Origin of the sequence: Nocardioides thalensis, assembly GCF_013410655.1 — a bacterium.
GTDB lineage: Bacteria > Actinomycetota > Actinomycetes > Propionibacteriales > Nocardioidaceae > Nocardioides > Nocardioides thalensis.
Genome location: NZ_JACCFP010000001.1, coordinates 3,277,408 through 3,331,507, shown reverse-complemented (window position 1 = coordinate 3,331,507; position 54,100 = coordinate 3,277,408). Strand labels below are relative to the sequence as shown.

The window sequence follows — 54,100 nt, the reverse complement described above, 5'->3', positions numbered from 1 at the left end:
CTCCGCCGGCCGGCTGGAGCCGGTGCCCGGCACCGACTTCGCCGGGATCTGGGGCGGCTCGACGCTGGCGGAGTGGCGGGGCCGCGGGATCTATCGCGCGCTGACCGCGGCCCGTGCTCGATCCGCCCTGCGCCGGGGCAAGACGCTCATCCACAGCGACTCGACCGAGTACTCCCGGCCGATCCTGGAGCGCTACGGCCTCCTCAAGGTCTCCACGACCACGCCGTACCTCTGGCGGCGGGAGTCGGCCGACGCCGCCTGACCTCAGGAGCGGAGCGCCCGCCGGCTCCGGGCCTCGAGCGCGGCGCGCTCGGCGGCGTTGTCGGTGAGCTCGATCGCGCGGTCGTACGCCGCGGCAGCGCCCTCGGTGTCGCCGGCACGAGCCAGCAGCTCGGCCCGGGTCGCGTGGAACGGCTGGTAGCGGTCGAGGCGGTCGTCGACGTCGATCGTGTGCAGCACGGCGAGGCCGACCTGCGGCCCGTCCGCCATCGCCAGCGCGGCAGCGTGGTTGATGGTGACGACGGGCGAGGGTGCCATCCGCGACAGCTCGCCGTACAGGGCGGCGATCTGCGGCCAGTCGGTGGCGTCCCAGTGGGGTGCCTCGGCGTGCAGCGCGGCAACGGCGGCCTGCACCTGGAAGGGTCCCGGCGACCGGGACCCGAGCGCTCGCTCGACGACCTTGGTGCCCTCGGCGATGAGCGCCTGGTCCCAGCGGCCGCGGTCCTGGTCCTCGAGGGACACGGGCAGTCCGTTCGCGTCGGTCCGGGCCGGGCGGCGGGCGTCGGTCAGCAGGAGCAGGGCGAGCAACCCGAGCGCCTCGGCGTCGTCGGGCATCAGCTCGACCACCAGCCGGCAGAGCCGGATCGCCTCCCGGCAGAGGTCCACCCGGACGAGGTCGTCGCCCGAGCTCGCCACGTGGCCCTCGGTGTAGACGAGATGGATCACGTGCAGGACGCCGTGCAGGCGGGCGGGGAGCTCGTCGGCGTCCGGCACGCGGTAGGGGATCTTGGCGGTCTTGATCTTCTTCTTCGCCCGGACCAGCCGCTGGTACATCGTGGTCTCGGTGGTCAGCAGCGCGCGGGAGACCTCGGCCACCTCCAGGCCGCCCACGACCCGGAGGGTCAGCGCGACCCGTGCCTCGAGGGCCAGGGCCGGGTGGCAGCATGTGAACAGCAGCCGCAGGCGGTCGTCGTGCACCCCGCTGCGGTCGAGCGGCTCGGGCTCGGTCGTGTCGTCGTCCCTCATCAGCGTCTCCAGACGGTCGAGCGCCGCCGACCGGGTCGCCTCCCGGCGCAGCCGGTCGATCGCCCGTCGGCGGGCGACGGTGGTGAGCCACGCCCCTGGTCGGGACGGGACTCCCCGGGTGGGCCACTCGGCCACGGCGGCGGCGAACGCGTCCGCCGCCGCCTCCTCGGCCAGCCCGACGTCGCCGCCGAGCTGGCCGGCGAGCGTCGCGAGGAGCGCGGTCCACTCCTCGCGATACGCCCGCTCGATGGCCTCGTCGGCCTCGGTCACGCGTCCTGCTCGTGCGCCGAGAGCGGCCGGATCTCGACCGAGCCGTAGGTCACGTTGGGCATCTTCTTGGCCCACTCCAGCGCGGTGTCGAGGTCCGGGACGTCGATGATGATGTAGCTGAAGAAGGACTCCTTGGTCTCCGCGAACGGGCCGTCGGAGACGAGCGCCTCGTCGTTGCGGACGCGCAGGGTCGTGGCCGTCGCCTCGGTGTCGAGACCGTGGGCGGCGATCATCGCGCCGGACTTGCCGAGCTCGCCCATCACCTCGCCCCACTGCGCCATCTCGGCGTCGAACTCGGGGGTGCCCTCGGCGGGGCCGGTGTTGTTCTCGAAACGGAGCAGCAGCATGTACTTCATGGGAAGCCTCCTCGGCATCTGGTTGGTGTGGAGCTTGTCCTTCACCCTGTCGTCGCGGCCGTCAGCCAGATTCGACACCATCGGCCAAGAAATTCTCAGAAGTTTTTTCCGGCCGGCCCGGAAGCCGTGGTGCCCCGGCCTGAACCTTTCCGCCCCTCGGCGGAGTAGAACCATCAGGCAACGAGGGGAGGTGCAGTGGACACCGAGGCGCGAGCACGGCAGCTCGACGACTACTTCGGCGCCGTCGCGCCCGCGATGCGGCGCACGGCGTACTTGGTCGTCCGCGACTGGCACAGGGCGGAGGACATGGTGCAGACGACCTTCGTGAAGCTGTACGTCGCGTGGCCGCGCATCAGGCCCGACGGTCTGGCTGCCTACGCGCGCCGTACGTTGATGAACGCCTGCCTGTCCCACCTGCGCAAGAACCGCCGCGAGGCCGTCAGCGAGTTGCTTCCCGACAGGAGCGTCGAGCTCGCGGCGTCGGACATGGACCTGAGCCGCGCGCTCTCCTTGCTGCCGCCACAGCAGCGGGCGGTGGTGGCCCTGCGCTACCTCGACGACTTGTCCGTCGCCGAGACAGCCGACGCGCTCGGGATCGCGACGGGCACGGTCAAGAGCCAGACTTCCCGCGCCCTCGACAGCCTGCGCGCCCTGCTGCCGCAGCTCGAGATCCACGAGGAGGCACGATGAGCGACGAAGACCTGCGCACCCTGCTGCGCACGGAGGTGCTGGCCGACGAGCCGCCGTTCGGCATGACGAGCGCAACCGCCGTCCGCGCCGGGCAGCGGAAGGTACGGCGCCGCCGCGTGATCGTCGGTGCCGGCAGCGCCGCGGCGGTCCTGGCGATCGGCATCGGCGCGGTGACGTTGTGGCCCTCGGAGCGTGCGGGCACCAGGACGTCGGACATCCCGCCTGCCGCCCAGGAGGTGCTCGACGAGTTCGACCGCGCGACCTTCCCCGACCTCGTCGACGGCGAGATCCGCGGCGTCGTCGGCGACGCCATCCCGCCGGACGTCGAGGGCCGGGTCGAGCCCCGGCTGGACAGCTGGACGCGGCTGCGACCCGAGCACTACGCGCACACCGACTCGTGGGCCGCCGAGTACGCCCTCTCACCCTCCGACCAGCTGTTCGTCTTCCTGCGCCACGACCAGTCCACCAACGAAGGCTCGGCGCGCCGCCACTGCCGGGACAACCTGGACGCGGGCGACATGGAGCGCTGCACGGTCGAGGTGCTCGGCGACGGGAGTGTCGCGATCACGTCCGTGTTCAAGATGCGGGAGAGCCGGCGCGGCTTCACAGTTCCGCGCGCGAACGACGACCCCGGCCTGTGGTGGTACACCCGCCAGGTCGTGCACCGCCGTGACTACGGATTCGGAGTCATCGCCCGTGAGCGGGTCAAGGCTCCGACGCTCGACGAGGCGGACGAGATGTGGTCGATCGCTCCCGAGCAGCTGAGCGCTGTCGCGACCTCACCCCGGCTGGTCTACGAGACGCCGACGCCACCCGAGGGTTGTGAGTCGCCGACGTTCCTCATGCCGAAGAACGGAGAAGGCTTTGCGAGGATCCGGTGCCGCGAGCCGTCGTACGACTGAGCGGGCCCTTGCGCCTTGCCTATTGGTAACAGATGCGTTACCAATAGTTCGTGGATGTGTTCATGGCGCTCGGCGACCCGGTCCGGCGCAGCCTGTTGGACCGGCTGGCCCGCGGACCTCAGCGGGTGGTCGACCTGGCGGCCGACCACGCGATCAGCCGCCCCGCGATCAGCCGGCACTTGAAGGTGCTTGGAGAGGCCGGGCTGGTGAGCGCCGACGAGCGGGGGCGCGAGCGGCACTACCGCCTGGAGAGGTCGGGCCTCGCGCCGGTGTCGGAGTGGCTGGCCGGGCTCGCTCCCTCTCCGCTGATCAGTGAGTCGGCGCTCGACGGCCTCGACCTCGAGGTGCGCCGGACCGTGCGCGAACGCTCCACCGCAGAGATCGCACAGCCCACCACGACCGAGGAGACGGCATGACCACCACCGACACCACCCCGAGGCCCACCGGCCGCCGCGAGGAGCGCGACGGCACGACGTACGTCGTCTTCGAGCGCACCTTCGTCGCGCCGATCGCCGATGTCTGGGCCGCGGTCACCGAGCCGGAGCGGCTGGTGCGCTGGATCGGCACCTGGACGGGTGACCCGGCGAGCGGCGAGGTCGCGTTCCGAATGACCGCCGAGGGGGACGACGTGCCCGAGGAGAGGATCCTGATCGACGAGTGCCACGAGCCGACGCGCCTCGTCATGCGGACCGCCCGGCCCGACGACGAGAGCGAGGTCTGGGCCTGGCAGCTCGACCTGTCCGAGGCCGACGGCGTCACCACGCTCACGTTCGCCCAGGAGGTCGTGAACGTTGAGCTGGCCGAGGGTGTCGGACCGGGCTGGGACTACTACCTCGACCGGATGGTCGCGGCCGAAGCAGGCGGCGATCCGTCGACGATCGACTTCGACGACTACTACCCGAAGTTCGCAGCGCACTACCGCGCCGAGCTCGCCTAGGTCCGGGATCGGACGTCCCGGGCGGGGGTAACCGGATCATCCCGGCGGCAGCGGCACCGGGGCGCTCCACCGCGCGCGGCGCTCCTCCTCGGTCTGCTCCCACCACGGCGTGCCGCGCTCGCCGAGCGCGACCTTCGCCGCTTGCACGCCGACCCGTGCGGCGCGCTCGTCGTCGGTGCCGCGGGTACGGCGCACCTCCCGCCGCCACGCCATCAGGGCGCGCGTCAGCTCGGCGCGCCGATCCTCCGGGATCGCGGGGTCCGTGGCCCGCCAGCGCCGGCCGTCGATCACCACGTGACGGCCGTCCGGCGTCAGCTCGGGTCGGTCGCCCATGGGTGCAGTGTCCGCCGGCGCCGGCTCAGCGGCGGCGGCCCCGGGTGCGACTGCGCAGCGCCTCGACGCCGGACTTGATCTTGGCCTGGTTCTCAGGCTTGCGTGCCTCGTCGATCAGTTTCTTCGTCACGCCGGCCGCGGCGATGGTTCTCAGGATCTTCATGCTGAAGCGGTACCCGCGGGGGGCGAGGTCAGCCGAACTGGCCGGCGCATCGGTGGCCGCGCCGTAGGTTGGCCGCGTGGTCGATCGTGCGCGTGAGCTGGCGAAAGAGCGTGGGTACGCCGTGCTCGCGCCGATCGACGCCGCCTACGAGCGCGGCGAGATCACGAAGGCTCAGTGGCACGACCGGGTCCGAGCGATCATCGAGCCGGCGTACCTTGCCGGGACGACGGCGCAGGCGGGCTCGGGACACTCCGGCTCAGCGGCCGAGTGGGACGCTTCGCGCGGCATCATCGTGGTCGCGATCGACCGATCCGGGACCTTCCTCGATGTCGGGTGCGCCAACGGGCTGCTGATGTCGTCGGTCGAGCAGTGGTCGGCCGACCGAGGGCTCGCGGTCGAGCCGCACGGAGTGGAGATCTCGTCCCACTTCGCCGAGGTCGCCCGGACGCGGTATCCGCACTGGCGCGACCGAATCTGGACCGCGAACGCGGACGGGTGGGAGCCGCCGATGCGGTTCGACATGGTGCGCACCGGACTGGACTACGTGCCCCGCCCGGACCGCGAGGCCTTCGTGCGCCACCTGGTCGACCGTGTGGTCGCTCCGGGTGGACGGCTGATCATCGGCAAGAACAACGAGGACCGTGACGAGCCGGGGATCGCCGATACGGTCAGGTACTGGGGCTGGCGCGGTGTCCGCGAGGTGCGGCGGCCGCACGCGCATCCGGGAGTGGAGGCTTCGGTCGTCTGGCTCGATCAGCCGGTGGTGGAGAACGACTGAGGCCGGGGATTCTCGCGGGGTTTGTGTCGGACCCCCTGTCTTGAATAGGCCCATGATCTCGGGCGTGCAGGACCTCGACGCGGCAGCGGTGTTGGCCGCGTCCGAGGCGCTGTTGTCGAGGTCGCGGGAGTGTGAGGTCGACCTGCTCCGGCTGGCGTTGCAGTGGGCCGACATCCACTCCACCGACCCCGGCGAAGGCCGGGTCATGGGTGCCGATCAGCTGCTCGACTTCGGCGGCGAGGGCACACCGAAGACCCGGGAGCTGTGCTGGGGTGAGTTCGCGATCTCCCAGCAGATGGGCGTGATCGCCACCAAGCACCTGGCCGCCGACGCCCTGGACCTGCGGCACCGGCTGCCGCTGGTGTGGGAGGCGGTCCAAGCGCTGATACTTCCGGTGTGGGTGGCCCGCAAGGTCGCCTCCATGTCACGCAGACTCTCCAAGGACGCGGTGGAGATCGTCGACATCGCCGTCGCCGCCGCGGCCGGGCAGTCCCCGGGGCGGGTCCTGGCGATCGCGGAGGCGAAGGTGATCGAGGCCGACCCCGAAGCCCACCGCGCCAAGGTCGCCAAGGACGCCGCCGAGGTCGGCGTCCGCGTCTCCCAACCCCGACCCGGATCGAGCGTGGACGAGGTCGAAGGTGAACCGGGCAGTACCCGGGTGACGTGGAAGCTGCCGCCCGGGGTCGCGATCGACGCCTGCGACTCCATCGAGGAGCTCGCCGACCTCATCCTCGACCACCTGCCGGCCGAGGTCGCCGAGACCATCACCCGCGGCGAGCTGCAGGTCATGGCCCTGGAGCTCCTCACCGACCCCCACCGCGCCTCAGCGTTCCTCACCGACTGCGACCGACCCCCACCGGTCACCGACACACCCACCGATCACAGCACCGAGGGAACGACCAGCGAGGAGCCGACAGCCGAACCGGAGCCGCCCACTGAGCCGGTCCCCGAGCCGGTGCCGCCACCGGAGCCGCCGCCGGCCGAGCCCTACCCTGAGCCTGATCCGGGGCCGGAGCCGGAGCCGGGTCCGTTGCCGGCGCCGAAGAAGAAGCGCCCCGCCACGATCTACGTCCACCTCTCCGACCTCGTCCTCCTCGGCCTCGCCAACGGGGTCGCGCGGGTGGAGGGCATCGGCCCGATGCTCCTGGAACAGCTCGGCGACCTCCTGGGCAACCGCGAGGTCACGATGCAGCCGGTCATCGACCTCAACCACGCCCACTCCGTCAACGGCTACGAGCACCCCACCCTGGTCAAACACCGCACCCTGCTGCGGATGCTCGGCGACGTGTTCCCCCACTCCACCAACGCCGCCTACCGGCGCCTGGACCACGACCACGCCACCCCGTATGTGCCCCTCGACAAGAGCGGGCCAGCCGGGCAGACCGGCGACCACAACGACGCACCCCTGACCCGCCAGCACCACCGGATCAAGACCCACGCCGGCGACGGCCGCGGCTATGACCTGCGCCAGCTCGGCCTCGGCACCTACCGGTGGGTCACCCCCCACGGCCTCGGCCGACTGGTCACCACCACCGGCACCCGACGATTCCAACCCATCCGAACCGCCAGCGGATCGATCGTGGGCGAGATCTACGACGCAGACACACGGCCGCCGTAGCCCATTCCGCCGCCAATGACGCCGCCCTCACACCCCCAGCGGATGCCAGACCGTCTTGAACTCGACCAGGTCCGTCATCGCCGACAGCGGCGGCTCCGCGGCCCAGTCCGGCTCCGCTGCCGGAGCGCGCAGCACGCGCTTGAGGTTGTCGGCCGCGGCCACCTCGAGGGCGGTCGCGGTCTCCTGGTCACCGGCGATGCCGACGAGGTTGATCGCGTTGACGTCCATGTGCGAGGCCAGCCACGGACCGAGGGCGACGGGGTCGCCGGTCAGCAGGTTGACCACGCCGCCCGGCACGTCGGAGGTCGCGAGGACCTCGGCGAAGGTGACCGCCGCCAGCGGGCGGGGGTACGACGACACCACGACCGTCGTGTTGCCGGTGACGATCGCCGGGGCGACCACCGAGACCAGTCCGAGCAGGGACGACGATTGCGGCGCGAGCACGGCGACGACGCCGGTCGGCTCGGGCGAGGTGAGGTTGAAGTAGGGGCCGGCGACCGGGTTCTGGTTGCCGATGACCTGCATCAACTTGTCGGCCCAGCCGGCGTACCAGACGAGCCGGTCGATCGCGGCGTCGACCTGTGCGGTGGCGGCGCGCGCGGTACCGCCCTCCGACTGCTGGACCGCGGCGACGAACTGCGGCTTCCGGTCCTCCATCACCTCGGCGATCCGGTAGACGATCTGTGCGCGGTTGTAGGCCGTGCGACCGGCCCAGCCGGGGAACGCCTTGCGGGCGGCGGCGACGGCGTCGCGCGCGTCCTTGCGGGAGGCGAGGGCGGCGTTGGCCACGAACTTCCCCTTGCTGTCGAGCACCTCGTAGGAGTAGCCGGACTCCGACCGCGGGAACGCCCCGCCGATGTAGAGCTTGTAGGTCTTGCGTACGTCGACGCGCGCCATCACGCCTCACTTCCACGGAGGTAGGCGGTGAGCCCCTGCCGGCCGCCCTCGCGGCCGTAGCCGGACTCCTTGTAGCCGCCGAACGGGCTCGTCGGGTCGAACTTGTTGAACGTGTTGGCCCACACGACGCCGGCCTTGAGCTGGTCGGCCATGTGCAGGATCCGCGAGCCCTTCTCGGTCCAGACGCCGGCGGACAGGCCGAACGGGGTGTTGTTGGCCTTCTCGACCGCCTCGCTGGGCGTGCGGAACGTCAGCACCGAGAGCACCGGGCCGAAGATCTCCTCGCGCGCGATGCGGTGGGCCTGGGTGACGCCGGTGAAGACGGTCGGCGGGAACCAGTAGCCCGAGCTCGGCAGCTCGCACTCGGGCGACCAGCGCTCGGCGCCTTCCGTCGCGCCGACCTCGGACAGCTCGCGGATCTTGGCGAGCTGCTCGGAGGAGTTGATGGCGCCGATGTCGGTGTTCTTGTCGAGCGGGTCGCCGACGCGCAGGGTCGACATCCGCCGCTTGAGCTTGCCGAGCACCTCCTCGGCGACCGACTCCTGGATCAGCAGCCGCGAGCCCGCGCAGCAGACGTGGCCCTGGTTGAAGAAGATGCCGCCGACGATGCCCTCGACCGCCTGGTCGATGGGCGCGTCGTCGAAGACGATGTTGGCTGCCTTGCCGCCGAGCTCGAGCGTGGCCTTCTTGCGGGTGCCGGCGATGGCCCGGGCGATCGCCTTGCCGACCTCGGTGGAGCCGGTGAACGCGACCTTGTCGACGTCGTCGTGGGCGACGAGCGCCTGGCCGGTGAGGCCGGCGCCGGTGACGATGTTGACGACGCCGGCGGGCAGGTCGGCCTGCTGGCAGATCTCGGCGAACAGCAGCGCGGTCAGCGGCGTGGTCTCGGCGGGCTTGAGCACCACCGTGTTGCCGGCCGCGAGGGCGGGCGCGATCTTCCACGACAGCATGAGCAGCGGGAAGTTCCACGGGATGACCTGGCCGGCGACGCCGTACGGCTGCGGGTTGGGCCCGAGGCCGGCGTAGTCGAGCTTGTCGGCCCAGCCGGCGTAGTAGAAGAAGTGCGCAGCGACGAGGGGTACGTCGACGTCGCGGCTCTCCTTGATCGGCTTGCCGTTGTCGATCGACTCGAGCACCGCGAGCTCGCGGGCGCGCTCCTGGATGATCCGCGCGATCCGGTAGAGGTACTTCGCGCGCTCGGCGCCGGGCATCCGCGACCAGCCGCGGAATGCCTTCCGGGCGGCCTTCACGGCCAGGTCGACGTCGGCCTCGTTGGCCTCGGCGACCTCGGCGAGGGTCTCCTCGGTCGCCGGGTTGACCGTCTTGAACGACGCCCCGCGTCCGTCGACGAACTCGCCGTCGATGAAGAGGCCGTAGGACGGCTTGATGTCGACGACGGCCCGCGACTCGGGAGCCGGTGCGTACTCGAAGATGTTCTGGCTCATCGCTCAGCCCCTTAGTCGAGGGTGAAGTAGTCGGGACCGCTGTAGCGGCCGGTGGCGAGCTTGGTGCGCTGCATGAGCAGGTCGTTGAGCAGCGTCGAGGCGCCGAAGCGGAACCACTCCGGGGTCAGCCAGTCGGGCCCAGCGACCTCGTTGACCATGACGAGGTACTTGATCGCGTCCTTCGCGGTGCGGATGCCGCCGGCCGGCTTGACGCCGATCTGCACGCCGGTGGTCTCGCGGTAGTCGCGCACCGCCTCGAGCATGACCAGGGTGACCGGCAGGGTGGCCGCGGGCTGGGTCTTGCCGGTCGAGGTCTTGATGAAGTCGGCGCCGGCGAGCATCGCCAGCCAGGACGCGCGGCGCACGTTGTCGAGCGTCTGGAGCTCACCGGTCTCGAAGATCACCTTGAGGTGCGCGTGGCTCCCGTCGGGACGCACGCACGCCTCGCGGGTGGCGACGATCTCGTCGTAGACGTGCAGGTATCGGCCCGCCAGGAACGCGCCGCGGTCGATCACCATGTCGATCTCGTCGGCGCCGGCGGCGACCGCGTCGCGCGTGTCGGCGAGCTTGACCTCCAGCGACGCCCGGCCGCTGGGGAACGCCGTCGCGACGGCGGCGACGTTGACCAGGTCGCCGACGACCTCCTTGGCGGTCGCGACCAGGTCGCCGTAGACGCAGACGGCCGCCGCGCGCGGGCAGGTCGGGTCGGCCGGGTCGGGCCGCAGCGCCTTGCTGGAGAGCGCCTTCACCTTGCCCGGGGTGTCCTGGCCCTCGAGCGTGGTCAGGTCGACCATGGAGATCGCAAGGTCGAGCGCGTGGGCCTTCGCGGTGGTCTTGATCGACCGGGTGCCGAGCCCGGCGGCGCGCGCCTCGGCTCCGACCTGGTCGACGCCCGGAAGACCGTGGAGGAACCGCCTCAGGGAGGACTCGCTGGAGGTGACCTCGGCGATTCCCGGGTCGGTGGCAGTCATTACCCCAGCATAGGGTTGGGAGGCGTGACGCACGAAGACGACGGCGACCGACCGGCGACGGAGAAGTTCACGCCGGCGACGTCCCGGATCGGCGGCGTCCTCGGGCTGCTCCTGGTGGTCGCGGTCGTGGTGGTCTCCCTCGTCGACGCGGGGCGCGACGTGCCGCCCTGGCTGCTCGCCGGCTGCGCGTTCATCGGCGTCCTGATCTGGGCGTTCCAGATCCGGCCCGACGTGCGGGCGGAGGGCGGCGAGCTGGTACTGCGCGGCCCGGTCGACACCCGATGGGTGCCGCTGGCGCTCGTCGAGGACGTGGCGGTCGGCGCGATGCTGACCGTGACCGCGGAGGCGCGCCGCTACACGAACGCCAGCGTCGGCCGCTCGTTCCGGCAGTCCCGCCGCGACGCGGGCGCGGACCTCGTCGCGCAGTCGCACGGCTCGCACGTGGAGGCGCGCATCGAGGCGCTCGCGTCCAGCGCTCGGGTCAACGACGGGCACGCGGGCGCCGTACGGCGGGCGTGGGCGTGGCCGGAGGTCGTGGGCCTCGCGGCAACGGCCCTCGCGCTGGCCGTCACCGTCCTCCTGTAACCCCAGCTCAGATGCCTGCTGCGGCAGCGATGTCGCGGCCGAGCGCCGCGAGGCAGTCGGCGGCCGTCGAGCGGGCGCCCGCGACGTCGCCGCCCGCGACGGGCACCACGGCCTCGAGGTAGCACTTGATCTTGGGCTCGGTCCCGCTCGGCCGCACGATCACCCGGGCGCCCCCCTCGAGCCGGTAGCGGAGCCCGTCGGTCGGCGGCAGGCCGGTGGTCTCGACGCTGCCCGTGCTCAGGTCGTCGACCGAGAGCACGGGGAGCCCGCCGAGCGCCTCGGGCGGCGACGTGCGCAGTCGCGCCATCGCGGCGCCGATCTCGGCGAGGTCGGTGACCCGGACGGCGACCTGGTCGGTGGCGTGCAGGCCGTGCTCGACGGCGATCGCGTCGAGCAGGTCGAGCAGCGTGCGGCCCTCGGCCTTGGCCTTCGCCGCGAGCTCGCACAGCAGCAGCGCCGCGGAGACGCCGTCCTTGTCGGCGACGTTGGCCGGGTCGACGCAGTAGCCGAGCGCCTCCTCGTAGCCGAACGCGAGCCCGGGCAGCCGCCCGATCCACTTGAAGCCGGTGAGCGTCTCCTCGTAGGGCTGGTCGTACGACGCCGCGAGCTTGCCGAGGAGCGACGACGACACGATCGACGTGGCGTAGGTGCCCCTCTTGCCGCCTGCGAGCAGGTGCGAGGCGAGCAGGGCGCCGACCTCGTCGCCGCGCAGCATCCGCCAGCCCTGCGGCGTCGGGACGGCCGCCGCGCACCGGTCGGCGTCGGGGTCGTTGGCGATCACGATGTCCGCCCGCGCCGCCGCGGCCAGCTCGAGCGCGAGGTCCATCGCGCCGGGCTCCTCCGGGTTGGGGAACGCCACGGTCGGGAACTCCGGGTCCGGCTGCTCCTGACGCACCACGACCTGAGGTGCGGGGAAGCCGGCGGTCTCGAGCACCTGCACGACCGACGAGCCGCCGACCCCGTGCATCGGGGTGTAGACGATGCGCAGGTCGCGCGGCCCGTCGCCGGCGAGCGACGCGACGGTGTCGAGGTAGCGGTCGACGATCTCGTCGCCGAGCACCTTGATGTCCTCGCCGCGCGGCACCGACGCCAGGGTCCCGACCGCGGCGATCCGCCGGGCGATCTCGGTGTCGGCCGGCGGCACGATCTGGGTGCCGTCGCCGAGGTAGACCTTGTAGCCGTTGTCCTGCGGCGGGTTGTGGCTGGCGGTGACCATCACGCCCGCCACGCAGCCGAGCTCGCGGATCGAGTAGGCGAGCAGCGGCGTCGGCAGCGGCCGGGGGAGGAGGTGCGGCGCGAACCCCGCGCCGGCCATCACCTCGGCGGTGTCGCGGGCGAACACGTCGGAGTTGTGGCGGGCGTCGAAGCCGATGACCACCGGGCTCCCCGGCGCCGCTCCCGTGTCCTGGAGGTAGGCCGCGAGGCCGGCCGCCGCGCGGATCACGACGACCCGGTTCATCCGGTTGGGGCCGGCGCCGAGCGCACCGCGCAGGCCCGCCGTACCGAACTCGAGCGTGCCGCGGAACCGGTCGGCGAGGTCGGCGGTCGCCTCGGCGTCACCGGCCTCGACCCGCTGGAGCAGGCTGAGCAGCTCGACGCGGGTCTGCTCGTCCGGGTCTTCGGCGAGCCACGAGTGGGCGCGGGTCAGCAGGACGTCGGCGTCGGGCGTGCTCATGAACGGGCACGCTAGCGCGTCAGGTGCCGGACCCGCGCCTCCGCGTGGTCAGGCGTCGATGGTGCTCAGGTCGGCGTACCGATCGCCCGCGACGGCGCCGCGCGGCACCGCCTTCTCCAGGGCGTCGAGGTCGTCCTGCGAGAGGGTCACGTCGAGCGCGGCGACGTTCTCCTCCAGGTAGCGGACCCGCTTGGTGCCGGGGATCGGCGCGACCCCGAGTCCGGCGTCGCCCTGGGCCAGCACCCACGCCAGCGCGAGCTGGCCGGGCGTGCAGCCCTTGTCGCCGGCGATCGTGCGCACCTGGTCGACGAGCGCCAGGTTGGCGTCGAGGTTGTCGCCCTCGAACCGCGGGAAGCGACCGGCTGCGCGGCTGTCACCCGCGTCGAGGGCGTCCTTGCTGATCGCGCCGGTGAGCATCCCGCGGCCGAGCGGGGAGTACGGGACCAGGCCGATGCCGAGCTCGCGCAGCGTCGGGAGGATCTCGTCCTCCAGGTCGCGGGTGAACAGCGAGTACTCCGACTGCAGCGCGGTGATCGGGTGCACCGCGTGGGCGCGCCGGATGGTCGCGGCCGACGCCTCGGACAGGCCGAGGAAGCGGACCTTCCCGGCGTCGACGAGCTCCTTCATCGCGCCGACGGTCTCCTCGATCGGGACCGTCTTGTCGACGCGGTGCTGGTAGTAGAGGTCGATGTGGTCGACGCCGAGGCGCTGGAGCGAGGCGTCGCAGGCCGAGCGCACGTAGTCGGGTGAGCCGTTGACGCCGAGGAAGCTGCCGCCCTCGCCCCGCTGGTTGCCGAACTTCGTCGCGAGCTGCACCTCGTCGCGGCGGCCCGCGATGGCCTTGCCGACGAGCCGCTCGTTGACGAACGGGCCGTACATGTCGGCGGTGTCGAGGAACGTGACGCCGAGGTCGAGGGCGCGGTTGATCGTCGCGAGCCCGGCCTCCTCGTCGGGAGCTCCGTAGAACTCGGACATGCCCATGCAGCCGAGGCCGAGGGCGGAGACGGTGAGCGGGGCGGTGGTGCCGAGCGTGGTCGTGGAGATCGTGGTCATGACCACCACCAAACCCCCTGGAGCGCGCTCCAGGTCAAGCCCTCTGCTCAGCGTGATCTCAAGCCGACAGCTCGGTCCGCCGCAGCCGGTCCTCGTAGATCCCGATCTTGTGGTCGATCGCGCTCAGGTGGGACGTCACCTCGGCCAGCTGCTGCAGCACCACCTCGCGGTGCGCCTGGAGCAGCTCGAGCCGGTCGAGCTCGTTGCCGTCGCCGGCCCGGACGAGGGCGGCGTAGCGCCGTACGTCGCGGATCGGCATGCCGGTGGCGCGCAGCCGCGTGATCAGCGTGATCCAGCGGAGGTCCGGCTCCTCGTAGCGCCGGCGCCCGCTCGAAGCGCGCGGCACCGGGCGCAACAGCAGGTCGTCGCGCTCGTAGTAGCGCAGGGTGTCGGCGGTGAGGCCGACCTCGACGGCCGCCTCGGCGATGGTCAGTCCGGTCACCGGGCCAGTCTGTGCCTTGGAGCGCACTCCAGGTCAAGGGGTACGGCGCGCCGCCGCCGGTGCGGGTCGGACAGGATGGCGGGGTGCGGACGTCGTACTCGTTCTCAGCGTCGTGGGTGACGCCTGCGTCGATGGCGGAGGTGGCGTCGGTCGTCAGCGACCTCGAGCGCTACCCCGAGTGGTGGCCGCAGGTGCGCGCGGTCGCGAAGATCGACGACGACACCGCGCGGGTCCTGTGCCGTGCGGCCCTGCCCTACACCCTCGACCTGGTGCTGCACGCGGTCTCCCGGGAGGCGCCGGTGCTCGAGGTCGCGCTGAGCGGGGACCTCGACGGCTGGGTGCGGTGGACCCTGTCGGAGGCCGACGGCGGCACCCGCACCGAGTTCGAGCAGGAGGTCGCCGCGCGCGGCGCGCTGGCCGCGGCGTCGTACGTCGCCCGCCCGCTGCTGCGGTGGAACCACGACCGGATGATGGCCGGCTGTCGCGCCGGCCTCGAGCGACGGCTGGTCTAGACGTCCGGTCACGCGGTCGTGAAACCGGGCCCGCGTGCCCGTCGGCGGTGCCACGCTGGTCGCCATGCCCCGCTCCGTGCGTCTCCTGCTCGCCGCGCTGGCCGCGGTCGCCCTCCTCGTCCCCGGGCTCGCGGTGCAGGTGCCACCGGCCCACGCGGGGGTCCAGGTGTTCTTCGTCAGCACCACCGGGAGCGACTCGAACCCCGGCACGTCGGCGCAGCCCTGGCGATCGATCAACTTCGCGGCCCAGCGGACGGGCGTCGTCGGGCCGGGCGACTTCGTCGTCGTCCGCGGCGGCACCTACGAGGAGATCGTCGACGTCAAGGTCTCCGGCAGCGCCGACGCCGACATCACGTTCATGGAGCAGCCTGGTCAGAACGTGGTCATCAGCGGCGAGGGCCGCGACCTGATCGGCCAGCGGGGGCTGATCAACATCCGGAACGAGTCGCACCTGGTCTTCGACGGGTTCGAGCTGACCGACTTCGCGGGGGTGCACCCCGTCGACGACACCCCGGTCGGCGTGCGGGTGGAGGGCACCCCGTCCGGCCTCACCCTCCAGAACCTCGACATCCACGACATCAGCGCCGCCGGCTATGGCGGCGGCCGCGTCGGCAACGCCCACGGGATCGCCGTCTACGGCACCTCGGGCGGCACGCCGATCTCCGGGCTGACGATCGCCAACAACCACGTGCACGACCTGCGGCTCGGCACCAGCGAGGCGATCGTGGTCAACGGCAACGTGAGGGGCTGGACGATCGTCGGCAACACCGTCGAGCGGGTGGACAACATCGCGATCGACGCGATCGGGTTCGAGGGCACCGCGGGGAGCAACGACCAGGCGCGCATGGGCGTCATCGCCAACAACGTGATCGACGACGTCGACACGGCCGACAACCCCGGCTACGACAACTGCGCGTGCGCCGCCGGCATCTACGTCGACGGCGGCCGCGACATCATCATCCAGCGCAACCGCGTCAGCCGCGCCGACCTGGGCATCGAGATCGGCGCCGAGTCGAGGAAGCGCGGCGCTGCGGCCACCGGCATCCTGGTCCGCAACAACCTGGTGGAGGACACCGAGCAGGGCGGCCTCACGATGGGCGGGTACGCCGCCGACCGCGGCGCCGTGCGCGACGTACGCGTCGTCAACAACACGTTCGTGGAGCCCGACAACCTGCGGAAGGGCTACGGCCTCGTCTACCTGAACTTCAACCTGTCCCGGGTGCGGATGGTCAACAACGTCCTCGCGATCTCGCTCGGCGGGAAGATCCTCACCGGCTACGCGAAGGACACCGGGCGGATGAGCTTCGCCGGCAACCGGTGGTTCGCCGCCACCCGGCCGGCCGGCGCGACGCTGTGGACGCTGCGCGGCAAGGACATCCGCGGCTACAAGCGGTGGAAGGCCGCGACGGGGGAGACGAAGGGCAGCTACGGCACGCCGAAGCTCGGTGCCGACCGGGCGCCGGCCGCGGGCTCGCCGCTGATCAACCGCGGCGTCCCGGTCGACGCCGGCACGACCGACCTCGCCGGAAACCCGCGCAAGGTCGGTCCGATCGACATCGGGGCCTTCGAGGTGCAGTGAACCTCAGCGGGCCCGAGCGCGCTGCTTCTCGACGAACCTCGTGCCCGACCTCAGTACGAACGCCGGCGACAGCCGGGCGATCCGCCACGCGATCCGCGCCTGCACCGGCTCGACCACGAGCGACTTGTCGGCCGCGACCGCGGCGAGCACCTTGCCCGCGAGCACGTCGGGGTCGATCGGCCGCCGGATGCCCTGACCCTTGAGGAAGTAGTCGCGCCCGCGCACCGGGCCGAGCTCGCCCTTGTCGAGGATCGGCGTGTCCACGGCCGCCGGGCAGATCGCGGTGACGCCGACGTTGCGCGAGGCGGCCTCGGTGCGGAGCGCGAGCGACAGGCCGACCACGGCGTGCTTCGTCATGACGTACGACGTCAGCAGGCCGCCGGCCATCAGGCCGCCCGCCGAGGCGGTGTTGACGATGTGCCCGCCGCCCTGCGCGACCATCCGCGGGTAGGCCGCGTGCACCCCGTGGACGACCCCGCGCACGTTGACGTCGATGATCGCGTCCCACTGGGCGAGGGTGAGGTCCTCGGTGTCGCCGAGGAGGCTGATGCCGGCGTTGTTGAACATCAGGTCGATCCGGCCGTGGGTCCCGATGACGTCCTCCACGGCCTGCAGGACCTGGTCGGCGTCGGTGACGTCGACGTCCCGCGCGGTCGCCGAGCCGGGGCCGCTGACGCCGGCGACCGTCTTCTCGGCTGCGGCGAGATCGAGGTCCGCGCACACGACGTCGGCGCCGGCGGTGACGAGGGCGCGGGTGAGGGCGGCGCCGATGCCGGAGCCGCCGCCGGTGACGATGGCGGACTTGTTGGTGAAGACCGGAGGTTTCGAGGCTCCTCGCTGCGCTCGTCGCACCTCAACCACCGGCCCCGAACGCGGTCTCGACCAGGCCGACCAGGTCGGGGTAGCGGCGCAGGTGGGCGCCGCCGTTGATGTCGAGCGTCTCGCCGGTGATCCAGGCCGCGTCGTCGGAGAGCAGAAACCGGCAGGCGGCGGCGATCTCGGCGGGCTCGCCCGGACGACCGAGGACGGTGTTGTCGACGTACTCCTCGCGGACGCCGGGGATGTCCATCGCCGGCGCGGTCAGGGGCGTGACGACCAGTCCCGGGGCGACCGCGTTCACGCGCACGCGGCGCGGCCCGAGCTCGAGCGCGGCGACCTCGGTGAGCGCGACCAGCCCGGCCTTCGCCGCGCAGTAGGCCGCGAGGCCGCTGCCCGGCTGCCGGGCGTTGAGCGAGGTCAGGGACACCAGCGACCCGCCGTCGGCGACCCGCCGGCCGGCGTGCTTGAGCACCAGGAACGCGCCGGTCAGGCAGACGTCGACGATCCGCCGCCACTCCGCGGCGTCGTGGTCCACGACCCGGGCGAGCGTGCTGGTGCCGGCGCAGTTGACGACGCCGTGGAAGCCGCCGTGCTCGGCGACCACGCCGTCGAACAGCGCCTCGACCGCCGCCTCGTCGGTGACGTCGACGGCCACGTCGGCCGGGGTGCCGGCCAGGTCGGCGACCACCACCGTGTCGCCCTGCCGCCGCAGCAGGTCGGCCGTCGCGGCGCCGAGCCCGGAGGCGCCCCCGACCACCACGACCACGCGTGACTCGGTCATGCCCGCTCCTGTCCTGACGCTCGTCGGCGTCCGTTGACACGTGTCAGTTGCGGGCCTAACGTGACGCCGGTCACCCCCGGTTGTCAAGGAGTTGGGCATGGGCAAGCCGAAGGTCGCCGTCATCGGTGCGGGCATCAGCGGTCTGACGACGAGCAAGATGCTCGACGACTACGGGCTGGAGTGGACGACGTTCGAGTCGTCCGACCGGCTCGGCGGCAACTGGGCGTTCGGCAACCCCAACGGGCACAGCAGCGCCTACCGGTCGCTGCACATCGACACGTCGAAGCACCAGCTGTCCTTCAAGGACTTCCCGATGCCGGACGACTACCCGGACTTCCCGCACCACACCCAGATCAAGGCCTACCTCGACTCCTACGCCGAGGCGTTCGACCTGCACCGCAATATCGAGCCCGAGAACGGCGTCGTGCACGCCGAGCGGCTCCCGGCGTCGGAGGGCGGCGGCTGGCGGCTGGAGACCCAGCGCACCGGCACCCGGCACGCCGACCTGCTCGTCGTCGCCAACGGCCACCACTGGGACCCGCGCTTCGCCGACAAGCCGGGGGAGTTCACCGGCACGACGATGCACTCGCACTCCTACATCGACCCGCGGACGCCGTATGACCTGAGCGGCAAGCGGATCCTGATCATCGGCATCGGCAACAGCGCCGCCGACATCGCGGTCGAGCTATCGAGCAAGGCGCTCCAGAACGAGGTGGTGCTCTCGACCCGCAGCGGCGCGTGGATCGTGCCGAAGTACTTCGCGGGCAAGCCGGCCGACAAGTACTACAAGACCTCGCCGCACATCCCGTACGCGTGGCAGCGGCGGGTGCTGCACTGGATGCAGCCGCTCAGCGCCGGGCGTCCGGAGGACTACGGGCTGCCCACGCCCAACCACCGGTTCTTCGAGGCGCACCCGACCCAGTCGGTGGAGCTGCCGCTGCGCCTCGGCTCGGGCGACCTGCGCGCGAAGGGCGACATCGACCGGTTCGACGGCAGCACCGTGCACTTCAGCGACGGCACCAGCGAGGACTTCGACGTCGTCGTCCACGCGACGGGCTACAACATCACGTTCCCGTTCTTCGACCCCGAGTTCATCAGCGCACCCGACAACCACATCCGCCTCTACAAGCGAATCTTCAAGCCCGGCATCGACGACCTCGCGTTCGTCGGCTTCGCGCAGGCGGTGCCGACGCTCTTCCCGTTCGTGGAGTGCCAGACCCGGTGCGTGGCGGCATGGGCGCGGGGCGACTACAAGCTGCCGCCGATCCCCGAGATGGAGCGGGTCATCGACGAGGACCAGCAGAAGTACACCGGCCACATGGTGCAGCGGCCCCGGCACACCCAACAGCTCGACTACTTCCTCTACGAGCACGAGATGCGCACCCGCGAGCTGCCCGCGGGGCTGGCCCGATGACCGACCGGCCATGGGCGCGGCTGGTCGACCGGCGCAGCGTCAACCGTGGCGACGAGCGTCGTACGGCGCTGCTGCGCGCCTTCGACGAGCTGCTGCGCGACCAGTCCCTCGACGAGGTCAACGTCGCCGAGATCTCGCGCCGGGCCGGCGTCACCCGGTCGGCGTTCTACTTCTACTTCGAGAGCAAGGCCGTCGCGGTGCTCGCGCTGATGGGTGAGCTGTACGACGAGGCGTCCGACGCCACCGACCTGCTGGTGAAGGCCGAGGGCGAGCCGGAGCCGCGGATCCGCGCGGTGATCAACACCCTGTTCGACGCGGTGGACCGCAGCCCGCACACCTACCGCGCCCTGCTCGAGGCGCGCGCGACGTCGCCGAGCGTCCGTGACATGTGGGAGGCCGGACGCGCCGACTTCGCGGGCATGGTCGCCGAGATGATCGAGCGCGAGCGGGCGGCGGGGCACGCCGTCGCCGGCCCCGACGCGAGCGCGCTGGGCGCCGTACTGCTCGACCTCAACGACCAGGCCGTCGAGCGGCACGCGCTCGGCCTCGGGCCGCCGCGCGAGCAGCACGTCGATGCGCTCGTGACGATCTGGCTCAGCACCATCTACGGAGGAGCAAGCTGATGGAGACCTTCACGTTCGACTCCGACGGCACCGCCTGCGAGGCGTGGCACATCGCCGGCCGCAGCGACGAGCTCGCCACCGCCGCCGGCCGCCCGGTGGTCGTCCTCTGCCACGGCCTCGCCGGCACCAAGGACTCCGGGCTGCTGCCGTTCGGCGAGGCGTTCGCCGACGCCGGGCTCGACGCGGTGCTGATCGACTACCGCGGCTTCGGCGGCAGCGAGGGGACGCCGCGCCAGGTGGTCTCGGTCGCCCAGCAGGTCGCCGACCTGCGGGCCGCCATCGCCGCCGCCCAGGGGCTCCCGGGGGTCGACCCCGAGCGGGTCGTGCTCTGGGGCGTCTCGCTCGGCGGCGGCCACGTCGTGTCCGCGGCCGCTGACCGTGACGACATCGCCGCCGTCGTCTCCGTCGTCCCGCTCGTCGACGGCCTCGCCGCGGCGCGGCTCGCCGCGAAGCACCACGAGGCGACGCAGCTGATCCTCTCGACCGGTGCCGGCATCGCCAGCAAGCTCAAGCGCGCAGCCGGTCGCGGCCCGACGATGATCCCGGTGGTCGGGCGGCCGGGGGAGCCCGGCGCGCTCACCCTGCCCGGCGCCTACGAGGACTACCTCGCGATCGCCGGTCCGACCTGGCGCAACGAGATCGCCGCCGACGTCGTGATGGAGCTCGGCGGCCGGGCGCCGGCGAAGGACGCCAAGCGGCTGCGCGCGCCGTGGCTCGTGCAGATCGCCGACTACGACCGCAGCGCGCCGCCGCACGCGCAGGCGAAGGCCGCGTTCGCCGGCCGCGCCGAGGTGCGCCACTACCCGGGCGACCACTTCGACGTGTTCCCCGGCAAGCCGTGGCACGAGCCCGCCGTGCGGCACGCGGTGCATTTCCTCCGCCGGCACCTGACGGTGAAGGAGCCCGCACGTGGCTGAGACCGTCCGCGAGCTGCTCCTGGCCAACGCCGAGCGCGACACGACCGGCCTCGCGTTCGAGGACCGCACCTGGACCTGGCGCGAGTACGTCGCCGCGGCCGCCGCGCGGGCGCACGTCCTGCGGTCCTACGAGGCCGACGGCCGGCCGCTGCACGTCGGCGCGCTGATGGAGAACACCCCCGAGATGGCGATGGCGATCGCCGCGGGAGCCATCGGTGGCCACGTGACCGCGGGCGTCAACGCCACACGCCGCGGCGAGGCGCTCGCGGCCGACGTCCGGCGCGCCGACTGCAGCGTGCTGCTCACCGACGCCGAGCACCTGCCGCTGCTCGACGGCCTCGACCTCGGCGGCATCGAGGTCGTCGACACCGACGGCGACGTGTGGGCGGCGCGGGTCGCGGCGGCGCCGACGACGACGGACGGCTTCCCCGAGCGGGGCGCCTTCGACACGTTCATGCTGATCTTCACGTCGGGCACCAGCGGCGACCCGAAGGCCGTGCAGGTCTCCCACTTCATGGTCGTCGTCGCCGGCACGATGCTCGTCGACCGGTTCTCGCTGACGCCGGACGACGTCTGCTACTGCGCGATGCCGCTGTTCCACAGCAACGCGATCGCCGCGGGTTTCGGCCCGGCCGTCGGAGCAGGTGCGACGCTGGCGCTGGCGCGGCGGTTCAGCGCCAGCGGGTTCCTGGCCGACATCCGCCACCACGGCGCGACGTACCTCAACTACGTCGGCAAGCCGCTCGCCTACGTGCTCGCGACGCCGGAGCGGCCCGACGACAGCGACAACCCGCTGCGCGTGGCGTTCGGCAACGAGGCGTCCGACCGCGACATCGCCGAGTTCGGGCGCCGCTTCGGCTGCGTGGTGTGGGACGGGTTCGGGTCCACCGAGAACGCGGTCATCGTCACCCGTGTCCCGGAGACGCCGCCGGGCTCGATCGGCATGCCGCACGACGGCGTCGCCGTCTACGACCGCGAGACCCGCACCGAGTGCCCGCGCGCGGTCTTCGACGAGTCCGGCCGCGTGACGAACCTCGACGAGGCCGTCGGCGAGCTGGTCAACACCACCGGCGCCGGGTTCTTCACCGGCTACTACAACGACGAGCGCGCCACCGCCGAGCGGATGGACGGCGGCATGTACTGGTCGGGCGACCTCGCCTACCGCGACGCCGACGGCTACGTCTACCTCGCCGGGCGCACGGCGGACTGGCTGCGCGTCGACGGCGAGAACCTCGCCGCCGCGCCGATCGAGCGGCTGCTGCTGCGGCACCACGCCATCAGCCAGGTCGCCGTGTACGGCGTACCGGACGCGAACGTCGGGGACCAGCTGATGTGCGCCCTTGTGCTGCGGGACGGCGCGACCCTGTCGCCCGCGGAGCTCGAGGAGTTCCTCGCCGCTCAGGACGACCTGTCGCCGAAGGCCTGGCCGCGCTTCGTGCGGCTGATGGAGCGGCTGCCCTCGACGGCGACCAACAAGGTGCTCAAGCGCGAGCTGGTCGCCGAGGGTGTCGCGACCGCGGACCCGGTGTGGGTGCGGGAGGAGCGGGGGCGGGCGTACGGCGTGCGTGAGCTCACCGAGCTGCCACCGCGCTGAACCGCGCCCCCAGCCGTCCCAGGTGCTCGACCAGCTCGTCGGGGGACTCGACGGTGAAGTCGCAGTCGAAGCCCGACAGCGCGAGGACCGGCCAGTCGAGGGTGTCGGTGCGCATCACGATCCGGCACTCGTCGTCGCCGAGCGCCTCGACGTCGGCCCAGCGGCCCATCCGTTCCTCGACCTCGGCGGCGGGGCACGCGAGCCGAATCCGCACCTCGTAGCGCTGCGGCTGCGAGCGCAGCTTGGACTGCACGTAGGTGAGCGCGTCGGGCGCCGGCAGCTCGCGCGGGCGGAACCGCTGGCCCGTGGTCGACGGCCTGCCGACGACCCGGTCGACGCGGAACGAGCGCCAGTCCTGGCGGTCGCGGTCGTAGGCGACGAGGTACCACCGCCGCCCGATGGTCACCAGCCGGAGCGGCTCGACGCGGCGGTGGGTCGACGTACCGTCGGCCGCCTCGTAGTCGAAGTCGAGCAGCTCATCGTCGCGGCAGGCCTGCGCGATCGTCGTCAGCACGCCGGCGTCGAGGACCGGCCCGCCGCTCCACTGGAGCGTGTCGGTCTGTGACTTCACCGCGTCCATCCGCCGACGCAGGCGCGGCGGCATCAGGGCGATGACCTTCGTCAGCGCCTGGACCGACGTCTCCTCCATCCCGTGAACGGACCCACCGGCCGAGCTGCGCAGGCCGACGGCGATCGCGACCGCCTCGTCGTCCTCGAGCAGTAGCGGGGGGAGCGACCCGCCGGCGCGCAGCTGGTAGCCGCCAGCGGTGCCCCGGGTGGCGTCGACGTCGTAACCGAGCTCCCGGAGCCGGTCGACGTCGCGGCGCAGCGTCCGCGGGCTCACCTCCAGCCGGTCGGCCAGCTCGCCGCCGGACCAGAAGCGGTGGGTCTGGAGCAGCGACAGCAGCCGCAGCATCCGGGCACTCGTGCTCATGTCCCCAGATTGAATCATAAAGCGGACAGAAACTGGCCTAAAGCGCTTCTAGCGTGGAGCCATGACCGAAAACCTCCGCACCTCCGTCAGCAGTGGCCCGGTGATCCGCACCGTCGGGCTCACCCGCCACTACACGCGCAACAAGTCCACGGTCGAGGCCGTCCGCGGCCTCGACCTCGAGGTCGCCCCGGGCGAGCTCGTCGCGTTCCTCGGCCCCAACGGCGCCGGCAAGTCGACGACGCTCCGGATGCTCACGACGCTCATCGCGCCGACCAGCGGCACCGCCGAGGTGGCGGGCCACGACGTCGTCCGCGAGCGGGCCGCCGTACGGCGCTCCATCGGCTTCGTCGGGCAGGGCAACGCCGCCGCCCACCAGCAGCGCGGCCGCGACGAGCTGATGGCGCAGGCCCGCGCGCACGGGCTGCCGCGCTCGGTGGCGCGCACCCGCGTCGACGAGCTGCTCGCCGCGTTCGACCTGGCCGACCACGCCGACCGACCGGTGTCGACGCTGTCGGGCGGCCAGCGGCGTCGGCTCGACGTCGCGATCGGACTGGTCCAGGAGCCGCCGGTCCTGTTTCTCGACGAGCCGTCGACCGGCCTCGACCCGCAGCACCGGGCCAACCTCGCCGAGCAGGTGCAGCGGCTCAACCGGGAGCACGGCACCACGATCGTGCTGACGACGCACTACCTCGAGGAGGCGGACGCGCTCGCCGGCCGGGTGATCGTGATCGACCACGGCCAGGTCATCGCCGACGACTCCGCGCCGCGGCTGAAGTCCGCCCTGGGCGACCTGGTGGTGCTCGGCTTCGGCGACGCCGGGCACGCCGTGGCGGCCGCCGAGCGCGCCGACCGCTGGTCGGGCGCCCACGTCACGGTGACCGACGCCGAGGTGCGCATCCGCGCGGCCGGCGGCCGCGAGCTCGCCCCCGGCCTGGTCGCGGACCTCGCCATCGCGGGCACGCCCGCCCAGCGGGTCGAGGTCGTCGGGCCGACGCTCGACGACGTGTTCCTCGACCTCACCGGCCGCAGCCTCCGCGACGGCGGCGCCGCCGACCAGATGAGCACCGACCAGACCGAGCAGGGCGACACCGAAGGAGCAGCAGCATGACCATCGAGATGCAGATGACCGCGCCGGCCGTCACGACGAGCGCCGCGCGCCGTACCTCTGACTACGCGAGCCGACCCACCACCTGGTTCGGCGACGTCTGGACGAGCACCATCCGCGAGCTTCGGCCGGTGCTGCACAACCCGCCGTCGGTGCTGTTCGCGATGGTGCAGCCGCTGGTGTTCCTTGGCCTGTTCGCGCCGCTCCTCCCGGAGAGCGAGGGCGGCAGCGCGCTCCAGTGGTTCGTGCCCGGCATCGTCACGATGACCGCGCTGATGAGCGCCTCGTTCACCGGCGCCAACCTGAGCGAGGAGATCATCAGCGGCTCCCACGAGCGGATCCTGGTCTCGCCACTGCGCCGGTCGGCCGTGATGGTCGGCAAGGCGCTGCGCGAGGTGGTGCCGCTGGTCCTCCAGACGCTGATCATCGTGGCCGCGGTGACGCCGTTCAGCTTCGACCTGCACGCGCTCGGCGTCGTCGTCGGAATCGTGGTGCTCGTGCCGTTCAGCATCGGTCTCGCGTCGCTCAGCATCGCGCTGGCGGGCGCGGTCAAGGACCAGGCGTGGGTGTTCTGGACCGTGCAGCAGACCGCGGTCTTCCCGCTGCTGCTGCTCGCCGGCGTGCTGCTCCCGCTCGACGGCGCGCCGAAGTGGCTGCGGGTCGCCTCCGACCTCAACCCGATGACGTACGTCGTCGACGCCGAGCGCGCGCTGTTCGCCGGTGACTGGTCCGCGGGCACCGTGCTCGCAGGGCTGGCCGCGTCCGCGATCGTCGGTGCGTTCGGCCTGGCCGTCGGCGTGCGGGGGATGAACCGCGCCAGCTGACCGTCAGATCCGCGGCACGACCTGCGAGAGCAGCGAGCCCATCCGGGACGCAGCCGCTCGACCCGCCTCCAGCACCTCGGCGTGGTCGAGCGGCTCGCCCGTGATGCCGGCGGCCAGGTTGGTGACCAGGCTGATGCCGAGCACCTCCATGCCGGACTCGCGGGCCGCGATCGCCTCGAGCGTCGTGCTCATGCCGACCAGGTGACCGCCGATCGCGCGGACCATGTTGATCTCCGCCGGCGTCTCGTAGTGGGGGCCGGGGAACTGCACGTAGACGCCCTCGTCGAGCGTCGGGTCGACCTCCCTGCACAGAGCGCGCAGTCGCGTGGAGTAGAGGTCGGTGAGGTCGACGAAGTTGGCGCCCTCGATGGGGGAGCGGCCGGTCAGGTTGATGTGGTCGCTGATGAGCACCGGCTGGCCGGGCTCCCACGTGTCCTTGAGGCCGCCGCAGCCGTTGGTCAGCACGATCGCGCGACAGCCGGCCACGGCCGCCGTACGGACGCCGTGCACGACCGCCGCGACGCCCTTGCCCTCGTAGTAGTGGGTGCGGCTCAGGAACACCAGCAGCTGCCGGTCGCCGGACTTGATCGAGCGGATCTTCCCCGAGTGGCCCGCGACCGCCGCGGCGCTGAAGCCGGGCAGGTCGGTGGTGTCGATCTCGGCGGTCGCCTCGCCGAGGGCGTCGACGGCGGGCAGCCAGCCGGAGCCGAGGACGAGCGCGACGTCGTGGCGGGCGACGCCGGTGAGCTCGGCGAGTCGGGCGGCGGCCTGCTCGGCCAGGTCGTACGGCGTGGGGGCGGCAGTCACGGTGCGAGGGTACGCGGCGCGGTCACCACTGCGCCGCGAGGGCGGCCGGCACGTAGCCGTGGCGCACCCGCTGCGGGTGGTTGCCGACCTGGAGGTAGCCGACCTCCTCGCCCGTCGCCGTCGACAGCACCGCGACGGCGTCGTCGTCGGAGAGCGAGACCCAGCAGGTGTCGTTGAGGCCCTCGGTCGACCAGTACGGCTTGCCGTAGTGGTGCCCGGTCGTCTCCTCGTCGAAGTACGTCGCCTCGCCGGACTCGACGTCGACCAGCGCCGCGTAGTCGTCCATCGTGCCAGCGACGCACAGCGTCTCGCCGTCGTCGCTGATGGCGATGCCGTGGTGCGCGGAGTCGTTGACGTAGGCCTCGCGGGACATGTTCGGGTAGGTGCGCTCGAGGTCGACGACGTCGACGACGGCACCGGTGGCCGGCTCGGCCTCGGTGCCCAGCGTGTAGTCGCTGGTCCCATTGAGGTCGGCGGCCTGGGTGTCGAACACGACGTAGCCGTGCAGGAACGAGACCTGGAGGTAGAGGTGGCGGCCGTCGGGGTCGACGGCGACCGGGCGGACGGCGCTGCTCATGCCCGGGTGGCCCGCCTCGGCGAGCTCGTGCTTCATGTCCCAGCGCTCGAGGACCTCGAACGTCTCGTTGTCGACGTACTGGAGCCAGCGGTCGGACTTCACCGCGCCCTCGAGCGCGTGCCAGGGGAGACCCGCGAGCAGGCGGTCGAGCCCGAGCAGGCCGCCGAGGGGCCCGAGGAGCTGCTGGAGGTTGATCCCCATCAGCGTCAGGTCGGACGCGTCGAGGTCGTCAGCGGGCGTGTAGACGCGGCCGATCGAGGCGTGCAGGATCCGCTCGCCGTCGGCGGTGTAGTTGCTCTCGTGCGGCGTCTCGCCGGACTCGAACGTCCGCAGCCGGTCGCCCATCCGGACCACCGTGCCGTCGGGGAGGGTCTCGTCGACCATCGAGTACTCGATGACCTGGCGCGAGGTCGAGTCGGACACCAGCAGCCGGCGGCCGTCGTTGGACAGCTGCATGTGGTCGGTGCGGTAGCCGTCCATCTGCTGCTCGCGCACGATCGAGTCGGTGCGGCCCGCGGTGGCCTTGGCGATGTCGATCCACACCACGTCGGCGAAGCTGGGGCGGGAGACGGCGAGGTACTTGCCGTCACGCGTCGTGAACATGTCGTCGACGTACTGGTTGTGGCCCTGGCCGGGGCCCGCGTTGATCGCCAGGTAGAACACGAGCTTGACCGGGTTGGTCATGATCGCGTTCGTCTCGGCCGCCTTGTCGGGGATGAGGTTCACCCCGCGCTTGAGCACCTCGAGGGTGGTGGCGTCGACGATGCTGGCGGTGCCGTCCCAGTTGTTGCCGACCCACATCACGTCGACCAGGCCGGGGTCGGCGCTCTCGGCGGGGGCGGGCGGTGCCGCGGTGGCGCCTCCGGTCGCGACCGTCGCGGCCAGGCTGCCGACGGCGGCGAGGGCGACGAGCGCGCGGCGGGAACGGGACGGGCTCACGGGGGTTCGCACGCTAGGTGCAACGAGTTCCAGTGGCAGTGGTCACGCGCGAGCAGGACACTTGACCTGATGCCGGTGGTTGAGGTGCGAGGCCGGCCGCGGCCTTGCCTCGTCCTGAGGTGCGAGCTTGCGAGCCTCGAAGGGCTCGAAACTCCGGCTCACAACCCCGTCGACCGGCAGTCGCGCCGGCGCAGTCGCGCGACGTAGTCGGCCGGGGCGTCCGCGGCCTCGGCGGCGTCGGCGAGCACGCCGAGGTACGAAGCCGAGGGCAGGCCGCCCTCGTAGGCGTCGAGCACGTAGGTCCAGGCGACGACCTCGCCGATGAGCGTGGTCACCCGCACCTTGACCTTGCGGTAGAGGCCGGAGTCGGCCGACTCCCACTGGTCGAGCGAGGCGACGTCCTGCTGCGGCACGTCGTAGATCGCGACGAAGACCTGCTCGAGCGGGTCCTGGACGATCGTCGCGAGCGCGCCGTCCCAGCCGTGCTCCTCGCCGCCGAACGTGAGCCGCCAGCCGGTCAGCCACCCGGTCGTCTGGAGCGGCGAGTGCGGGCACCGCTCGCCCATCCGGGCGGGATCGAGGTTGGTCCCGTAGGCGGCGTACGCGGTCACGGCGCTCAGGCTAGTGGTTGGGCCGGAGGTTTCGAGGCTCGGCCGTGGCCGGCCTCGCACCTCAACCACCGGCAGGCCGGTGGTTGAGGTGCGACGAGCGCAGCGAGGAGCCTCGAAACCTCCGGACCTCAGTTGTTCGTGTACAGCAGGTGGTTGTTGGGCGTGGCCGGCTGGCACAGGATGATCAGCGTGCACGTGCGCGCCGTGCCCGAGATCTTGCCCTTCGTGGTGGCGGCCAGGATCGCGTTGCTCACCGTGGCCGGGTTGGCGTTCGGGTTCGCGCCGAGGTACTGAGCCGCGACCCCGGCCACGTGCGGCGTCGCCATCGACGTCCCGCTGATCGTGTTGGTGCCGTTGTCGAGCCACGCCGAGGTGATGTCGACGCCCGGCGCGAACAGGTCGACGCAGGTGCCGCGGTTGGAGAACGACGCACGCGCGTCGTTGATGGTGCTCGCCGCGACGGTGAGCGCCTCCGCCGTACGGGCCGGGGACTTGGTGCACGAGTCGGTGTTCTCGTTGCCCGCGGCGACCGCCATCGTGACGCCGTCGGCGATCACGCGCCGGACCGCGTCGTCGAGCGTCGCCGACGCGCCCCCGCCGAGGCTCATGTTGGCGACCGCGGGGTCTCCGGCCTGGTGGTGGGCGACGACCCAGTCCAGACCGGCGATCACGCCGGCGGTGGAGCCGGAGCCGTTGCAGTCGAGCACGCGGACGGCGATCAGGTTCGCCGCCTTGGCCACGCCGTACTTCGTGCCGCCGATGGTGCCGGCGACGTGGGTGCCGTGACCGTTGCAGTCGGTGGCGTCGTTGTCGCCGCTGACGGTGTCGCGACCGTGGACCGCGCGCCCGCCGAAGTCGGGGTGCGTGGTGAGGATGCCGGTGTCGACGACGTAGGCGTCCACGTTCGCGCCGGACGAGCCGTAGGTGAAGCTGTTGCTGAGCGGGAGGTCGCGCTGGTCGATGCGGTCGAGGCCCCAGCTCGGGGTCGGCGACTGGGTGTCGCTCGCGGTCACGCCGCGGTCGAGCTCGATGCGCTGGATCCGGGCGTCGCCGCGGAGGACGGTGAGCAGGGCCTGCGGGAGCGACGCGGCGAAGCCGTTGATCACGTGGTCGTAGACGTGGGTGACCTCGCCGGGCTCGCCGCCCAGCAGGTCGGCCGAGACCGCGTTCGGGTCGGCCGAGGGTGCGAGGGTCACGATCACGTTGACCAGGGGGTTTGCGGTGGCGCCGGCCTGGGGGGCGGGCACCGACACGAGTGATGCAGCGGCAAGTGCGCAGGCCGCAACGAATCCGAGAATCCGAGACATGGTGGGGAGCATCCTTCTCTTGTTTCCGGGGGCGCCGAGTGGCCTCCGGATGTGCCGAGCAGGATGCCCTGTCTGTGACCTCGGGCACAACACTAGGCTTGGGGCGTGACCCACTTTGATGTCCTCGTCCTCGGTGCCGGCCCCGGTGGGTACGTCGCCGCGATCCGCGCCGCGCAGCTCGGCAAGTCCGTCGCCGTGGTGGAGAAGAAGTACTGGGGTGGTGTCTGTCTGAACGTCGGCTGCATCCCGTCCAAGGCTCTGCTGCGCAATGCCGAGATCGCGCACATCATCACGCACGAGAAGAGCACGTTCGGGATCTCCGGCGACGCCACGATGGACTTCGCCGCGACCCACAAGCGCAGCCGCGGCGTGGCCGAGGCGAGCGCCAAGGGCGTCCACTACCTGATGAAGAAGAACAAGATCACCGAGATCGACGGGTGGGGCACGCTGACCGGCCCGAAGGCGATCGACGTCCAGGACGACAACGGCGACGTCACCGCGCACACGTGCGACGACCTGATCATCGCCACCGGCGCCACCGTGCGGACCGTGCCGGGCGTGGAGATCAACGGCAAGAACATCGTCTCCTACGAGGAGCAGATCCTCGACGACCAGCTGCCGGGCTCGGTGATCATCGGCGGCTCCGGCGCGATCGGCGTCGAGTTCGCCTACGTCATGAAGAACTTCGGCGTCGACGTGACGATCGTCGAGTACCTCGACCGGATGGTGCCGACCGAGGACGCCGACGTCTCCAAGGAGCTGGCCCGCCAGTACAAGAAGCTCGGCGTCAAGGTGCTCACCTCGACGGCGGTCAAGAGCGTCGAGGACACCGGCTCCGGCGTGAAGGTCACCGTCGCCCCGGCCGCCGGCGGGGGCGAGGAGCAGCTGCTCGAGGCCGACAAGTTCCTCGCGGCGTTCGGCTTCGCGCCCCGCGTCGAGGGCTACGGCCTGGAGAACACCGGAGTCGAGCTGACCGACCGCGGCGCGATCGCCGTCGACGGCCGCGGTCGCACCAACGTCGACGGCGTCTACGCCATCGGCGACTGCACCGGCAAGCTGATGCTGGCCCACACCGCGGAGGCGATGGGCGTCGTGGCGGCCGAGACGATCGGCGGCGCCGAGACCATGGAGATCGACTTCGACATGATCCCGCGCGCCACGTTCTGCCAGCCGCAGATCGCCTCCTTCGGCTACAGCGAGCAGCAGGCCAAGGAGAAGGGCTTCGACGTCAAGACGGCGTCGTTCCCGTTCTCGGCCAACGGCAAGGCCCGCGGCATGGCCGAGGGCGTGGGCTTCGTGAAGATCGTCGCCGACGCCGAGCACAACGAGATCCTCGGCGCCCACATGATCGGCCCCGAGGTCACCGAGCTGCTTCCCGCTCTCACCCTCGCCCAGCAGTGGGACCTGACCGCGGACGAGGTGGCCCGCAACGTGTTCGCCCACCCGACGCTGTCGGAGGCCATGAAGGAGGCCGTCCACGGCATCGCGGGGCACATGATCAACCTCTGATCCACCTCTGGACGACGACCGCGGCGGCGGGGTGCCACACCCCCCCGCCGCGGTCTCGTCTTCAGCGGGTCAGCCGGCCGGGTTCGGGCCGAACGCCGAGCTGGACTCGAGGATCGCCGTGTTGGTGCCCGCCGGCGACGGCAGCTTCTGCCGGCCGTTGACGACCGAGTCGAGGTTGAGCAGCTTGACGCCCAGCGCGCTGCACCCGGTTGCTGCCGGCACGGCGAACGCGTTGTCGACGATGCGGGTGCCCTCGGTGACCACCGCGCCGGAGGCGGGGTCGAAGGTCAGCGTGCCCCGGTCCCCGGTGATCGGCTGGTTCGGCGCCGGGGGAGCGGTCGTGCCGGTCGTCAGGCGCAGCGTGATCGGGTTCGCGTCCGAGCCGATGTAGCAGCTCGGCCCGAGCAGCGGGTTGGCCAGCTTGATCTTGACCGGCAGGATCACGCCGGGCCCCTCGCCGTACAGCACGTCGAAGATGTTGATCTCCGGCACCCCGGCCAGCTGCGTGGTGGCCTTGATGTCGGTGACGCCGGGCAGCAGCTTCTCGGTGCCCGCCAGGCCGAGCAGGCCGCCGGGCACCTGCAACGGCGTCGCCACGAGCTTGGGCTCGTCGAGCGGCGTGACCATCTCGGTGCCCGACATGCCGCCGGTCAGCGTGATCTCACCCTCGAGCGGGAGGGTGAGCGGACCGATCGTGAACGAGCCGCCGGTGGTCACCGCCTTGAAGCACTGGTCGGAGTACGTCGGGCAGTTCTCGAACGTCACCGGTGCGGCCTGGGCCGGTGCGGGGGCGGCGACCAGCGCAGCGGCTGCTGCGGTGGTGGTGGCGGCGAGCGTCGCGAGACGGCGGGCAGTGCGAAGCATGGGTTCTCCGGTTCTGTGAGGTCCCTCCCGAGACAAAAGAAACAGCAATGTTTCTTAATGTGTCAAGGGTCACTTGGGTGATGACTAGACCGCCCCTCAGGCGTTGTCCTCGCGGGCGCGGAGGCCGGCGAGGGGCAGCGTCACGAACCGGACGAGGCCCGGCACGATCCGCCTGATGTCCTCGGTGCGGCCGGCCTCGATCTCGCGGAACAGGATGCTGGAGATGCCGCCGACCAGGCCGAAGAAGACGACGTCTCCGAAGTCGTCCTCGATCTCCTTGAGGAAGACCCGGAAGCCCTGGATGGTCTCGTAGTGGGTCGCCCGCGCCTCCGCGCCCGCTCCCCAGACCTCGAGGATGCACAGCTTGCTGAAGGAGGGGTTGGCCGCCATCACCTCGGTCAGCGCGACGAAGCTGCGCTCGACGCGCTCCTCCCAGCTGCCGGGCTCGGACTGGGCCTCGCGGATCGCATCGGTGAGGACTGTGACCCCGAGGCGGTACGCCGCGTCGAAGCAGTCGTTCTTGTCCTTGAACAGCTCGTAGAAGGTGCGCCGGGAGACCCCGGCGCGAGCGATCACGTCGGCCACCGTGGTGTCGACGACGCCCTTGTCGGCGACGCAGTCGGCCATCGCGCTGAGCAGCCGCCCGCGCTGGATCTCGCGGACCTGCTCAGGCGTCAGGTCGTGACGCCCGCGGGGCAGCGCGTTGGAGTCCATCGCGCCTCATTGCACCACGAGTCGGCATCACGCGTCGGCCTGCCGCCGGCGGAAGAGCGCGACGACGACGCCGACGACGATGAGCCCGCCGGCGGCGATGCCGACCGGCCCCACGTGCGCGTCGCCGCCGGCCAGCTCGATCAGCTGGGCGCCGACGACCTGGCCCGCGATCATCGACAGGCCGAGCACCAGCACGCCGTGCACGTGCACCAGGTGGGCGGCGAGCCAGATGAAGCTGACCCCGAGCGCCCCACCCGTGTAGAGCCACCAGGTGCCGGGGAGGTCCGTGAGCCCTCCGTCGACGAGGAAGCTGCCGGTCCAGGTGAGCAGGAGCGCGGCCGTCCCGACGACGAAGTTGTTGAGCGTCGTGACCCAGGCGCCCGCGTGCCGTGCGACCCGTCCGTTGAGGGCCTGCTGCACCGATGCGCCGGCCCCCGCGAGGAACGGCAGAAGCGCGAGCACGACGACCTCCCAGGAGAACGCCTCGGCCAGCCGCTCGCCGGTCGCCAGCACGACCGCGGCCACCGCGAACGTCGCGGCGATCGCCCGCGGCACGTTGAGCGGCTGGTGTCCGCTCGGCCCGAGGCCGAGGTGGTCGACGAGGAGCGCGCTTGCGGACTGCCCGGCCGTCATCGCCACGCTGAACAGCGCGACGCCGATGGTGGCGATCGTGAGGCCCTGGGTGGCCACGAGGAACGCGCCGCACAGCCCGCCCAGCAGCTCGACCGGGCGGAGCCGGTGCCCGCGGACGGCGCCGACGAGGTCCTTGACCCGGTGCCGGGCCACGGCCAGCGTGATCGCGGCGACGATGACCAGGCCGATGCCGAAGCTGATGACCGCCGCGCCCACGCCGGCGCGCATGCCCTCGCCCATCTCGTCGGCCAGCCGGCCGTTGATCTCGGACTGGACCGCGACGACCGCGCCCGCGCCCAGCATCAGGGGGACCGCCACGATCTTCAGCAGACGGGAGGGCGGCGACGACACCGGGCGATCCTAGGGTTGAGTACCGGTGCTCACGCGGAGCACCCCCTCGCCGCGCGACCCTCGTCACATGAGAGACCTTCGCCGCATCGTCATCGCCGTCGTCATCGGCTCGTTCTCGGTCGCCGCCCTGATGGGTATCGCCGCACTCCTGGGCGGCGGGGAGTTCGGGGAGGCCGAGGGAAGGGTGCTGTTGACGACCCTCGTGATCGGGATCGAGTCCGTTGCCGTTCTCTGCTACCTGGCCGTCGCCGGGCGTCCCCTGGCCTTCGTCGGTGGTCTGGGAGCCGTCGTCTCGCTGGTAGCGACGGGCACCGCGCTGCTCCTGGTCTGGGGCCGCGAGCCCGAATTCGACTCGGACATCTGGAAGCTCCTCGGTGTCTCGATCACGCTGGCGGCGACTCTTGCCCAGGCCAGCCTGCTGATCGGCTTGGTACGCCGCCCGCACCTCCAGCCGCCGCTCTGGCTCACGATGGCCGCGGCCGGCGTGGTCGCCCTGATGATCCTGGGCCCGATCCTGCAGGAGTCCGACCCCGGCGGCGACTACTGGCGGGTCTTCGGGGTCGTCGCGATCCTCGACGTGCTCGGCACCCTGGTGCTCGTCGCGCTGGCCGCGTTCGGGCGGCGGGCCGACGCACCGGTGATCGCCGCGGGCCACCCGTCACAGCTGGTCGCGTTGTCGCCCGTGCTCCAGCGGCGGATCGCCGAGGTGGCTGCCGCGCGCGGTGTCACCACGTCCCAGGTGGTCGAAGAGGCGCTCGACCACCTGGAGGGCTCGGGCTCGCGCTGAGCGGGGGCCGCCCGCGCCCGATCGACCGCGCGGCGGCCCCTGCAAGAATGAGGGCCATGTCGAGCGCGCAGACCACGCCCCCGTCCCGCGTCGTGATCATCGGGGGCGGTCCCGGGGGCTACGAGTCCGCGCTGGTCGCCGCTCAGCTCGGCGCCGAGGTGACCGTGGTCGACTCCGACGGGCTGGGCGGCTCGGCGGTGCTCACCGACTGCGTTCCGAGCAAGACGCTGATCGCCACGGCCGAGCTGATGACCGACATGTCGGAGGCGGCGGAGCTGGGCATCGAGAGCCGCGACCACCAGGGCGACCCGACGACGCAGGTGCACGTCGACCTCGGCAAGGTCAACGCGCGGGTGAAGCGGCTCGCCACCGAGCAGTCGGCCGACATCGCCCGCCGGCTCGAGCGCGAGAAGGTCCGCGTCGTCGTGGGCCGGGGGCGCCTCGACGGGCCGGGCACCGTGGTGGCGGACCTGGCCGATGGCGGCACCGAGACGCTCGCCGCGGACGCCGTACTCGTCGCCACCGGTGCCGCGCCGCGCACGCTGCCGAGCGCCGTGCCCGACGGCGAGCGGATCCTGACCTGGGAGCAGGTCTACGACCTCACCGACGTGCCGACCGAGCTGATCGTGGTCGGCTCCGGCGTGACCGGTGCAGAGTTCGCGAGCGCCTACCTCGCGCTCGGCATCCCGGTCACCCTCGTCTCCAGCCGCGACCGGGTGCTGCCGGGGGAGGACGCCGAGGCCGCGCAGGTGCTCGAGGACGTGCTCAAGCGGCGCGGCATGAACGTGCTCTCGCAGTCGCGGATGGCGTCGGTGACCCGCGACGGCGACGTCGTCACCGTGACCCTCGCCGACGGCCGCGAGGTCCAGGGGTCCCACTGCATCCTGGCGCTCGGCTCGATCCCCAACACCGCGGGCATCGGCCTCGAGGACGCCGGCGTCATCACCGACGACGGCGGGTTCATCAAGGTCGACCGGGTGTCGCGCACCTCCGCGCGCGGGGTGTACGCCGCCGGCGACTGCACCGGCGTGCTCATGCTCGCGTCGGTCGCCGCCATGCAGGGCCGGATCGCGATGTGGCACTTCCTCGGCGACGCGGTCGCGCCGCTGGACCTCAAGCGGGTCTCCTCGAACGTCTTCACCGCCCCTGAGATCGCCACGGTCGGCTGGTCGCAGCGCGCGATCGACGCCGGTGAGATCCAGGCCGAGACCGTGATGCTCCCGCTGCGCGGCAACCCGCGCGCCAAGATGCAGGGCGTCCACGACGGCTTCGTGAAGCTCTTCTGCCGCCCCGGCACCGGCATCGTGGTCGGCGGCGTGGTCGTCGGCCCCCGCGCGAGCGAGCTGATCCACCCGGTGTCGCTGGCCGTGGCCGAGTCGCTCACGGCGGACCAGCTGGCGCAGGCGTTCACGGTCTACCCCTCGATGAGCGGGTCGATCGCCGAGGCGGCGCGCCGCCTCCACCGCGTCTGATGTGACCTCAGCCTCAGGCTCGAGCACACGCGGGCGCGCAGGTCGGCGTCTTCTGGAAGGATCGGGCCCATGCGCGTGCATCTCGGCTGCGACCATGCCGGCCTCGAGCTCAAGAGCCACCTCATCGGGTGGCTGACCGAGCACGGCTACGAGCCCGTCGACCACGGCCCGTTCGTCTACGACGCCGTCGACGACTACCCGGTCTTCTGCATCCGGGCGGCCGAGGGGGTGAAGGCCGACCGCGACGCCGGCCTCGACAGCCTCGGCGTCGTGATCGGCGGCTCGGGCAACGGCGAGCAGATCGCCGCCAACAAGGTCAAGGGGATCCGCGCCGCGCTCGCGTGGTCGGAGGACACGGCGTCGCTCGCACGCGAGCACAACGACGCGTGGGTCGTCGCGGTCGGCGGCCGGATGCACTCCCTCGACGAGATGACCCGGCTGGTCGAGGTCTTCCTCACCACGTCCTTCCCCGGCGACGAGCGGCACGTACGCCGGATCGGCCAGATGTCCGACTACGAGCGGACGGGCGACCTGCCACCGCTCCCGGAGTCGGCACAGCGGGCGGCTGATGCCTGAGGGGCACACCCTCCACCGGCTCGCCAACGAGCTCCGGGAGGTGTTCGGAGGGAGGGTGGTCCGCATCGGCAGCCCGCAGGGGCGTTTCGCCGACGGCGCCGCCGTGGTCGACGGGAGCCGCGTCCTGGGCGCCGAGGCCTGGGGCAAGCACCTCTTCGTCGAGTTCGAGGGCGACCGGTTCGTCCACGTCCACCTCGGGCTCTACGGCACCTTCGACGTCCACCCTGCCGTCGAGGAGATCCCGCTCCCCGTCGGCCAGGTGCGGCTGCGCATCGCCACGGCGTCGTCGTACGCCGACCTCCGGGGCGCGACCACCTGCGCCCTGGTGACGCTCGCCGAGCGGGACGCCGTCGTAGCCCGGTCCGGGCCCGACCCGCTGCGCAAGGACGCCGACCCCGACCGCGCGTGGGCGCGGATCGGCCGCAGCGCGGCACCGATCGGCACCCTGCTGATGGACCAGTCGGTGGTCGCCGGCGTCGGCAACGTCTACCGCGCCGAGGTGCTGTTCCGGCACCGCATCCACCCGCTGCGGCCCGGCCGGACGCTGCGGCGTACCCAGTGGCAGGCGATGTGGGACGACCTCGTCGAGCTGATGGAGTACGGCGTCCGCACCGGACGCATCGACACCGTGCGCGAGGAGCACACCCCCGAGGCCATGGGCCGCCCGCCGCGGGTGGACGACCACGGGGGAGAGGTCTACGTCTACCGCCGCACCGGGCAGCCCTGCCACGTGTGCACCCGCCCGGTGCGCACCCAGGTCCTCGGCGGGCGCAACCTCTTCTGGTGCGGCCGCTGCCAGCCGGTGTTCCGGTCGCGCGCCCGCGACGGGAGGGCGGCATGAGGCTCCTGTGGCTGCGGCGGTGGGGCTCCGTGCCCCGGTCGCAGTGGATCGCGCTCGCCGCGCTGTGCCTGGTCGCGGTCGCTGCCATGGTCACGACCGTCTGGGACGGCGACGTCGAGTACCCGTTCGGCATGCTCGTGCCCCTGCTGCTCGCCGTGGTCTTCCTCGACAACCGGATCATGAGCTGGTTCATCGGCGTCGAGATCGCGCTCGTCGCCACGATCGCGGTCGGCTGGGGGCAGAACGCGATCGAGGTCGCGTGCCTGGTGCTCGTGGTCCTGCTCTGCCTCCTCGTGCTGGCGCTGGTGCTGCGGGACCGGCCGATCGGGGTGACCGCGCGCCGCGGCGAGTCCATGCTGGTCGACCTGCGCGACCGGATCCTCGCCCAGGGCCAGATCCCCGAGCTCCCCGACCGGTGGCTGGTGGAGTCGTCGCTGTCGTCGGCGGGCGGCTCGCCCTTCGCGGGCGACTTCGTGGTCGCCACCACGCGCGAGCGCGGCCGCCGGTTGGAGATGGCGCTCGTCGACGTCTCGGGCAAGGGCGAGGCGGCCGGCACCCGGGCGCTCCAGCTCTCCGGCGCGATGGGCGGCCTGCTCGGCGCGCTGCCGCCGGACCAGTTCCTCTCCGCCGCCAACGAGTACCTGCTGGCGCGGCGCTGGGCCGAGGGCTTCGCGACCGCCGTGCACCTCTCCCTCGACCTGCTCACCGGCGACTACGAGATCCGCGCCGCCGGCCACCCGCCGCCGGTGCAGCGGCACGCCGGCTCGGGCCGCTGGGAGCTGCTGCCCACCGAGGGCATGATCCTGGGCCTGGTCGAGGGCGTGCAGTACGACGGGGTGCGCGGGCGGCTCGCGCGCGGCGACGCGCTCCTGCTCTACACCGACGGGATGGTCGAGGAGCCGCGCAAGGACATCGACCTCGGCATCGACGCCATGCTCGGTACCACCGAGTCGCTGCTGCGCGGGTCGTGGGACGGGATGGCGCGGCGGCTCACCGCCGCCGTCGGCTCGCGCGACGACGACCGCGCGCTGATGCTCGTCCACCGCCGCTAGCCGTTTAGGGCCGCCACCCGCCCTTGTGGCACGATGACAACCGCAATTTGCGTCCTGTGGGGCGTGCCGGGGATGTAGCTCAATGGTAGAGCCTCAGTCTTCCAAACTGATTACGCGGGTTCGATTCCCGTCATCCCCTCTCAGAGCGGCCGCACCGCCTCGGTGAGGCCACTTTGGCGGGGCGTAGCGTAGTGGCTAGCGCGCCTGCTTTGGGAGCAGGAGACCGCAGGTTCGAGTCCTGTCGCCCCGACGGTTCCACGCCAGAGATCCAGTCCGTGGTCACAGCCGTGATCACTCCCGTCAGATCCACCGAAGTAGTAGGAGAAACACCTGTGAAGAGCGCCGTCGAGACCTTGAGCCCGACCCGGGCCAAGCTGACCGTCGAGGTGCCCTTCGAGGAGCTCAAGCCGAGCCTCGACGCGGCCTACAAGCAGATCGCCCAGCAGATCAACATCCCGGGCTTCCGTCGCGGCAAGGTGCCGCCGCAGGTCATCGACCGCCAGGTGGGTCGCGGCGCCGTCCTCGACCAGGCCGTCAACGACGTGCTGCCGAAGGCGTACGTCGAGGCGCTCCAGGAGAACTCCCTCACCCCGCTGGCCCAGCCCGAGATCGAGCTGACCAAGCTGGAGGACAACGACGTGCTCGAGTTCACCGCCGAGGTGGACATCAAGCCGGAGATCACCCTCCCCGAGACCGAGGGCCTCGAGGCCAGCGTCGAGGACGCGGTCGTCACCGACGAGGACGTCGAGGAGCAGGTCAAGGCGCTCCAGGAGCGGTTCGCGACGCTGATCGACGTCGAGCGCCCGGCCCAGGACGGCGACTTCGTCGTCATCGACCTCAAGGCGAGCAAGGACGGCGAGACCGTCGAGGGCGCGGAGATCACCGGCTTCTCCTACAAGGTCGGCCGCGGCGGCATGATCGACGGCCTCGACGAGGCGCTGATCGGCGTGTCCGCCGGCGAGACCAAGACCTTCACCTCCCAGCTCGCCAACGGCGACCTGGTCGGCGAGGACGTCGACGTCGAGGTCACCGTCAGCCAGGTCCAGGAGCAGGAGCTCCCCGAGCTCGACGACGAGTTCGCCCAGCTCGCCTCGGAGTTCGACACCTTCGCCGAGCTCCAGGACGACGTCCGCGAGCGCCTGGTCCGCGGCAAGCGGCTCGAGCAGGCGGCCGAGGCGCGCGACGCGGTGCTCGAGGCGCTGCTCGACCGGGTCGAGATCCCGCTGCCCGAGGGCATCGTGACCGAGGAGCTCAACGCCCGCCGCCAGAGCATCGAGCAGCAGCTCGCCTACGCCGGCATGACGCTCGACAAGTACCTCGAGGACGAGGGCCAGACGCTGGAGGAGTACGAGGCCGACCTCGACCGCCGCGTGCGCGACGCCGTCGCCGCCCAGTTCCTCCTCGACGAGATCGCCGAGAAGTCGGAGATCGGCGTCGACCAGCAGGAGCTGACCCAGCACATGCTGCGCCGCGCGCAGCAGTCGGGCCAGGACCCGCAGGAGTTCGTCAACCACATGCTCGAGCACAACCACGTGCCCGAGATGGTCCAGGAGATCCGCCGCGGCAAGGCCCTCGCCGAGCTCGTCGAGGACGCCGTCGTCAAGGACGCCTCCGGCAACGTCGTCGAGCTGAAGAACCTGCTCCCCGACGGCTCGTACGGCGACCCGGCCGCCGAGGGCGACGAGGCCGCCGAGGGCGACGACATCGCGTCCGCCGCCCCGGTCAACGCGCCCGAGGAGCTCGTCCAGGACGACAAGTAGCCCGAGGCTGGTCGAGCACCCGCTTAGGGTGGTCGAGTAGCCGAGGCCCCCTGGGGCCGAGGCGTATCGAGACCCGTGGCCGGGATCATAGTGCACAGTTGTTCACTGAGCGCTAGGATCCCGGCCATGCCGGTTCCTGCCACCTCCACGCCCGGACCGTCGGTGCTCGACGCGCTCGCGCTGCTGACCTCGGTGGCCGACGACCTCGTGCTCGCGACCGTCCGCGACACCCACGACGCCGTGGCGAAGCGCTCCTACGGCACGCTCGGGCTCGGCCTCGGCCCCGCGGTCAAGCCGCCGCAGGCCGTGCACCGCGCCATCGCCACCACCGTCTTCACCGGCCTCGGGCTCGCGCTGCGGGGGAGCAGCAAGGGCCTCGACCGGCTGGCGGCCACCGGCGTCGGCCCGGCCCTCGAGGACGACCCGCGCGGCCGGCTCCTGACCGCGGCCGTCAACGGCCTGATCGGCGACGAGCTGCTCCGCGACCGGCCGCAGCTGGCGATCCCGATGGCGGTGCGCCACGAGGGCCGCGACGTCGACGTCTACGACCCGGCCGCGGTCGCGGAGGCGTTCCCGGAGGCCACCTCCCGGGTCGTCGTCTTCCTGCACGGCCTCTGCGAGGACGAGCAGGCCTGGCAGCTGCACCGCGAGCACACCGGCACGACGTACGGCGAGGCGCTCGCCGACGACGGCTGGACCCCGGTGTTCCTCCGCGCCAACACCGGCCTCCCGATCCGCCGCAACGGCGTCGCGCTCGCCGCGCTCGTGCAGCGGCTCGTCGACAGCTGGCCGACCGACGTCGACCGGATCGCCCTCGTGGGCCACTCGATGGGTGCGCTGATCATGCGCGCGTCGGCGGCGGTCATGGCCGAGGGCAACGCCCCGGCGGAGTGGACCACGAAGGTCTCCGACGTGGTCAGCCTCGGCGCGCCTCACCGCGGCTCCTGGTTCGCGGTCGGCGCCGGCCACACCAGCCGCGGTCTCGCCCGGCTGAAGGAGACCGCGGCCTTCGGCAGGATCATCGATCGCCAGTCCGAGGGCATCACCGACCTGGTCGAGGGCCTGAACGAGGACGTCCCGCCGCTCGGCCACGCGCGGTACCGCCTGGTCTCGGCGACCGTCACCCGCACCGGCCACAACCCGATCGGCGGGATCTTCGGCGACGGCCTGGTCGCCCCGCTCTCCGCGTCCGGCCGCGACCGGCAGGGCCGTGAGCTGTTCCCCGACGCGACCGTGCTCCGGGTCGGCCGCACCGACCACTTCGGCCTGCTCAACCACCCGCGGGTGCTGGACGCGCTCCGCGAGTGGCTGGCGGCCGCTGGTTGAGGTGCGAGCGAAGCGAGCCTCGAAACCTGCCATCATCAGGCCCATGACGAACACCGGCGCCGAGCGCGAGCTGCGGGCCGAGGCGGTCGTGGCCGCCCCGCCCGAGAAGGTGTGGGCCCTCCTCACCGACTTCTCCAACATGGCCGACTGGAGTCCCGAGACGGTCAAGATGCTCCCGATGCTGCGGGGCGGGCTGCGCCAGGGCCAGCAGTACCTCGGCATCAACCGGCGCAAGGCCATCGTCTGGCCGACCCGCAACGTCGTCGCCGACGTCCAGACGGGCAGGCGGCTGGTGTGGGACACCAGGTCCAGCGGCTCGCAGTGGGTCTGGGAGCTCGAGCCCGTCGAGGGCGGCACCCGGGTGGTGCACCGCCGGCCGGTCCCGAAGGGCAACACGGCCCTCAGCAAGGTCTTCGCCGCGGCCTTCCTGGGCGGCAAGGAGGGCCACGCCGACGAGCTCGAGGAGGGCATGGCGACGACCGTCGCCCGCCTGAAGGCCGCCGCCGAGCGCTGACCACCGCGGCGCGCCGCGTGCGCCGTACGGCGTCGAATCCGCTGTCGGCGAACAAGGCCCGTTTGCGCGTGGATCCGACGGGGCTGGCGGCTAGGGTCCCTCGTGTGACCTTGAATCCAGAGATGAACGGCACGCCGGGGGGCATCAGCTTCCTCGACGACAACATCTACAGCCGCCTGCTCCGCGAGCGGATCGTCTTCCTCGGCTCCGAGGTGCGCGACCAGAACGCCAACGCGATCTGCGCCCAGCTGCTCCTGCTGTCGGCCGAGGACCCCGAAGCCGACATCTTCCTCCACATCAACAGCCCCGGTGGCTCCGTCGACGCCGGCATGGCGATCTACGACACCATGAACTACATCCCCAACGACGTCGCAACGGTCGGCATGGGCCTGGCCGCGTCGATGGGCCAGTTCCTGCTGTGTGCCGGCGCGAAGGGCAAGCGCTACGCGTTGCCCCACGCGCGGATCATGATGCACCAGCCGTCGTCCGGCATGGGCGGCTCGGCCTCCGACATCAAGATCCAGGCCCAGCAGTCGCTGCACATCAAGAAGGTGCTGCTCGACCTCATCTCCGAGCACACCGGCCAGTCGGTCGAGCAGGTCACCGCCGACGCCGACCGCGACCGGTGGTTCACCGCGGCGGAGGCGCTCGACTACGGCCTGGTCGACAAGGTCATCAAGAGCGCCAAGGAAGCCTCCAGCGAGGGCCGCCCGGCCCACAAGAAGGACTGACGGGAGAAACAGGCATGAACTACTACATCCCGCAGTGGGAAGAGCGCACGTCCTACGGCTTCCGCCGGATCGACCCCTACGCCAAGCTGTTCGAGGACCGCATCATCTACCTCGGCACGCCCATCTCCGACGACGTCGCCAACGCGGTCATCGCCCAGCTGCTGTGCCTCCAGTCGATGAACCCCGACCAGGACATCAGCATCTACATCAACAGCCCGGGCGGCTCGTTCACGGCGCTGACGGCGATCTACGACACGATCCAGTTCATCAAGCCCGACGTGCAGACGGTCTGCATCGGCCAGGCCGCCTCCGCGGCCGCCGTGCTGCTGGCCGCCGGCACCCACGGCAAGCGGCTGGCGCTGCCCAACAGCCGGATCCTGATCCACCAGCCCTACACCGAGGGCACGTTCGGCCAGACCTCCGACATCGAGATCCAGGCCAACGAGATCCTCCGGATGCGCGAGATGCTCGAGAAGATGATCGCCGAGCACTCCGGCAAGTCGATGGACGAGGTGAGCCGCGACATCGAGCGCGACAAGATCCTCACCGCCGACCAGGCAGTCGAGTACGGCCTGATCGACTCCATCCTGGCCTCGCTCAAGCAGACGCCCGCCCTGGCCTGACCAATGTCGACACCGGCGACTCCCCGACGCACTCCTCGTGTCCAGCCCCCGAAGGGGCGGAGCACGGGGTACCGTCGGGGGGTTCGCCCGACGTAAGGAGATCGCACCGTGGCACGCATCGGTGACGGAGGCGACCTGCTGAAGTGCTCTTTCTGCGGGAAGAGCCAGAAGCAGGTCAAGAAGTTGATCGCTGGCCCCGGCGTCTACATCTGCGACGAGTGCATCGATCTCTGCAACGAGATCATCGAGGAGGAGCTCAACGAGGGCTCCGAGGTCGGGCTCGACGAGCTGCCGAAGCCGAAGGAGATCTTCGACTTCCTCAACTCCTACGTCATCGGCCAGGAGCAGGCGAAGAAGTCGCTCGCGGTCGCGGTCTACAACCACTACAAGCGGGTCCAGGCCGGCGTGCAGGCCGTGGGCGGCGCCTCGGGCAAGCACTCCAAGGACGAGGTCGTCGAGGTCGCCAAGTCCAACATCCTGGTGATCGGCCCCACCGGCTGCGGCAAGACCTACCTCGCCCAGACGCTCGCGCGGATGCTCAACGTCCCGTTCGCGATCGCCGACGCCACGGCGCTGACCGAGGCCGGCTACGTCGGCGAGGACGTCGAGAACATCCTGCTCAAGCTGATCCAGGCCGCCGACTACGACGTCAAGAAGGCCGAGACCGGCATCATCTACATCGACGAGATCGACAAGGTGGCCCGCAAGGCCGAGAACCCGTCGATCACCCGCGACGTCTCCGGCGAGGGCGTCCAGCAGGCGCTGCTGAAGATCATCGAGGGCACCACGGCGTCGGTCCCGCCGCAGGGCGGTCGCAAGCACCCGCACCAGGAGTTCATCCAGATCGACACGACGAACATCCTGTTCGTCGTCGGCGGTGCCTTCGCCGGCCTGGAGCACATCATCGAGCAGCGGGTCGGCAAGAAGTCGCTCGGCTTCACCGCCGAGGTCAAGACCCAGGCCGACAAGGAGGCCGAGGACCTGCTCCAGCTGGTCCGGCCCGAGGACCTCACCAAGTTCGGCCTGATCCCCGAGTTCATCGGCCGCCTCCCGCTGATCGCGAGCGTCTCCAAGCTCGACCGCGAGGCGCTGGTGCAGATCCTCACCGAGCCGCGCAACGCGCTGGTCAAGCAGTACAAGAAGCTCTTCGAGCTCGACGGCGTCGAGCTCGAGTTCACCGACGACGCCATCGAGGCCATCGCCGACAAGGCGATGGAGCGCGGCACCGGTGCCCGCGGCCTGCGCGCCATCATCGAGGAGGTCCTCCTCCACGTGATGTACGACGTGCCCTCGCGCGGCGACGTCGAGAAGGTCATCGTGACCCGCGAGGTCGTCGACGACGACGTGGCCCCCGAGCTGGTGCTGCGCGAGTCGAAGCCCAAGAAGAAGTCCGCCTGACCCGTCTCAGATCCCACGCTTCGGGCACCGCCCGGGCGTGAGCGACGAACAGCACCAGGCCCAGCAGCAGCTCGAGCCCGACTCGCCGACGGAGCTGAAGAAGGCTTCCTGGTGGTACGTCGCGCGCAAGACCGCGCGTGAGTTCAGCGACGACCAGTGCACCGACCTGGCGGCGGCGCTGACCTACTACGCCGTGCTGGCGCTCTTCCCCGCCTCCATCGCGATCCTCTCGCTCGTGGGGCTGTTCGGCGAGGGTCAGCGGACGGTCGACACCATGATGGGGATCCTCGACGACGTGGGCGCGTCGGGCGTGGCCGACACGATCGAGCCGATCCTCACCGAGCTCAGCCAGGCGCAGAACTCCGGGATCGCTCTGGTCATCGGGCTCGCGGTCGCTTTGTGGTCCGCCTCGGGCTACGTCGGCGCGTTCGCGCGGGGCATGAACCGGATCTACGAGATCGACGAGGGCCGCCCGATCTGGAAGCTGCGGCCCGCGATGATGCTGATCACCTTCGTGACCGTCGTGCTCACCGCGCTGGTCGCGCTCGGCCTGGTCGTCACCGGTCCGGCCGCCACGGCGATCGGTGAGGCGATCGGATTGGAGTCGACGGCGGTCACCGTGTGGGAGATCGCGAAGTGGCCCGTCATGCTGGTGGTGGTCGTCCTCATCGTGGCGCTGCTCTACTACTCGACCCCCAACGTCAAGCAGCCGAAGTTCCGCTGGATCAGCGTCGGCGCCTGCCTGGCGATCCTCGTGTGGCTGGTCGCCTCGGCGTTGTTCGGTCTCTACGTGGCCAACTTCTCCAACTACAACGCGACCTACGGCTCGCTCGCCGGCGTGATCGTGTTCCTGCTCTGGCTCTGGATCACCAACCTCGCGCTGCTGTTCGGGGCCGAGCTCGACGCCGAGCTCGAGCGGGCCCGCGAGCTCCAGGCCGGGATCCCGGCCGAGGAGGAGATCCAGCTGCCGCCCCGCGACACCCGCGCCAGCGACAAGGCAGCGGCGAAGGAGCAGGAGGACATCCTGCGTGGCCGCCGGCTGCGGGTCTCCCGGGGCGAGGACCAGGACGTCGACCAGCTCAAGGTCCGGGGAGACCGCCGCGTCGGCTGACACCGCCGGGGCCGCCGATAGGGCAGGCTTCGGGGTGTGTCCTCTGACGAACGCGCCGTGGCGGCCGCGGTCCGGGAGTATGCGCGGCGCCAGCCCGAGCTCCAGGCGGCGACCGAGCAGTACCTCCAGCTGATCACCTCGCTGCTCGACGACGCGGGCATCAACTACCTGACCGTCGCGAGCCGGGCGAAGTCGGTCGCGTCGTTCGCGGCCAAGGCGGCGCGCACCGCCGACGGCCGGCCGATGTACGCCGACCCGCTCACCGAGATCACCGACCAGATCGGGCTCCGCGTCATCACCTACGTCCACAGCGACGTGCAGGCGGTCGTCGACCTGCTCGGTGACCAGGTGGTCGTGCACGACGACCGTGACATGGGCAGGGAGACCGCCCGCGAGGGCCGCTTCGGCTACGCCAGCCGGCACCTGCTGATCAGCCTCGACGCGGCACGCGAGTCGCAGCCGGCGTACGACCTGCTGGCGGGACGCCGCGCCCAGGTGCAGATCCGCACCGTGCTCCAGCACGCGTGGGCGGAGTTCGAGCACGACATCCGCTACAAGGGCGAGATCCCCGACGAGCACGTGCCCGACTTCGACCGCCGGTTCACGCTCGCCGCGGGGCTGCTCGAGCTCGCGGACCGTGAGTTCTCGACGATCCGCGACAAGCTGCGCGGGGGAGTGGCGGAGACGACCGAGGAACCCGACGACGACCCGCGGATCAGCCCGCGGGAGCTCGCAGCCTTCCTCGCCGGGCAGTACGCCGACGCCGGCTGGTCGCGCACCGACCACTACCAGTGGATCGCCGGCCTGGTGCTCGAGGTCGGCATCACCTCGCTCGCCGAGCTCGGCGAGGTGCTGCGCTCGGTCGACGCCGCGACGCTGGCCGAGCGGATGGACTACCGCTACCCGCCCGGCGCCGTACGGCGGCTCGACGACGCCTTGCTGTGGACCTACGGCGACGAGTACGTCGGCCTGCGCAGCAACGCGCACCGGGCGGGTGCGCTGCGGACCCGGCTGGCCAAGATGCGCGACGCCGGGTAGGGCTCAGGCCGCAGGCTTCTCGATGCCAGGGGCGAGCAGCGGACCCGCCTTGTCCCAGATGTCGGCGGGGATCGGGGTGGGGCGCAGGGTCTGGCCGTCGAGGAACACGACGACCCGCGAGCCGCTGGAGTGCAGCACGGTGTGATCGGCGGAGAGCACCTCGAAGCGGTAGGTGACGCTGCTGCGGCCCGCCCGGTCGACCCAGAAGTGGACGTCGACCTCGGTCATCCCGAGCACGGGCGCGTGGTACTCGAGCGTGAGCTCCTTGATCACCAGCACCTCCTTGGCGGGATCCATGGTCCAGCCGGCGTCGGTCCAGTAGTCGATGACGGCGTTGTCGAAGAGCAGGGCGTAGCGGGCGTGGTGGAGCATCCCGAAGCCGTCGAGGTCGTCGAGGTAGATGCGCTTGCGGATGACGACGCCGGCGGAGGTGTCGATGGTCATGGCGGCTCCCGGAGTATGCGTGCGAACGGTCGTATTGCATTCGACTGTACGTCGATCCGACATTTACGTCCAGTCGGACGTAGAGTGGGCGCCATGAGCGAGACCGCGACCACCGACGGCCGCCGCGCCCGCGGCGACGCCACCCGGCGCAAGGTGGCCCGCGAGGCCGCGATGATCGCGACCATCAGCGGCCTCGACTCGATCACGGTCGGCACGCTCGCCGATCGCACCGGCGTGAGCAAGAGCGGCATCCTCACCGTCTTCGGCAGCCGCGAGGCGATCCAGGTGGCGGCGGTTGCCGAGGCCCGCCGGATCTACCAGGAGCACGTGATCGGTCCCGCGTGGGGGAGCGAGCCCGGCCGCGCCCGGCTGCGCGCGCTGCTCGAGTCCTGGCGGGCCTACCTGCTCTCCGAGATCTTCCCGGGCGGCTGCTTCCTCGCGACGACCACCGTCGAGTACGGCCACCGCGACGGCGAGGTCGCGGACGCCGTACGGCGGCTGCAGCGGGAGTGGCTCGACCTGCTCGAGGCCGAGCTGCGCACGGCCGGCTCGGCCAGCCCGGTCGACGACGCGTTCTCCATTGACGCCCTGCTCAACGCGGGCAACACCCACTTCCAGCTGTACGGCGACCGCGCGGACCTGGAGCGCGGCTGTACCTTGGCGTTGGCCGTCGTGGACCGTCTCTGAGTAGTACGTTTCCTCCATGGCCCAAGACCCGAGCGCCGGGCCTCTCCCCGAGGACCTCGACGCCGCCCTTTCCGGCATCACCGCCGCAGCCGTCGAGGTGATGCCCGCGGTGAGCTACGCGAGCATCACGGTCAAGCACGAGGACGGGCGCCTCGAGACCGTGGCGCCGACGGCGCAGCTGATCCTCGAGCTCGACAGGGCGCAGTACGAGCTGCAGGAAGGCCCCTGCTACGAGGCCGCCACGAGCTCGGTCCACGTCACCTCGCCCAAGCTCGCCGCCGACGAGCGCTTCCCGGCCTATGCCGAGGTGGCCGTCGCCGCGGGAATCCGGGCACAGGCCGGGATCCGGCTCTTCGAGACCGGCGAGGCGACGGGCGCGCTCAACCTCTACTCCGAGGAGGTCGGAGCGTTCGAGGACCTCGGTGTCCTGGGCGACCTCTTCGCGCACCAGTCCGCGATGGCGCTCGACTACGCGCGTGAGGTGGAGAACCTCCAGGCGGCGGTCGAGGCGCGCAGCGTGATCGGTCGGGCGGTGGGCATCCTGATGGAGCGCTTCGGCTTGAGCGACGCCCGCGCGTTCGGCTTCCTGGTGCGCCAGTCACAGCAGCAGAACGTCAAGGTCCGTGCGCTCGCCGAGGACTTCCTCGCCCGGTCGGAGAAGGTCTACGACGGCGAGTGAGGTGACCCTCTGTGGTCTAGACGGGTCCCCGTCCCTATAGTTGTCTCGAACAGCTCAAGGCGGTGGCTGTGCCCTCGGGGAGACCCGTGGACCGGCGGGGGACTCCGTTGCACGACAGTCATGTAGTTGTTCAGGTGGGCGACACGATCGTGTCCGGGCTGGTGCTCAAGTGGCACAGCGACCGGACCCAGGCGCTCGTGACCTACGAGCTCGATGGTCGCGTCGCGACCGAGTGGATCGCCGCCGCGCGGCTGCGCCCCGACCCGGCGGCCGATACCGACGAGCAGCCGACCGTCCGCTGAGCGGTCATCTCCCGCGGGCCGGCCCTGCTCAGGAGAAGAGCGGGCGGTGAGCGCCGCCCGGCCTCCCCAGGAGGTGGCGGAAGAGGGCGACGCCGTCACCCGTGCCCGCCGCTGCGGCAGCCGCCGTACGCACCGCCGACTCGACGACCTCGGGCGGAGGTGTGACCTCCAGGCCGATCGCGTCTGCGAGGTCGAGGGTGTGGGCCAGCAGCTCGAACGTGCGGGTAGGGAGGTAGTCGGCCAGCCGCATGCCGCCGACCACGGTCGCGACCACCCGGTCGTCCGCGGTCGCGGCCAGAGCGCTTCGGGTGCGCTCCACCGCCTGGCGCACGGCGGTCATCGGCTCGGCGCCGAGATCACGTCCGGCCTGGTGGCCGCGCTCCGCGACGGCGCGGTCTTCCGCGCCGGCGATGCTGCGGGCCGCGACGAAGTAGGCGCCGGCGCTCTCGCAGACGATCTCAGCCGGCGCCGGCTGGCCGAGGTACGTCGCCACGGTGGTCACCGCGCGGAGCGTGTGACCCACGAGCGCCCGGACGTCCCACTCGCCCAGGCCCGGCCGCGGCCACTGCTCGTCGCCGATCCGCCCGCACAGCTCGGCGAACATCTCCGCCGCGCGCAGGAACGTCTCGCGCTCGTTGGTGATCATGACAGCAGCGGCTTGGTCAGGTCGTCGGTCGACGCGCGCCCGGTGGCGACCCGGACCAGGTCGAGACCGGACCAGCGCGGCGACCTGCCTGCGGATTGCTCGTAGGCGTCGGAGAGGGCGTCGGCAACCCTGCCTACTGCGTCGGACACGAGCGGCGACGGGCGCTCGCTGCCCACGACCCGGTGCAGGTCGTCGCCGTGGGTGACGAGCTCGAGCAGCCGGGTCAGCAGGAAGTCGTCGCCGCGCAGCGGACCGCGGCGCCCGAGCACCACCGCCGGGAACCCGTCGTCGAGGGAGCGCCACGCCTCGGCCGCGAGCTCGTCGATGCCCGCGAGCTCGCGGCCGCGGAGCGATCGCGCGAGGCCCGTCGTGTCGTCGGCGATCTGGTGCTGCGCCGGGTGATAGCCGGCGACGTAGCTCGCGAGGCTGATCGGATCCCGGTCCGGCGCCGGGATCACCTCGGCGACCATGTGGAGCCCGTAGCCGAGGTGGACGACGAGGTCGCGCACGGTCCACGCGCCGAGCCCGGACGGCTGGTCGGCGAGGTCGAGGACACGCTCGTCGGCGAGCCAGGAGCGCAGGGCGCGCCACTGCTCGCGCAGGACGGGCTCCGTGTGGGTCATCGCGTGCCTCCTGCCGGGTCGGGTGCCCGGAGCGTAGAGCCCTGCGCTGACAGCGCGCTGACGAACCGACGATCGTCGCGGGCCCCGCCGTCAGCCGCCTGTCAGGACGTGGCGCGACGCTCGTCGTACGCCCCCGGCCCTGACAGCCGGTGGATAGTCTTTCGACCGGGCTCGCTGCGGCGGACCCCACGCAGTGAGGCAGGTCCGACATGGCAGGTCCCGGCGGTACCCCGGCCGACGCGTCGCGCCGGAGCTCGGAGCGCGCCCTGTGGCGACTGATCGAGGCCTACCACGCGCTCGTGTACTACGCGCCGGAGCGGCCGGCCGTCTACACCGCGCTCGGCCTCAAGGGCGGGTGGATGGGCTACTTCGCCACACGTTCGGCGGCACTCGGCACCGTGCCCCCGGCCGTGGTGACCGCCTGCTTCTACGGATTCGCGCCGCGCATGGTCGAGCGCGCCCTGCCCGACGCGTGGAGCCACACGACCCCCGCCGCTGCGGCAGGTGCCCGGCTGACCGTGTTCGACCGGGCGGTGAGGCGCCACCTCGGCGATCGCGTCCGCGAACCGGTAGTGGCGGACCTCGCCGGCCGGTTGGCCGGCGCGGTCGACCTCCTGCCCTCCGCCGGATCACCGCTGTTCGGTGCCCACCGCAGCCTTGCGCGCCCCGAGGAGCCCCACCTCGCGCTGTTCTGGGCGACGACGGCCCTGCGCGAGTACCGCGGCGACGCCCACGTCGCGGCCCTCCGCGCGGCCCGGCTCGGTCCGGCCGAGAGCAACCTGCTGATGGTGGCCCTGGGGCTCGTTCCTGAGGACCAGCGCACCTATCGCGGCTGGACCGAGGAGGAGTGGCAGGCCGCAGCCGTCGCGCTCGCCGCTCGCGGCTGGGTCACCGACGACGGGCGGGTGACAGCGACGGGCGCGCGGGAACGGGCCGCGGTCGAGGACCAGACCGACGCCCTCACCGCGGAAGCATGGAGCCACCTCGACGACGACGCACTCGCCGCGCTCGCCGCCGACCTCGCCGGGGTGACCGAGCCGATCGTCACGGGCGGCGGCGTGCCCTACCCCAACGGCATGGGTATGGCGCCGGCCGCCGAGGTGGCGGTGGGATGACCGACGCGCCTCTGGTCCGCCTCCTCGGTGCCGTCGCCGTGCGGCAGCCCGACGGCACAGCGGCATCGCCCGCACGACTGGACCGCACGGTGCTCGCGCACCTGGCGCTCGCCGCGGGTCGCGCGGTGCCGGCGGCGGACCTGATCGACGCCGTGTGGGGCGCGCATCCACCGGACGGGGCGCGCAACGCCCTCCAGGTGAAGGTGTCGCGGCTCAGGCGGCACCTCGGTCCGCACGGTGACGCGCTCCGCCACCACCAGGGCAGCTATCGGCTGGACCTCCCCGCCGCCGAGGTCGACCTCCTCCTCGCGGACGAGCTCGCCCGGCTCGCCCGTGCGTCCTTCGCCGCGGACCGCGTCGGCGAGGCGGCCGTCCTCGCCGAGCGCGGGCTCGCCTTGTGGCAGGGCCCGCCGTTCGCCGACCTCGACGACCACCCGCGGCTGGTGGCCGCGCGCGATCGGGCCGACGAGGACCATGCGGTCCTGCAGGAGGTCGTGGCAGCGGCGGCGATCGACGACGGGGCCACGGTCGGCCGTGCGGTGGAGGTGCTGCGCGAGCTGCTGGCAGGCGACCCGCTCCGTTCCAGCGCCCGGCTGCTGCTGATGCGGGCGCTCGACCGGGCCGGGCGCCGCGCCGAGGCACTGGCGGTCTACGACGTCGGTCGTCGGGTGCTCGCCGAGGAGACCGGACTGGCGCCGCCGGAGCCGCTGCAGCGGGAGTTCGAGCGGCTGCTCGCCGCCGAGCGCCGCGCGGCGCGACGCGAGCCGGGCGCGGTTGCCACACGCACGGTCCCGGCCGGCGCGATGGCCACCGCGCGATGGCTCGCGCGCGAGGGCGCCGCGGACGCCGCGATCGAGCTCGCGCTGCGCGGCTCCTGGTGGTGGTGGCTCGGCGGGCGCCGGTCGGAGGGACGGGACCTGCTGGAGGAGCTCGTCGGGCTGGCCGCTGCCGACGGGGGCGAGCACGCCTCCGTGCGGGGCGCGACTGCCTGGGTCGCTGTGTTCGACTCGGTGAGTGCCGCGGCCGAGGAGGCGATCGCGGCCGGCGAAGCGACCCTGAAGGTCGCGGCCGGGCAGGCCTGGAGTCGGCACGAGTCGCTGGCCGCCGTACTGCTGGCCGAACGACTGTTTCAACGGGGCGAGCCGCGGCGGGGCGCCGTGCTGCTGGAGCTCGGCAGGGCCGGTTTCGACCGCTCGGGTGACGCGTGGGGTCGGGCGCTGGTCCGAATCGCCGAGGCGAAGGCCGATCTCCAACGGGGCGCCGTCCTGCGGGCGGCGGCCCGCGGACGGGAGGCCCTCGCGGCGTTCGAGGACCTCGACGACGCGGCGGGCCGGATGATGGCCACCGACCTGCTCGGGTACTGCGCCGAGGTCGTCGGCGACCTGTCCGCCGCGGCCCGCACCCACCAGCGCGCGCTCGCGCTCGCGCGCGACGTCGACGCACCCGAGTGGCAGGCGACCCAGCTGACCCGCCTCGGCTCGGTCCAGGCGCTGATCGGGTCCGAGCGGAGCCTGACGACCCTGCAGGCCGGGGTCGAGCTGGCCCGGTCGGTGGGGTCGTCCGCAGGCGTCGCGCTCGCGGAGAACGGGCTGGGCCTCGCGCGCGGCTTGTCCGGGCAGCACGAGCGAGCAGCGGAGATCCACGCCGACGCCCTCGCGTGGTACGAGCGGCAGGCGTCGCCAGCGGGGATCAGCTACACGGCCGGCCGGCTCGCGCTCGAGCTCGCGGCGATCGGGTCGGAGGAGGCCGCCACGTTCGCACGACGCTCGGTCGACCTCGCCCGTCGCACGGGCGACCCGCGCGCGGTCGCGCACGGGCTCGAGGCCGTCGCGCTGACGCCCGGTGATGCGCCCGCACGCGCCCGGGCGCTGGGCGGCGCCCGCGCGCTCCGGCGTCGTACTGGCTCGCCGCTGCCCGAGCCGGTGGCCGCCGCCCTGCGTGCGGCAGCCGCCGAGCTCAGCGGGGAGCTGGGTGACGACCTCGCCGTGCGGATGCGCGAGGGAGTCCGCGAGGCGCAGGGGCTGCTCCCGGGAGTCGCGACAGCCTGAGGGTCAAGCGATCTCGACCCGCAGCGAGCATCCTCGTCGCGAACGGTGCAATCGGCGCGCGAGGCGGCGGGCCCGGGCGTTCGCGGCCTCGACGAGCGCGACCGGCAGGGCGCCCGCGCTCTCGGCCTCGGACACGAGGCGGTGCAGCAGGAGCGTCCCGACGCCGACTCCCTGCCACTCGTCGCACACGAGCAGCCCGAGGTCCCACGTCGTCCCGCTGCGATCGGGCAGGCCGACCGCGAGCGCGACCATCACGTCGCCGTAGCCGAACGCCGCGGTGGCGCAGCCCTCCCACACGGCTTCTCGCACCTGGGCGGCCAGCCGGGCCACCGGGTCGGCGACGACACCGAAGAACCGGTCGCGCAGGCACTCCTCGGAGCACGACGCCACCAGCGCGGCGACCGCCTGCTCGTCCCCCGGGCGGAGGTTGCGCACGACCATGGCGTCCATGTCCCGATCGTGCGCGGCACCGCTGACCGGCCGCTGACGCAGAAGCAGCGCAGGAGCGCCGGAGGGTCAGGTGATCGTCGCGAGGTCGCGCACGGCGTACCTC

Annotated in this window: 60 protein-coding genes and 2 tRNA genes (2 of these 62 running past the window's edge); 37 read left to right on the top strand and 25 right to left on the bottom strand. The window is 71.9% G+C overall.

Annotated elements, in window-relative coordinates; all coding sequences use genetic code 11:
- Positions 1 to 262 carry the end of a GNAT family N-acetyltransferase gene (locus HNR19_RS16255; protein WP_343047232.1) on the top strand. The gene continues 551 nt to the left of window position 1, outside the view, so 262 of the gene's 813 nt are visible here — the last part of the coding sequence; its start codon lies beyond the left edge, outside the window; the stop codon is at positions 260 to 262.
- 2 nt (positions 263 to 264) lie between these two features.
- Here the strand turns inward: HNR19_RS16255 and HNR19_RS16250 are convergent, their stop codons facing one another.
- Positions 265 to 1,515, bottom strand: a complete 1,251-nt coding sequence (locus tag HNR19_RS16250) for a DUF6596 domain-containing protein (RefSeq protein ID WP_179668886.1) — start codon at positions 1,513 to 1,515, stop codon at positions 265 to 267.
- Positions 1,512 to 1,871 carry a YciI family protein gene (locus HNR19_RS16245; RefSeq protein ID WP_179668885.1) on the bottom strand — a complete coding sequence of 120 codons (360 nt, stop codon included), beginning with the start codon at positions 1,869 to 1,871 and terminating at the stop codon, positions 1,512 to 1,514. The genes HNR19_RS16250 and HNR19_RS16245 overlap by 4 nt, the downstream gene beginning before the upstream one ends.
- A gap of 195 nt (positions 1,872 to 2,066) precedes the next feature.
- Between HNR19_RS16245 and HNR19_RS16240 the strand changes: the two genes are divergently transcribed.
- From HNR19_RS16240 to HNR19_RS16225, 4 genes are read left to right on the top strand one after another with little or no spacing between them, the layout of a single operon-like run.
- On the top strand, positions 2,067 to 2,561 hold the full coding sequence (locus HNR19_RS16240) for a SigE family RNA polymerase sigma factor (RefSeq protein WP_179668884.1): 495 nt from the start codon (positions 2,067 to 2,069) through the stop codon (positions 2,559 to 2,561).
- Positions 2,558 to 3,463 (top strand): hypothetical protein, encoded by a 906-nt coding sequence (locus tag HNR19_RS16235; protein WP_179668883.1) that lies wholly within the window; start codon positions 2,558 to 2,560, stop codon positions 3,461 to 3,463. Before HNR19_RS16240 ends, HNR19_RS16235 begins: the two co-directional genes overlap by 4 nt.
- Before the next feature lie 50 nt (positions 3,464 to 3,513).
- Positions 3,514 to 3,879 carry a metalloregulator ArsR/SmtB family transcription factor gene (locus HNR19_RS16230; RefSeq protein WP_179668882.1) on the top strand — a complete coding sequence of 122 codons (366 nt, stop codon included), beginning with the start codon at positions 3,514 to 3,516 and terminating at the stop codon, positions 3,877 to 3,879.
- The gene (locus HNR19_RS16225) at positions 3,876 to 4,400 is read left to right on the top strand and encodes an SRPBCC family protein (RefSeq protein ID WP_179668881.1); all 525 of its coding nucleotides are present in this window, start codon (positions 3,876 to 3,878) and stop codon (positions 4,398 to 4,400) included. Before HNR19_RS16230 ends, HNR19_RS16225 begins: the two co-directional genes overlap by 4 nt.
- 36 nt (positions 4,401 to 4,436) lie before the next feature.
- Here the strand turns inward: HNR19_RS16225 and HNR19_RS16220 are convergent, their stop codons facing one another.
- Positions 4,437 to 4,733: a hypothetical protein gene (locus tag HNR19_RS16220; RefSeq protein ID WP_179668880.1), complete on the bottom strand. Its 297-nt coding sequence runs from the start codon at positions 4,731 to 4,733 to the stop codon at positions 4,437 to 4,439.
- 25 nt (positions 4,734 to 4,758) lie between these two features.
- On the bottom strand, positions 4,759 to 4,896 hold the full coding sequence (locus tag HNR19_RS16215; RefSeq protein WP_179668879.1) for a hypothetical protein: 138 nt from the start codon (positions 4,894 to 4,896) through the stop codon (positions 4,759 to 4,761).
- 76 nt (positions 4,897 to 4,972) lie between these two features.
- Here HNR19_RS16215 and HNR19_RS23245 point away from each other — a divergent pair, with 76 nt between their 5' ends.
- Positions 4,973 to 5,674: a methyltransferase domain-containing protein gene (locus HNR19_RS23245; RefSeq protein WP_179668878.1), complete on the top strand. Its 702-nt coding sequence runs from the start codon at positions 4,973 to 4,975 to the stop codon at positions 5,672 to 5,674.
- 52 nt (positions 5,675 to 5,726) lie between these two features.
- Entirely contained in the window at positions 5,727 to 7,292 is a 1,566-nt protein-coding gene (locus HNR19_RS16205) for a hypothetical protein (protein WP_179668877.1), read from the top strand.
- Positions 7,293 to 7,319: 27 nt separating this feature from the next.
- On the opposite strand, the gene HNR19_RS16200 is transcribed toward HNR19_RS16205, so the two are convergent.
- From HNR19_RS16200 to deoC, 3 genes are read right to left on the bottom strand one after another with little or no spacing between them, the layout of a single operon-like run.
- Positions 7,320 to 8,189 (bottom strand): aldehyde dehydrogenase family protein, encoded by an 870-nt coding sequence (locus HNR19_RS16200; protein ID WP_179668876.1) that lies wholly within the window; start codon positions 8,187 to 8,189, stop codon positions 7,320 to 7,322.
- Positions 8,189 to 9,634: an aldehyde dehydrogenase family protein gene (locus HNR19_RS16195; protein ID WP_218910285.1), complete on the bottom strand. Its 1,446-nt coding sequence runs from the start codon at positions 9,632 to 9,634 to the stop codon at positions 8,189 to 8,191. The genes HNR19_RS16200 and HNR19_RS16195 overlap by 1 nt, the downstream gene beginning before the upstream one ends.
- A gap of 11 nt (positions 9,635 to 9,645) precedes the next feature.
- Complete coding sequence (gene deoC / locus HNR19_RS16190) at positions 9,646 to 10,605, bottom strand: deoxyribose-phosphate aldolase (RefSeq protein WP_179668875.1); 960 nt, start codon at positions 10,603 to 10,605, stop codon at positions 9,646 to 9,648.
- Positions 10,606 to 10,629: 24 nt separating this feature from the next.
- On the opposite strand from deoC, the gene HNR19_RS16185 reads away from it, so the two are divergent.
- Positions 10,630 to 11,190 carry a hypothetical protein gene (locus HNR19_RS16185; protein ID WP_179668874.1) on the top strand — a complete coding sequence of 187 codons (561 nt, stop codon included), beginning with the start codon at positions 10,630 to 10,632 and terminating at the stop codon, positions 11,188 to 11,190.
- Positions 11,191 to 11,197: 7 nt separating this feature from the next.
- Here HNR19_RS16185 and HNR19_RS16180 read toward each other — a convergent pair whose 3' ends face one another.
- From HNR19_RS16180 to HNR19_RS16170, 3 genes are read right to left on the bottom strand one after another with little or no spacing between them, the layout of a single operon-like run.
- Complete coding sequence (locus HNR19_RS16180; RefSeq protein ID WP_179668873.1) at positions 11,198 to 12,865, bottom strand: phospho-sugar mutase; 1,668 nt, start codon at positions 12,863 to 12,865, stop codon at positions 11,198 to 11,200.
- A gap of 48 nt (positions 12,866 to 12,913) precedes the next feature.
- Entirely contained in the window at positions 12,914 to 13,918 is a 1,005-nt protein-coding gene (locus tag HNR19_RS16175; protein WP_179668872.1) for an aldo/keto reductase, read from the bottom strand.
- Between the two features lie 58 nt (positions 13,919 to 13,976).
- Positions 13,977 to 14,360: a MerR family transcriptional regulator gene (locus tag HNR19_RS16170; protein ID WP_343047231.1), complete on the bottom strand. Its 384-nt coding sequence runs from the start codon at positions 14,358 to 14,360 to the stop codon at positions 13,977 to 13,979.
- 83 nt (positions 14,361 to 14,443) lie between these two features.
- Between HNR19_RS16170 and HNR19_RS16165 the strand changes: the two genes are divergently transcribed.
- Entirely contained in the window at positions 14,444 to 14,872 is a 429-nt protein-coding gene (locus HNR19_RS16165) for an SRPBCC family protein (RefSeq protein ID WP_343047230.1), read from the top strand.
- A 64-nt stretch (positions 14,873 to 14,936) separates the two neighbouring features.
- Complete coding sequence (locus HNR19_RS16160) at positions 14,937 to 16,451, top strand: choice-of-anchor Q domain-containing protein (RefSeq protein WP_179668870.1); 1,515 nt, start codon at positions 14,937 to 14,939, stop codon at positions 16,449 to 16,451.
- Between the two features lie 3 nt (positions 16,452 to 16,454).
- On the opposite strand, the gene HNR19_RS16155 is transcribed toward HNR19_RS16160, so the two are convergent.
- Entirely contained in the window at positions 16,455 to 17,303 is an 849-nt protein-coding gene (locus HNR19_RS16155) for an SDR family NAD(P)-dependent oxidoreductase (protein ID WP_179668869.1), read from the bottom strand.
- Between the two features lies 1 nt (position 17,304).
- Positions 17,305 to 18,051 (bottom strand): SDR family NAD(P)-dependent oxidoreductase, encoded by a 747-nt coding sequence (locus tag HNR19_RS16150; RefSeq protein ID WP_179668868.1) that lies wholly within the window; start codon positions 18,049 to 18,051, stop codon positions 17,305 to 17,307.
- A gap of 97 nt (positions 18,052 to 18,148) precedes the next feature.
- On the opposite strand from HNR19_RS16150, the gene HNR19_RS16145 reads away from it, so the two are divergent.
- From HNR19_RS16145 to fadD1, 4 genes are read left to right on the top strand one after another with little or no spacing between them, the layout of a single operon-like run.
- Positions 18,149 to 19,465, top strand: a complete 1,317-nt coding sequence (locus HNR19_RS16145) for a flavin-containing monooxygenase (RefSeq protein WP_179668867.1) — start codon at positions 18,149 to 18,151, stop codon at positions 19,463 to 19,465.
- Positions 19,462 to 20,088, top strand: a complete 627-nt coding sequence (locus HNR19_RS16140) for a TetR/AcrR family transcriptional regulator (RefSeq protein ID WP_179668866.1) — start codon at positions 19,462 to 19,464, stop codon at positions 20,086 to 20,088. The genes HNR19_RS16145 and HNR19_RS16140 overlap by 4 nt, the downstream gene beginning before the upstream one ends.
- A complete protein-coding gene (locus tag HNR19_RS16135; RefSeq protein ID WP_179668865.1) occupies positions 20,088 to 21,005 on the top strand; it encodes an alpha/beta hydrolase in 918 nt (305 codons plus the stop codon). The genes HNR19_RS16140 and HNR19_RS16135 overlap by 1 nt, the downstream gene beginning before the upstream one ends.
- The gene (gene fadD1, locus HNR19_RS16130; protein ID WP_179668864.1) at positions 20,998 to 22,599 is read left to right on the top strand and encodes a fatty-acid--CoA ligase FadD1; all 1,602 of its coding nucleotides are present in this window, start codon (positions 20,998 to 21,000) and stop codon (positions 22,597 to 22,599) included. Before HNR19_RS16135 ends, fadD1 begins: the two co-directional genes overlap by 8 nt.
- On the opposite strand, the gene HNR19_RS16125 is transcribed toward fadD1, so the two are convergent.
- Positions 22,577 to 23,533, bottom strand: a complete 957-nt coding sequence (locus tag HNR19_RS16125) for a helix-turn-helix transcriptional regulator (RefSeq protein ID WP_179668863.1) — start codon at positions 23,531 to 23,533, stop codon at positions 22,577 to 22,579. The genes fadD1 and HNR19_RS16125 overlap by 23 nt on opposite strands.
- 61 nt (positions 23,534 to 23,594) lie before the next feature.
- Between HNR19_RS16125 and HNR19_RS16120 the strand changes: the two genes are divergently transcribed.
- The gene (locus HNR19_RS16120; protein ID WP_179668862.1) at positions 23,595 to 24,641 is read left to right on the top strand and encodes an ABC transporter ATP-binding protein; all 1,047 of its coding nucleotides are present in this window, start codon (positions 23,595 to 23,597) and stop codon (positions 24,639 to 24,641) included.
- A complete protein-coding gene (locus tag HNR19_RS16115) occupies positions 24,638 to 25,462 on the top strand; it encodes an ABC transporter permease (protein WP_246303526.1) in 825 nt (274 codons plus the stop codon). Before HNR19_RS16120 ends, HNR19_RS16115 begins: the two co-directional genes overlap by 4 nt.
- Positions 25,463 to 25,465: 3 nt before the next feature.
- Here the strand turns inward: HNR19_RS16115 and HNR19_RS16110 are convergent, their stop codons facing one another.
- The 4 genes from HNR19_RS16110 to HNR19_RS16095 all read right to left on the bottom strand — a co-directional run bounded on the left by HNR19_RS16110 (position 25,466) and on the right by HNR19_RS16095 (position 29,643).
- On the bottom strand, positions 25,466 to 26,269 hold the full coding sequence (locus tag HNR19_RS16110; protein ID WP_179668861.1) for a purine-nucleoside phosphorylase: 804 nt from the start codon (positions 26,267 to 26,269) through the stop codon (positions 25,466 to 25,468).
- Positions 26,270 to 26,291: 22 nt separating this feature from the next.
- The gene (locus tag HNR19_RS16105) at positions 26,292 to 27,785 is read right to left on the bottom strand and encodes a YncE family protein (RefSeq protein ID WP_343047229.1); all 1,494 of its coding nucleotides are present in this window, start codon (positions 27,783 to 27,785) and stop codon (positions 26,292 to 26,294) included.
- 158 nt (positions 27,786 to 27,943) lie between these two features.
- Positions 27,944 to 28,396, bottom strand: a complete 453-nt coding sequence (locus tag HNR19_RS16100) for a gamma-glutamylcyclotransferase (protein WP_179668860.1) — start codon at positions 28,394 to 28,396, stop codon at positions 27,944 to 27,946.
- A 128-nt stretch (positions 28,397 to 28,524) separates the two neighbouring features.
- Positions 28,525 to 29,643: a S8 family serine peptidase gene (locus HNR19_RS16095; protein ID WP_218910284.1), complete on the bottom strand. Its 1,119-nt coding sequence runs from the start codon at positions 29,641 to 29,643 to the stop codon at positions 28,525 to 28,527.
- Positions 29,644 to 29,808: 165 nt separating this feature from the next.
- Between HNR19_RS16095 and lpdA the strand changes: the two genes are divergently transcribed.
- Entirely contained in the window at positions 29,809 to 31,212 is a 1,404-nt protein-coding gene (lpdA, locus tag HNR19_RS16090; RefSeq protein WP_179668858.1) for a dihydrolipoyl dehydrogenase, read from the top strand.
- A 69-nt stretch (positions 31,213 to 31,281) separates the two neighbouring features.
- On the opposite strand, the gene HNR19_RS16085 is transcribed toward lpdA, so the two are convergent.
- From HNR19_RS16085 to HNR19_RS16075, 3 genes are all read right to left on the bottom strand, one after another.
- The gene (locus HNR19_RS16085) at positions 31,282 to 32,076 is read right to left on the bottom strand and encodes a hypothetical protein (protein WP_179668857.1); all 795 of its coding nucleotides are present in this window, start codon (positions 32,074 to 32,076) and stop codon (positions 31,282 to 31,284) included.
- 96 nt (positions 32,077 to 32,172) lie between these two features.
- Positions 32,173 to 32,790 (bottom strand): TetR/AcrR family transcriptional regulator, encoded by a 618-nt coding sequence (locus HNR19_RS16080; RefSeq protein ID WP_179668856.1) that lies wholly within the window; start codon positions 32,788 to 32,790, stop codon positions 32,173 to 32,175.
- A gap of 27 nt (positions 32,791 to 32,817) precedes the next feature.
- Positions 32,818 to 33,774 carry a DMT family transporter gene (locus HNR19_RS16075; RefSeq protein ID WP_179668855.1) on the bottom strand — a complete coding sequence of 319 codons (957 nt, stop codon included), beginning with the start codon at positions 33,772 to 33,774 and terminating at the stop codon, positions 32,818 to 32,820.
- 67 nt (positions 33,775 to 33,841) lie between these two features.
- On the opposite strand from HNR19_RS16075, the gene HNR19_RS16070 reads away from it, so the two are divergent.
- The 15 genes from HNR19_RS16070 (at position 33,842) to HNR19_RS16000 (ending at position 47,003) form a co-directional block, all read left to right on the top strand.
- Positions 33,842 to 34,561, top strand: a complete 720-nt coding sequence (locus HNR19_RS16070; RefSeq protein WP_179668854.1) for a hypothetical protein — start codon at positions 33,842 to 33,844, stop codon at positions 34,559 to 34,561.
- Positions 34,562 to 34,617: 56 nt separating this feature from the next.
- Positions 34,618 to 36,033 (top strand): NAD(P)H-quinone dehydrogenase, encoded by a 1,416-nt coding sequence (locus HNR19_RS16065; RefSeq protein ID WP_246303525.1) that lies wholly within the window; start codon positions 34,618 to 34,620, stop codon positions 36,031 to 36,033.
- Positions 36,034 to 36,102: 69 nt separating this feature from the next.
- The gene (locus tag HNR19_RS16060; protein WP_179668852.1) at positions 36,103 to 36,609 is read left to right on the top strand and encodes a ribose-5-phosphate isomerase; all 507 of its coding nucleotides are present in this window, start codon (positions 36,103 to 36,105) and stop codon (positions 36,607 to 36,609) included.
- Positions 36,602 to 37,450 carry an Fpg/Nei family DNA glycosylase gene (locus tag HNR19_RS16055; RefSeq protein ID WP_179668851.1) on the top strand — a complete coding sequence of 283 codons (849 nt, stop codon included), beginning with the start codon at positions 36,602 to 36,604 and terminating at the stop codon, positions 37,448 to 37,450. Before HNR19_RS16060 ends, HNR19_RS16055 begins: the two co-directional genes overlap by 8 nt.
- A complete protein-coding gene (locus HNR19_RS16050) occupies positions 37,447 to 38,502 on the top strand; it encodes a PP2C family protein-serine/threonine phosphatase (protein ID WP_179668850.1) in 1,056 nt (351 codons plus the stop codon). The genes HNR19_RS16055 and HNR19_RS16050 overlap by 4 nt, the downstream gene beginning before the upstream one ends.
- Positions 38,503 to 38,570: 68 nt before the next feature.
- Positions 38,571 to 38,641 (top strand) — tRNA-Gly (locus HNR19_RS16045).
- Positions 38,642 to 38,679: 38 nt separating this feature from the next.
- Positions 38,680 to 38,752 (top strand) — tRNA-Pro (locus tag HNR19_RS16040).
- Positions 38,753 to 38,834: 82 nt separating this feature from the next.
- Positions 38,835 to 40,262: a trigger factor gene (tig, locus tag HNR19_RS16035; protein WP_179668849.1), complete on the top strand. Its 1,428-nt coding sequence runs from the start codon at positions 38,835 to 38,837 to the stop codon at positions 40,260 to 40,262.
- Positions 40,263 to 40,388: 126 nt separating this feature from the next.
- Positions 40,389 to 41,588 (top strand): alpha/beta hydrolase, encoded by a 1,200-nt coding sequence (locus HNR19_RS16030; protein ID WP_179668848.1) that lies wholly within the window; start codon positions 40,389 to 40,391, stop codon positions 41,586 to 41,588.
- 43 nt (positions 41,589 to 41,631) lie between these two features.
- Positions 41,632 to 42,102, top strand: a complete 471-nt coding sequence (locus HNR19_RS16025; RefSeq protein ID WP_179668847.1) for an SRPBCC family protein — start codon at positions 41,632 to 41,634, stop codon at positions 42,100 to 42,102.
- A gap of 122 nt (positions 42,103 to 42,224) precedes the next feature.
- Positions 42,225 to 42,833 carry an ATP-dependent Clp protease proteolytic subunit gene (locus tag HNR19_RS16020; protein ID WP_179670316.1) on the top strand — a complete coding sequence of 203 codons (609 nt, stop codon included), beginning with the start codon at positions 42,225 to 42,227 and terminating at the stop codon, positions 42,831 to 42,833.
- Between the two features lie 14 nt (positions 42,834 to 42,847).
- Positions 42,848 to 43,456 carry an ATP-dependent Clp protease proteolytic subunit gene (locus tag HNR19_RS16015; protein WP_179668846.1) on the top strand — a complete coding sequence of 203 codons (609 nt, stop codon included), beginning with the start codon at positions 42,848 to 42,850 and terminating at the stop codon, positions 43,454 to 43,456.
- Between the two features lie 108 nt (positions 43,457 to 43,564).
- Complete coding sequence (gene clpX / locus HNR19_RS16010) at positions 43,565 to 44,854, top strand: ATP-dependent Clp protease ATP-binding subunit ClpX (protein WP_179668845.1); 1,290 nt, start codon at positions 43,565 to 43,567, stop codon at positions 44,852 to 44,854.
- 37 nt (positions 44,855 to 44,891) lie between these two features.
- Entirely contained in the window at positions 44,892 to 45,965 is a 1,074-nt protein-coding gene (locus HNR19_RS16005) for a YhjD/YihY/BrkB family envelope integrity protein (protein ID WP_179668844.1), read from the top strand.
- Positions 45,966 to 46,001: 36 nt separating this feature from the next.
- The gene (locus HNR19_RS16000) at positions 46,002 to 47,003 is read left to right on the top strand and encodes a GTP pyrophosphokinase (RefSeq protein WP_179668843.1); all 1,002 of its coding nucleotides are present in this window, start codon (positions 46,002 to 46,004) and stop codon (positions 47,001 to 47,003) included.
- Positions 47,004 to 47,006: 3 nt separating this feature from the next.
- On the opposite strand, the gene HNR19_RS15995 is transcribed toward HNR19_RS16000, so the two are convergent.
- Entirely contained in the window at positions 47,007 to 47,447 is a 441-nt protein-coding gene (locus tag HNR19_RS15995; RefSeq protein ID WP_179668842.1) for an acyl-CoA thioesterase, read from the bottom strand.
- Between the two features lie 93 nt (positions 47,448 to 47,540).
- Between HNR19_RS15995 and HNR19_RS15990 the strand changes: the two genes are divergently transcribed.
- From HNR19_RS15990 to HNR19_RS15980, 3 genes are all read left to right on the top strand, one after another.
- Positions 47,541 to 48,134, top strand: coding sequence for a TetR/AcrR family transcriptional regulator (locus HNR19_RS15990; RefSeq protein ID WP_179668841.1), 594 nt, complete (start codon positions 47,541 to 47,543; stop codon positions 48,132 to 48,134).
- Positions 48,135 to 48,150: 16 nt separating this feature from the next.
- Complete coding sequence (locus HNR19_RS15985) at positions 48,151 to 48,813, top strand: GAF and ANTAR domain-containing protein (RefSeq protein WP_179668840.1); 663 nt, start codon at positions 48,151 to 48,153, stop codon at positions 48,811 to 48,813.
- A gap of 134 nt (positions 48,814 to 48,947) precedes the next feature.
- Entirely contained in the window at positions 48,948 to 49,115 is a 168-nt protein-coding gene (locus HNR19_RS15980) for a hypothetical protein (RefSeq protein WP_179668839.1), read from the top strand.
- A 28-nt stretch (positions 49,116 to 49,143) separates the two neighbouring features.
- Here HNR19_RS15980 and HNR19_RS15975 read toward each other — a convergent pair whose 3' ends face one another.
- Positions 49,144 to 49,761, bottom strand: coding sequence for a maleylpyruvate isomerase family mycothiol-dependent enzyme (locus HNR19_RS15975; protein ID WP_179668838.1), 618 nt, complete (start codon positions 49,759 to 49,761; stop codon positions 49,144 to 49,146).
- Entirely contained in the window at positions 49,758 to 50,384 is a 627-nt protein-coding gene (locus HNR19_RS15970; RefSeq protein WP_179668837.1) for a maleylpyruvate isomerase N-terminal domain-containing protein, read from the bottom strand. The genes HNR19_RS15975 and HNR19_RS15970 overlap by 4 nt, the downstream gene beginning before the upstream one ends.
- A gap of 209 nt (positions 50,385 to 50,593) precedes the next feature.
- Here HNR19_RS15970 and HNR19_RS15965 point away from each other — a divergent pair, with 209 nt between their 5' ends.
- Both HNR19_RS15965 and HNR19_RS15960 read left to right on the top strand, forming a co-directional pair.
- Entirely contained in the window at positions 50,594 to 51,499 is a 906-nt protein-coding gene (locus HNR19_RS15965; RefSeq protein ID WP_179668836.1) for an SCO6745 family protein, read from the top strand.
- Positions 51,496 to 53,547, top strand: coding sequence for an AfsR/SARP family transcriptional regulator (locus HNR19_RS15960; RefSeq protein WP_179668835.1), 2,052 nt, complete (start codon positions 51,496 to 51,498; stop codon positions 53,545 to 53,547). The genes HNR19_RS15965 and HNR19_RS15960 overlap by 4 nt, the downstream gene beginning before the upstream one ends.
- A 3-nt stretch (positions 53,548 to 53,550) precedes the next feature.
- Here HNR19_RS15960 and HNR19_RS15955 read toward each other — a convergent pair whose 3' ends face one another.
- Together HNR19_RS15955 and HNR19_RS15950 are read right to left on the bottom strand one after the other, a co-directional pair.
- Positions 53,551 to 53,997, bottom strand: coding sequence for a GNAT family N-acetyltransferase (locus tag HNR19_RS15955; RefSeq protein ID WP_179668834.1), 447 nt, complete (start codon positions 53,995 to 53,997; stop codon positions 53,551 to 53,553).
- 66 nt (positions 53,998 to 54,063) lie between these two features.
- Positions 54,064 to 54,100 carry the 3' portion of a DinB family protein gene (locus HNR19_RS15950; RefSeq protein ID WP_179668833.1) on the bottom strand. Its footprint extends 650 nt past the window's final position, so only the last 37 of its 687 coding nucleotides appear in the window; the start codon falls outside the window, past its right edge — the gene reads right to left on this strand; the stop codon is at positions 54,064 to 54,066.

Bases quoted from the DNA above. Each gene is read 5' to 3' on its own strand.
- HNR19_RS16245 (WP_179668885.1), bottom strand. From the start codon at position 1,871: ATGAAGTACATGCTGCTGCTCCGTTTCGAGAACAACACCGGCCCCGCC.
- HNR19_RS16235 (WP_179668883.1), top strand. From the start codon at position 2,558: ATGAGCGACGAAGACCTGCGCACCCTGCTGCGCACGGAGGTGCTGGCC.
- HNR19_RS16225 (WP_179668881.1), top strand. From the start codon at position 3,876: ATGACCACCACCGACACCACCCCGAGGCCCACCGGCCGCCGCGAGGAG.
- HNR19_RS16220 (WP_179668880.1), bottom strand. From the start codon at position 4,733: ATGGGCGACCGACCCGAGCTGACGCCGGACGGCCGTCACGTGGTGATC.
- HNR19_RS16215 (WP_179668879.1), bottom strand. From the start codon at position 4,896: ATGAAGATCCTGAGAACCATCGCCGCGGCCGGCGTGACGAAGAAACTG.
- HNR19_RS16205 (WP_179668877.1), top strand. From the start codon at position 5,727: ATGATCTCGGGCGTGCAGGACCTCGACGCGGCAGCGGTGTTGGCCGCG.
- HNR19_RS16200 (WP_179668876.1), bottom strand. From the start codon at position 8,189: ATGGCGCGCGTCGACGTACGCAAGACCTACAAGCTCTACATCGGCGGG.
- HNR19_RS16195 (WP_218910285.1), bottom strand. From the start codon at position 9,634: ATGAGCCAGAACATCTTCGAGTACGCACCGGCTCCCGAGTCGCGGGCC.
- deoC (WP_179668875.1), bottom strand. From the start codon at position 10,605: ATGACTGCCACCGACCCGGGAATCGCCGAGGTCACCTCCAGCGAGTCC.
- HNR19_RS16180 (WP_179668873.1), bottom strand. From the start codon at position 12,865: ATGAGCACGCCCGACGCCGACGTCCTGCTGACCCGCGCCCACTCGTGG.
- HNR19_RS16175 (WP_179668872.1), bottom strand. From the start codon at position 13,918: ATGACCACGATCTCCACGACCACGCTCGGCACCACCGCCCCGCTCACC.
- HNR19_RS16160 (WP_179668870.1), top strand. From the start codon at position 14,937: ATGCCCCGCTCCGTGCGTCTCCTGCTCGCCGCGCTGGCCGCGGTCGCC.
- HNR19_RS16150 (WP_179668868.1), bottom strand. From the start codon at position 18,051: ATGACCGAGTCACGCGTGGTCGTGGTGGTCGGGGGCGCCTCCGGGCTC.
- HNR19_RS16145 (WP_179668867.1), top strand. From the start codon at position 18,149: ATGGGCAAGCCGAAGGTCGCCGTCATCGGTGCGGGCATCAGCGGTCTG.
- HNR19_RS16140 (WP_179668866.1), top strand. From the start codon at position 19,462: ATGACCGACCGGCCATGGGCGCGGCTGGTCGACCGGCGCAGCGTCAAC.
- HNR19_RS16135 (WP_179668865.1), top strand. From the start codon at position 20,088: ATGGAGACCTTCACGTTCGACTCCGACGGCACCGCCTGCGAGGCGTGG.
- HNR19_RS16125 (WP_179668863.1), bottom strand. From the start codon at position 23,533: ATGAGCACGAGTGCCCGGATGCTGCGGCTGCTGTCGCTGCTCCAGACC.
- HNR19_RS16120 (WP_179668862.1), top strand. From the start codon at position 23,595: ATGACCGAAAACCTCCGCACCTCCGTCAGCAGTGGCCCGGTGATCCGC.
- HNR19_RS16115 (WP_246303526.1), top strand. From the start codon at position 24,638: ATGACCATCGAGATGCAGATGACCGCGCCGGCCGTCACGACGAGCGCC.
- HNR19_RS16085 (WP_179668857.1), bottom strand. From the start codon at position 32,076: ATGCTTCGCACTGCCCGCCGTCTCGCGACGCTCGCCGCCACCACCACC.
- HNR19_RS16080 (WP_179668856.1), bottom strand. From the start codon at position 32,790: ATGGACTCCAACGCGCTGCCCCGCGGGCGTCACGACCTGACGCCTGAG.
- HNR19_RS16070 (WP_179668854.1), top strand. From the start codon at position 33,842: ATGAGAGACCTTCGCCGCATCGTCATCGCCGTCGTCATCGGCTCGTTC.
- HNR19_RS16065 (WP_246303525.1), top strand. From the start codon at position 34,618: ATGTCGAGCGCGCAGACCACGCCCCCGTCCCGCGTCGTGATCATCGGG.
- HNR19_RS16060 (WP_179668852.1), top strand. From the start codon at position 36,103: ATGCGCGTGCATCTCGGCTGCGACCATGCCGGCCTCGAGCTCAAGAGC.
- HNR19_RS16055 (WP_179668851.1), top strand. From the start codon at position 36,602: ATGCCTGAGGGGCACACCCTCCACCGGCTCGCCAACGAGCTCCGGGAG.
- HNR19_RS16050 (WP_179668850.1), top strand. From the start codon at position 37,447: ATGAGGCTCCTGTGGCTGCGGCGGTGGGGCTCCGTGCCCCGGTCGCAG.
- HNR19_RS16030 (WP_179668848.1), top strand. From the start codon at position 40,389: ATGCCGGTTCCTGCCACCTCCACGCCCGGACCGTCGGTGCTCGACGCG.
- HNR19_RS16025 (WP_179668847.1), top strand. From the start codon at position 41,632: ATGACGAACACCGGCGCCGAGCGCGAGCTGCGGGCCGAGGCGGTCGTG.
- HNR19_RS16020 (WP_179670316.1), top strand. From the start codon at position 42,225: ATGAACGGCACGCCGGGGGGCATCAGCTTCCTCGACGACAACATCTAC.
- HNR19_RS16015 (WP_179668846.1), top strand. From the start codon at position 42,848: ATGAACTACTACATCCCGCAGTGGGAAGAGCGCACGTCCTACGGCTTC.
- HNR19_RS15995 (WP_179668842.1), bottom strand. From the start codon at position 47,447: ATGACCATCGACACCTCCGCCGGCGTCGTCATCCGCAAGCGCATCTAC.
- HNR19_RS15990 (WP_179668841.1), top strand. From the start codon at position 47,541: ATGAGCGAGACCGCGACCACCGACGGCCGCCGCGCCCGCGGCGACGCC.
- HNR19_RS15985 (WP_179668840.1), top strand. From the start codon at position 48,151: ATGGCCCAAGACCCGAGCGCCGGGCCTCTCCCCGAGGACCTCGACGCC.
- HNR19_RS15975 (WP_179668838.1), bottom strand. From the start codon at position 49,761: ATGATCACCAACGAGCGCGAGACGTTCCTGCGCGCGGCGGAGATGTTC.
- HNR19_RS15970 (WP_179668837.1), bottom strand. From the start codon at position 50,384: ATGACCCACACGGAGCCCGTCCTGCGCGAGCAGTGGCGCGCCCTGCGC.
- HNR19_RS15965 (WP_179668836.1), top strand. From the start codon at position 50,594: ATGGCAGGTCCCGGCGGTACCCCGGCCGACGCGTCGCGCCGGAGCTCG.
- HNR19_RS15960 (WP_179668835.1), top strand. From the start codon at position 51,496: ATGACCGACGCGCCTCTGGTCCGCCTCCTCGGTGCCGTCGCCGTGCGG.
- HNR19_RS15955 (WP_179668834.1), bottom strand. From the start codon at position 53,997: ATGGACGCCATGGTCGTGCGCAACCTCCGCCCGGGGGACGAGCAGGCG.